At 58.8% G+C, this 56337-nt stretch carries 53 protein-coding genes and 1 pseudogene (1 of these 54 only partly in view); 30 read left to right on the top strand and 24 right to left on the bottom strand.

Annotated elements, in window-relative coordinates:
- A protein-coding gene (locus B5F39_RS00845; protein WP_087362941.1) for a GNAT family N-acetyltransferase crosses the window boundary here: on the bottom strand, positions 1-306 show its 5' portion. It extends 195 nt beyond the left edge of the window; the window shows 306 of its 501 coding nt (coding positions 1-306); it begins with the start codon at positions 304-306; the stop codon falls past the left edge of the window.
- Between the two features lie 130 nt (positions 307-436).
- On the opposite strand from B5F39_RS00845, the gene ilvD reads away from it, so the two are divergent.
- The 5 genes from ilvD to B5F39_RS00820 all read left to right on the top strand — a co-directional run bounded on the left by ilvD (position 437) and on the right by B5F39_RS00820 (position 4917).
- On the top strand, positions 437-2119 hold the full coding sequence (ilvD, locus tag B5F39_RS00840; RefSeq protein ID WP_239390997.1) for a dihydroxy-acid dehydratase: 1683 nt from the start codon (positions 437-439) through the stop codon (positions 2117-2119).
- A 116-nt stretch (positions 2120-2235) separates the two neighbouring features.
- On the top strand, positions 2236-2724 hold the full coding sequence (locus B5F39_RS00835; protein WP_087362940.1) for a ferritin: 489 nt from the start codon (positions 2236-2238) through the stop codon (positions 2722-2724).
- 58 nt (positions 2725-2782) lie between these two features.
- The gene (locus tag B5F39_RS00830) at positions 2783-3310 is read left to right on the top strand and encodes a flavin reductase family protein (RefSeq protein ID WP_275531979.1); all 528 of its coding nucleotides are present in this window, start codon (positions 2783-2785) and stop codon (positions 3308-3310) included.
- A gap of 1 nt (position 3311) precedes the next feature.
- Positions 3312-4130, top strand: coding sequence for a TIGR02757 family protein (locus B5F39_RS00825; protein WP_204245003.1), 819 nt, complete (start codon positions 3312-3314; stop codon positions 4128-4130).
- A gap of 118 nt (positions 4131-4248) precedes the next feature.
- Positions 4249-4917 (top strand): hypothetical protein, encoded by a 669-nt coding sequence (locus B5F39_RS00820; RefSeq protein ID WP_087362939.1) that lies wholly within the window; start codon positions 4249-4251, stop codon positions 4915-4917.
- Positions 4918-5206: 289 nt separating this feature from the next.
- Here the strand turns inward: B5F39_RS00820 and B5F39_RS00815 are convergent, their stop codons facing one another.
- The 4 genes from B5F39_RS00815 to B5F39_RS00805 form a co-directional block, all read right to left on the bottom strand.
- The gene (locus tag B5F39_RS00815) at positions 5207-5476 is read right to left on the bottom strand and encodes a CPCC family cysteine-rich protein (RefSeq protein WP_087362938.1); all 270 of its coding nucleotides are present in this window, start codon (positions 5474-5476) and stop codon (positions 5207-5209) included.
- 57 nt (positions 5477-5533) lie between these two features.
- Positions 5534-5671 carry a hypothetical protein gene (locus B5F39_RS14355; protein ID WP_162608294.1) on the bottom strand — a complete coding sequence of 46 codons (138 nt, stop codon included), beginning with the start codon at positions 5669-5671 and terminating at the stop codon, positions 5534-5536.
- Between the two features lie 63 nt (positions 5672-5734).
- Complete coding sequence (locus tag B5F39_RS00810; RefSeq protein ID WP_162608293.1) at positions 5735-6292, bottom strand: methyltransferase domain-containing protein; 558 nt, start codon at positions 6290-6292, stop codon at positions 5735-5737.
- Between the two features lie 83 nt (positions 6293-6375).
- Entirely contained in the window at positions 6376-7377 is a 1002-nt protein-coding gene (locus B5F39_RS00805; RefSeq protein ID WP_087362936.1) for a threonine/serine dehydratase, read from the bottom strand.
- 119 nt (positions 7378-7496) lie between these two features.
- Here B5F39_RS00805 and B5F39_RS00800 point away from each other — a divergent pair, with 119 nt between their 5' ends.
- Positions 7497-8120: an alanine racemase gene (locus B5F39_RS00800; RefSeq protein ID WP_158095882.1), complete on the top strand. Its 624-nt coding sequence runs from the start codon at positions 7497-7499 to the stop codon at positions 8118-8120.
- 12 nt (positions 8121-8132) lie between these two features.
- Complete coding sequence (locus B5F39_RS00795; protein WP_143330606.1) at positions 8133-8594, top strand: hypothetical protein; 462 nt, start codon at positions 8133-8135, stop codon at positions 8592-8594.
- 47 nt (positions 8595-8641) lie between these two features.
- Here B5F39_RS00795 and B5F39_RS00790 read toward each other — a convergent pair whose 3' ends face one another.
- Positions 8642-9625, bottom strand: a complete 984-nt coding sequence (locus B5F39_RS00790) for a potassium channel family protein (protein ID WP_087362933.1) — start codon at positions 9623-9625, stop codon at positions 8642-8644.
- A 244-nt stretch (positions 9626-9869) separates the two neighbouring features.
- Between B5F39_RS00790 and B5F39_RS00785 the strand changes: the two genes are divergently transcribed.
- From B5F39_RS00785 to B5F39_RS00775, 3 genes are read left to right on the top strand one after another with little or no spacing between them, the layout of a single operon-like run.
- Positions 9870-11330, top strand: coding sequence for a leucyl aminopeptidase (locus tag B5F39_RS00785; protein ID WP_087362932.1), 1461 nt, complete (start codon positions 9870-9872; stop codon positions 11328-11330).
- A 25-nt stretch (positions 11331-11355) separates the two neighbouring features.
- Positions 11356-12981: an amidohydrolase gene (locus tag B5F39_RS00780; RefSeq protein ID WP_087362931.1), complete on the top strand. Its 1626-nt coding sequence runs from the start codon at positions 11356-11358 to the stop codon at positions 12979-12981.
- A 9-nt stretch (positions 12982-12990) separates the two neighbouring features.
- On the top strand, positions 12991-15294 hold the full coding sequence (locus tag B5F39_RS00775; RefSeq protein WP_204245002.1) for an ATP-dependent RecD-like DNA helicase: 2304 nt from the start codon (positions 12991-12993) through the stop codon (positions 15292-15294).
- A gap of 3 nt (positions 15295-15297) precedes the next feature.
- Here B5F39_RS00775 and B5F39_RS00770 read toward each other — a convergent pair whose 3' ends face one another.
- The 5 genes from B5F39_RS00770 to B5F39_RS00750 all read right to left on the bottom strand — a co-directional run bounded on the left by B5F39_RS00770 (position 15298) and on the right by B5F39_RS00750 (position 19531).
- Entirely contained in the window at positions 15298-15780 is a 483-nt protein-coding gene (locus B5F39_RS00770) for a hypothetical protein (RefSeq protein ID WP_143330605.1), read from the bottom strand.
- A gap of 50 nt (positions 15781-15830) precedes the next feature.
- A complete protein-coding gene (locus B5F39_RS00765; RefSeq protein ID WP_087362929.1) occupies positions 15831-16439 on the bottom strand; it encodes a DUF4304 domain-containing protein in 609 nt (202 codons plus the stop codon).
- 132 nt (positions 16440-16571) lie between these two features.
- Positions 16572-18167, bottom strand: coding sequence for an ABC transporter substrate-binding protein/permease (locus B5F39_RS00760; protein WP_087363149.1), 1596 nt, complete (start codon positions 18165-18167; stop codon positions 16572-16574).
- Complete coding sequence (locus B5F39_RS00755) at positions 18167-18955, bottom strand: amino acid ABC transporter ATP-binding protein (RefSeq protein ID WP_087362928.1); 789 nt, start codon at positions 18953-18955, stop codon at positions 18167-18169. Before B5F39_RS00755 ends, B5F39_RS00760 begins: the two co-directional genes overlap by 1 nt.
- Positions 18956-19300: 345 nt before the next feature.
- Positions 19301-19531 carry a hypothetical protein gene (locus tag B5F39_RS00750; RefSeq protein WP_087362927.1) on the bottom strand — a complete coding sequence of 77 codons (231 nt, stop codon included), beginning with the start codon at positions 19529-19531 and terminating at the stop codon, positions 19301-19303.
- Between the two features lie 187 nt (positions 19532-19718).
- On the opposite strand from B5F39_RS00750, the gene B5F39_RS00745 reads away from it, so the two are divergent.
- The 3 genes from B5F39_RS00745 to B5F39_RS00735 all read left to right on the top strand — a co-directional run bounded on the left by B5F39_RS00745 (position 19719) and on the right by B5F39_RS00735 (position 21140).
- Positions 19719-20150 carry a MarR family transcriptional regulator gene (locus tag B5F39_RS00745; protein WP_204245001.1) on the top strand — a complete coding sequence of 144 codons (432 nt, stop codon included), beginning with the start codon at positions 19719-19721 and terminating at the stop codon, positions 20148-20150.
- Positions 20147-20800, top strand: coding sequence for a DUF6198 family protein (locus tag B5F39_RS00740; RefSeq protein ID WP_087362926.1), 654 nt, complete (start codon positions 20147-20149; stop codon positions 20798-20800). Before B5F39_RS00745 ends, B5F39_RS00740 begins: the two co-directional genes overlap by 4 nt.
- A 70-nt stretch (positions 20801-20870) precedes the next feature.
- Complete coding sequence (locus B5F39_RS00735) at positions 20871-21140, top strand: type II toxin-antitoxin system Phd/YefM family antitoxin (RefSeq protein ID WP_087362925.1); 270 nt, start codon at positions 20871-20873, stop codon at positions 21138-21140.
- 385 nt (positions 21141-21525) lie between these two features.
- On the opposite strand, the gene B5F39_RS00725 is transcribed toward B5F39_RS00735, so the two are convergent.
- The 3 genes from B5F39_RS00725 to B5F39_RS00715 form a co-directional block, all read right to left on the bottom strand.
- A complete protein-coding gene (locus B5F39_RS00725) occupies positions 21526-22788 on the bottom strand; it encodes a class II fructose-bisphosphate aldolase (RefSeq protein ID WP_087362923.1) in 1263 nt (420 codons plus the stop codon).
- 118 nt (positions 22789-22906) lie between these two features.
- Positions 22907-25921, bottom strand: coding sequence for an AAA family ATPase (locus B5F39_RS00720; RefSeq protein ID WP_087362922.1), 3015 nt, complete (start codon positions 25919-25921; stop codon positions 22907-22909).
- A 119-nt stretch (positions 25922-26040) separates the two neighbouring features.
- The gene (locus tag B5F39_RS00715; RefSeq protein WP_087362921.1) at positions 26041-26817 is read right to left on the bottom strand and encodes a MetQ/NlpA family ABC transporter substrate-binding protein; all 777 of its coding nucleotides are present in this window, start codon (positions 26815-26817) and stop codon (positions 26041-26043) included.
- Between the two features lie 611 nt (positions 26818-27428).
- Between B5F39_RS00715 and rocD the strand changes: the two genes are divergently transcribed.
- The 7 genes and pseudogenes from rocD (at position 27429) to B5F39_RS00690 (ending at position 32669) form a co-directional block, all read left to right on the top strand.
- Positions 27429-28622 (top strand): ornithine--oxo-acid transaminase, encoded by a 1194-nt coding sequence (gene rocD, locus B5F39_RS00710; protein ID WP_087362920.1) that lies wholly within the window; start codon positions 27429-27431, stop codon positions 28620-28622.
- 183 nt (positions 28623-28805) lie between these two features.
- Positions 28806-29603: an NAD(P)-binding domain-containing protein gene (locus B5F39_RS00705; RefSeq protein ID WP_087362919.1), complete on the top strand. Its 798-nt coding sequence runs from the start codon at positions 28806-28808 to the stop codon at positions 29601-29603.
- A gap of 39 nt (positions 29604-29642) precedes the next feature.
- Positions 29643-29750 (top strand): annotated as a pseudogene (locus B5F39_RS14695) (transcriptional regulator); the annotation flags it as partial.
- Between the two features lie 32 nt (positions 29751-29782).
- A complete protein-coding gene (locus tag B5F39_RS00700) occupies positions 29783-30274 on the top strand; it encodes a YfbM family protein (protein WP_087362918.1) in 492 nt (163 codons plus the stop codon).
- A 458-nt stretch (positions 30275-30732) separates the two neighbouring features.
- Positions 30733-31500 carry a hypothetical protein gene (locus tag B5F39_RS00695; protein ID WP_087362917.1) on the top strand — a complete coding sequence of 256 codons (768 nt, stop codon included), beginning with the start codon at positions 30733-30735 and terminating at the stop codon, positions 31498-31500.
- A gap of 113 nt (positions 31501-31613) precedes the next feature.
- Complete coding sequence (locus B5F39_RS14620; protein WP_255375994.1) at positions 31614-31745, top strand: hypothetical protein; 132 nt, start codon at positions 31614-31616, stop codon at positions 31743-31745.
- An 81-nt stretch (positions 31746-31826) separates the two neighbouring features.
- Positions 31827-32669, top strand: a complete 843-nt coding sequence (locus B5F39_RS00690; RefSeq protein WP_087362916.1) for a DUF2262 domain-containing protein — start codon at positions 31827-31829, stop codon at positions 32667-32669.
- Between the two features lie 75 nt (positions 32670-32744).
- On the opposite strand, the gene B5F39_RS00685 is transcribed toward B5F39_RS00690, so the two are convergent.
- The 4 genes from B5F39_RS00685 to B5F39_RS14520 are packed head-to-tail and all read right to left on the bottom strand — an operon-like array spanning position 32745 to position 36387.
- Entirely contained in the window at positions 32745-32990 is a 246-nt protein-coding gene (locus tag B5F39_RS00685; protein ID WP_204244999.1) for a (2Fe-2S) ferredoxin domain-containing protein, read from the bottom strand.
- A gap of 23 nt (positions 32991-33013) precedes the next feature.
- A complete protein-coding gene (locus B5F39_RS00680) occupies positions 33014-33763 on the bottom strand; it encodes an aminoglycoside phosphotransferase family protein (RefSeq protein WP_087362915.1) in 750 nt (249 codons plus the stop codon).
- A gap of 15 nt (positions 33764-33778) precedes the next feature.
- On the bottom strand, positions 33779-34921 hold the full coding sequence (locus B5F39_RS14360) for an iron-containing alcohol dehydrogenase (protein ID WP_239391013.1): 1143 nt from the start codon (positions 34919-34921) through the stop codon (positions 33779-33781).
- On the bottom strand, positions 34915-36387 hold the full coding sequence (locus tag B5F39_RS14520) for an aldehyde dehydrogenase family protein (protein WP_239390995.1): 1473 nt from the start codon (positions 36385-36387) through the stop codon (positions 34915-34917). Before B5F39_RS14520 ends, B5F39_RS14360 begins: the two co-directional genes overlap by 7 nt.
- 226 nt (positions 36388-36613) lie before the next feature.
- Between B5F39_RS14520 and B5F39_RS00670 the strand changes: the two genes are divergently transcribed.
- Positions 36614-37018 (top strand): metalloregulator ArsR/SmtB family transcription factor, encoded by a 405-nt coding sequence (locus B5F39_RS00670; RefSeq protein WP_204244997.1) that lies wholly within the window; start codon positions 36614-36616, stop codon positions 37016-37018.
- Positions 37019-37144: 126 nt separating this feature from the next.
- Here the strand turns inward: B5F39_RS00670 and B5F39_RS00665 are convergent, their stop codons facing one another.
- The 3 genes from B5F39_RS00665 to B5F39_RS00655 form a co-directional block, all read right to left on the bottom strand.
- Positions 37145-38233 carry a zinc-binding dehydrogenase gene (locus B5F39_RS00665; protein ID WP_087362914.1) on the bottom strand — a complete coding sequence of 363 codons (1089 nt, stop codon included), beginning with the start codon at positions 38231-38233 and terminating at the stop codon, positions 37145-37147.
- A gap of 50 nt (positions 38234-38283) precedes the next feature.
- Positions 38284-40212, bottom strand: coding sequence for an FAD-dependent oxidoreductase (locus B5F39_RS00660; protein WP_158095881.1), 1929 nt, complete (start codon positions 40210-40212; stop codon positions 38284-38286).
- 190 nt (positions 40213-40402) lie between these two features.
- A complete protein-coding gene (locus B5F39_RS00655) occupies positions 40403-41419 on the bottom strand; it encodes an SMP-30/gluconolactonase/LRE family protein (protein WP_239391011.1) in 1017 nt (338 codons plus the stop codon).
- Positions 41420-41836: 417 nt separating this feature from the next.
- Here B5F39_RS00655 and B5F39_RS00650 point away from each other — a divergent pair, with 417 nt between their 5' ends.
- Positions 41837-42460, top strand: coding sequence for a TetR/AcrR family transcriptional regulator (locus tag B5F39_RS00650; RefSeq protein ID WP_087362911.1), 624 nt, complete (start codon positions 41837-41839; stop codon positions 42458-42460).
- Between the two features lie 67 nt (positions 42461-42527).
- Here the strand turns inward: B5F39_RS00650 and B5F39_RS00645 are convergent, their stop codons facing one another.
- The 3 genes from B5F39_RS00645 to pgm form a co-directional block, all read right to left on the bottom strand.
- Positions 42528-43544 carry an SMP-30/gluconolactonase/LRE family protein gene (locus B5F39_RS00645; protein ID WP_087362910.1) on the bottom strand — a complete coding sequence of 339 codons (1017 nt, stop codon included), beginning with the start codon at positions 43542-43544 and terminating at the stop codon, positions 42528-42530.
- Between the two features lie 95 nt (positions 43545-43639).
- Positions 43640-44410: an SDR family NAD(P)-dependent oxidoreductase gene (locus B5F39_RS00640; RefSeq protein ID WP_087362909.1), complete on the bottom strand. Its 771-nt coding sequence runs from the start codon at positions 44408-44410 to the stop codon at positions 43640-43642.
- A 246-nt stretch (positions 44411-44656) separates the two neighbouring features.
- Positions 44657-46264 (bottom strand): phosphoglucomutase (alpha-D-glucose-1,6-bisphosphate-dependent), encoded by a 1608-nt coding sequence (gene pgm, locus B5F39_RS00635; protein ID WP_087362908.1) that lies wholly within the window; start codon positions 46262-46264, stop codon positions 44657-44659.
- Between the two features lie 215 nt (positions 46265-46479).
- On the opposite strand from pgm, the gene B5F39_RS00630 reads away from it, so the two are divergent.
- The 8 genes from B5F39_RS00630 (at position 46480) to rmuC (ending at position 56008) form a co-directional block, all read left to right on the top strand.
- A complete protein-coding gene (locus B5F39_RS00630) occupies positions 46480-47787 on the top strand; it encodes a glycine/sarcosine/betaine reductase component B subunit (protein ID WP_087362907.1) in 1308 nt (435 codons plus the stop codon).
- A 15-nt stretch (positions 47788-47802) separates the two neighbouring features.
- A complete protein-coding gene (locus B5F39_RS00625; RefSeq protein WP_087362906.1) occupies positions 47803-49107 on the top strand; it encodes a glycine/betaine/sarcosine/D-proline family reductase selenoprotein B in 1305 nt (434 codons plus the stop codon).
- Positions 49108-49192: 85 nt separating this feature from the next.
- The gene (locus tag B5F39_RS00620) at positions 49193-50713 is read left to right on the top strand and encodes a BCCT family transporter (RefSeq protein ID WP_087362905.1); all 1521 of its coding nucleotides are present in this window, start codon (positions 49193-49195) and stop codon (positions 50711-50713) included.
- A 34-nt stretch (positions 50714-50747) separates the two neighbouring features.
- Complete coding sequence (locus tag B5F39_RS00615) at positions 50748-51752, top strand: hypothetical protein (protein ID WP_087362904.1); 1005 nt, start codon at positions 50748-50750, stop codon at positions 51750-51752.
- Between the two features lie 105 nt (positions 51753-51857).
- Entirely contained in the window at positions 51858-52595 is a 738-nt protein-coding gene (locus tag B5F39_RS00610) for a 4Fe-4S double cluster binding domain-containing protein (RefSeq protein ID WP_158095879.1), read from the top strand.
- Between the two features lie 23 nt (positions 52596-52618).
- Entirely contained in the window at positions 52619-53776 is a 1158-nt protein-coding gene (locus tag B5F39_RS00605) for an ATP-binding protein (RefSeq protein WP_087362902.1), read from the top strand.
- Positions 53773-54420, top strand: coding sequence for a response regulator transcription factor (locus B5F39_RS00600; protein ID WP_087362901.1), 648 nt, complete (start codon positions 53773-53775; stop codon positions 54418-54420). The genes B5F39_RS00605 and B5F39_RS00600 overlap by 4 nt, the downstream gene beginning before the upstream one ends.
- Before the next feature lie 151 nt (positions 54421-54571).
- Complete coding sequence (rmuC, locus tag B5F39_RS00595; protein ID WP_239390993.1) at positions 54572-56008, top strand: DNA recombination protein RmuC; 1437 nt, start codon at positions 54572-54574, stop codon at positions 56006-56008.
- The last annotated feature ends 329 nt before the right edge of the window (positions 56009-56337 follow it).

The following is a 56337-nucleotide window of genomic DNA, read 5'->3' as shown; positions in this document are numbered from 1 at the left end:
GACGAGGCGTCCGAGCAGCCTGTCGCCTATGCCGCGCTGCTGGAAGTCGCGGTCGACCATGACGGCTATCGCCGCGCTGTGAGCTCGGCACTCCTCCTTGTTGACGAGCATCACGGCGAAGCCGACGACCTCTCCGTTTTCGACTGCCGTGAACGCCCTGTCCCTTTCCGTCAGCGAGCGGAGAAAGTTCTCGGTGAAGTCCGTCCTGTCGCTCGACAGAGCCATCACGCCCTCGCGCACGCCGTCCTTTCTCCTTATATCCGCTATAGCTTCAGCGTCTCTCATCGAAACCGGTCTTATCTCCAATAGCCGGCACCTCCCGGATATCGATTATTAAGTGGCTGAGGATATTTTACCCTAATTGACGCGGCAGGCAAAGCGCGCCGCCTCTTTTTGCCGCTCCGGTGCTATCATCATTGGGAAGGGGGGCGGTCGCGTGACTAAACGCGTCGGTTCGGAGCTTCTCGGCAATATAAATTTCGCCGAGGTGCGCGCTCTTTATAAATCTATGGGGTTTTCGCAGGATGAGCTGCGCGGGCCGGTCATCGGCGTCGCGAACGCATGGAGCGAGGTCGTGCCGGGGCATTATACCCTGCGCCGCGTCGCGGAATTCGTAAAGAAGGGGATATACAGGGCCGGCGGCACGGCGGTCGAGTTCGGCGTCATAGGCGCGTGCGACGCCTACGCCAGCGGCCACGACGGCATGAAGTACATCCTTCCGTCGCGCGAGCTTATCGCGGCGAGCGTCGAGACGATGGCGCGCGCGCATCTGGTAGACGGTCTCGTGCTGTTGGGTTCGTGCGACAAGATAATACCTGGAATGCTTATGGGCGCGGCGAGGCTCGACATTCCGGCCGTGCTCGCCGTAGGAGGACCGATGATCGGCGGAGCTGAGTTCGACGGGCGCAAAAGCGATTCTACTTCCGTTACCGAAGCCGTAGGGATGCTCCGCACAGGCAGGACGGACGAAGAAGCTTTCCGCCGTCTCGAGGATACGGCCTGCCCAGGCTGCGGCTCGTGCTCTTTTTACGGTACAGCCAACTCGATGGCGGCGCTGGCTGAAGCGATGGGGATGTCCATGCCTGGCGGCGCGCTTATCCCGGCCGTATACGCCGAGCGCATGAGAAGCTCGGAGGCCGCAGGGCTCGCGATAGTGGATCTGGTGAAGAACGGCGTATCCGCGCGCCGCGTAATGACATACGAGGCGCTCGAAAACGCCATAGTAGTGATGCTGGGTACCGGGGCCTCGACGAACTGCGTGATGCATCTGTGCGCGATCGCCTCGGAGGCCGGGCTGGACCCCAGAAAAATATTCGCGAGGATAGACTGGCTCAGCGAGCGCGTCCCGCTGGTCGCCAAGGTGAATCCCGCGTCGGAGTACGATATGGAAGATTTCTACAGGGCGGGCGGAGTGCCTCAGGTTATGCGCGAGCTTGAGAAGTTTCTCCGTACCGATGCCCTGACGGCGACAACGCGCACGGTCGGGGAAAATCTGAAGGCGGCGAAAAATCTTTACTGCGTGGACCGCCGCGTCATAAAAACGGCGGAAGATCCATTCAGCCGCGGGAAGGGGCTTTGCCTGCTGCGCGGCAACCTCGCTCCCGACGGCGCCGTCGCGAAGCCCGCGGCGATGGCGCGAGAGATGTTCAGATTCACCGGCCCGGCGCGCGTTTTTGATTCGGAAGAAGAAGCGAACGAAGCTATACTGAACGGAGCCGTGAAGGCCGGCGACGTGGTCGTGGTACGTTACGAAGGACCGAGGGGCGGGCCCGGGATGCGCGAAATGTTCCACGCGATGAAGTTTCTCTACGGTATGGGGCTCGCTGGGAAGACGGCGCTTATAACCGACGGGCGTTTCTCCGGCACGAACAGCGGATGCTACGTCGGGCACATATCGCCGGAAGCCGCCGCAGGCGGCCCGCTCGCCGCTCTGCGCGACGGAGATATGATAACGATCGACATCGAGAACAAAAGCCTGTCGGTCGCGCTGAGCGACGGAGAAATCGCGTCGCGCATGAAAGACTGGCGTCCCCCGCGCAGGGAAATTCCTGACGGCTGGCTCGGGATATACGCAAAACTCGCCTCGTCGGCCTCGGACGGAGCCGTGATGAAAATTTAGAAAGCTTTAAGCGGAAGAACAAAAAAGCGGATTTTACTTGACTTTAACTATATTTAAGCTATGATTAGAATAATGATTTTTAATTAAAGCGCTGATCGCAGAAAGGTGATGCTGTTATGGTAATCGATGCAAAAATGGAACAGGCGCTCAACGGACAGATTCAGGCGGAGTTCGAGTCCGCGTATCTCTATCTTTCGATGTCGGCGTGGTTCGAGGCGAACGACCTCCCGGGCTGCGCGCACTGGATGAGGAAGCAGGCGGGCGAGGAGCAGGAGCACGCCATGAAGCTCTATAAATACGTCGTGTCGCGCGGCGGACGCGTGACGCTCGGCGCGATCGCGGCCCCGCGCTGCGACTGGAAGAGCGCGACGGAAGTCTTCGAGCAGACGCTCGGGCATGAGGAGAAGGTCACTCAGCTCATCTACGCGCTCGTAGACGCGGCAGTCGAGATGAAGGACCACGCGACGCGCGAGATGCTCGGCTGGTTCGTCAACGAGCAGGTTGAGGAGGAAGAGACTGCGACCGAGATCCTCACGAAGTTCAGGAAGCTCGGCGAGACGCCGATCTCCCTCTCGATGATAGACCAGCAGCTCGCGGCGAGATAAACTGACGGCTGAGTGCGCGGCGACCGCCGCGCACTTATTTTACGAGGAGGTGCGGACTGTGGAACAGGCTATAGACATGAAAGCTCTTTTTTCTCTCACCTACGGTATGTACATAGTCGGGACGGCGTGCGAAGGCAGGCTCAACGGGCAGATAGCGAACACAGTGATGCAGATAACGTCCGAGCCGCTCTGCGTGGCTACATGCCTTAACAAAGCCAACCTCACCGCGGAGCTTACCGGCAGGAGCGGGATTTTCTCCGTTTCGGTGCTTGAGGAGGACGTGCCGATGACCTTTATCGGACAGTTCGGCTTCAAGTCCGGGCGCGACATAGACAAGTTCGCGGACGTCCGGTACGAGGCCGGGGCGACTGGCGCGCCTCTCGTAAAGGACTGGGCGATAGCCGCATTCGACGCCAAGGTCGTTCGGACTGTGGATATGCCGAGCCACGTGCTCTTCGTAGGCGAAGTGCAGTGCGCGAGATTTTTCAAGGAAGCTTCTCCGCTCACCTACGCGGCCTACCACCTTGTTAAGAAGGGCAAGTCGCCCAAGACGGCGCCGACCTTCGGCTTCAACGCGCTGAAGTAACGTGTCTAAGCCGCTTGAGACCCGCGAGTCGCGTATAGCGAGCCGCGGCATATTTGAAAAAATATACGATGATTACAACAGGCGCGAATACGTCTCTCCAGACCCGCTTCAGTTTTTATACGATTATGACGACACCGTCGACCGCGAGGCCGTCGGTCTGATAGCCTCCGGCCTCGCCTACGGGCGCGTCGCGCACATACTCAAGAGCGTCTCCCGCGTCCTCGGCACGCTCGGGCCGCATCCGGCGGAATACCTGAAAGGGACGTCGTACCGCGACCACGAGGCGGCGCTCTGCGGCTTCGTCCACCGTTTCACTGGCTGCGCGGAGATGTGCTCGTTCCTCGACGCGATAGGCGCGGCGCTGCGCGAGCACGGTTCGATAGAAAACCTGTTCCTTTCCGGCTGGCGCGGCGACATGATCGAGGGGATGGAGAATCTGGCTCTCGCCTTCTGCCGCTACACGGGGCAGGACAATCTCTACCTTCTGCCTCGTCCTTCGAAGGGCAGCGCCTGCAAGCGCATGGCGCTCTTCCTGCGCTGGATGGTGCGGCGCGACGGCGTGGATCCGGGCGGCTGGCGCAGCGTTTCGCCGGCCGACCTGCTGATACCGCTCGACACACACATGTTCAACATATCGTCTACGCTCGGCCTCTGCTCCATGAAGAGCGCGAGCGGCAGGGCCGCGGCGGAGATAACGCGGAACTTCAAGGACGTTTCGCCCGACGACCCTGTGAAATACGACTTTTCTCTGACGCGCTACGGCATCCGCGAAGAGATGACGGTCGAAGAACTTTTCGCGAAGTGGCACATGGAGCGATAGAGCTGTGTGAGGCGCGCATGTGTGCGCGCCTTTTGCGTAAGCGCCGCCGTTTCGCGCGATTTACCGCTCGCGCCGCGGATGCTATAATCATGCAAATTTATAAAGAGGAGGCTGCGGCATGGTAAATTCAGTTCTCCCATACTGGGATCAGAATATAGACCTCGATATCGCGCCGTGGGTTCCTTACGGCAAGGATTACTCTCCCGTCACAGTCAACTCGCTCTGCAATCCGACCCTATGCGGACTTGCGGGGCTGGCGCTCGAGATGAAAAGTGAATTCCTGTATATGAGGAGCTTCCGCAGCGGCAGCATCGGCGCGATGGCGCGTCAGAACATGATAGACCCGATAAAGAATAGTTCGATAGAGCTTGGCTTTACGATGGTCTTCGCCTATTCGGAACAGCTTGAGCAGTCTGTGCTGCGCCTGCTGCACAGGTATCCTGGGCTCATGGCTGGGCTGACCCTTTGCGATATATGGCGCGAGAACGTCCTTGTGGACGAGTGCAAGGTGCTGATGCTCGTGGACGAGGACCCATTCTTCAACGAGACGGATTTCATCGAGGCGCTTTACAAGACCTTCCAGAATGCGGCGGGGCGCAGCAGCTCCAACCTGTCGTTCTTCGCGGAGAAGTTCGGCTACAAGCGTTTCTCGATAAGTTACGAGACCGACGACCTGACACAGATGCGCATAACGCAGGCGCTCTTCGACCTTGAGCTCGATGCGACGAAGGAAGTCGTAGGCCCCGTCCCTGAGCTTAAGGTGCCGCCGATGCCCTCGCTGAAGTAGCGCGCGAAAGATACTAAGGTGTGAAAAGGCCCCGTGCTTACCGGGGCTTCGCTTTTTTCGCCTGGGTTTACAGCGCATGGCTTGACTACGCGGAGGATATTGCCATTCGGCGTCAGGCGGTGCGCGCCGCACGCGCGGGCGGACACAAAAAATCACGCAGCGCGTCTGCTGCCGGGCGCGTACCCATGCGGGCGCGGGATGCCGCGGCATCAAGCGCTTGAGTCTCAGTTGGGCGATGGCTCTTGGAGGCCGCGCTTGGGCGCGGAGCGACGGAGTTTTGCCGTTTGGGCTATTCAGCCGATCGATTATGGCCGGAGCCGCTCTTTTCATCATCAAACGGCGGGCGGACGAATTTTACGTATTCTTCCTCACAGGCTCCGAAATTGATGAAATTTTCTCTAGCCTGTTTCAGGCTCGCTCGGTTCGCGCCGCCTTCAAAATTTTCGTCGTTCGACTGGACGGGATCGTCCTCCCAGAAACATACCGGGCAGATGTCGTAATTTCCATCCGGCTTTTCTTTGAAGGTGTAAAAGCCGCAGCACGGGCATTTGTAGTTCATTTACCGGTTTTTCAACATTGCGCGCATCGCCGCGTTCCGTCGTGGCCTTCGCGCTTTTTACGGCCTTATTGCTGTGATCAGCGCGCTCGACGATACGCCCTCTATCGCGGCAATGTCTTCGTCGGTCAGGTCGTTCACCGTGCTTTTGACCACTTCGATATTTATTTCGTGCGGCTTCGTTATCGTGACGTTCACCTGCTCGAAGCCGGCGCGGCGCAGCTTCGCGGCGTACTCTTCCGACGGAAGAGCGCCGGTGATTCAGCCCGACCACGCGGCCGGGCTCTGCTTGAGCTTTTCCGGGACCGGCTTGTTGAGCACCACGTCCGATACGCAGAAGCGCCCGCCGCTCGTGAGGACGCGAAAGGCCTCCGCGAACACCTTGTCTTTGTCCGGCGAGAGGTTTATCACGCAGTTTGAGATCAGAACGTCCACGCCGCCGTCGTGCAGCGGTATGTCCTCGATGTATCCGCGCAGCAGCGTCACGTTGCGCAGCTTCATCTTGTCTATGTTTTTGCGCGCCTTGTCGAGCATCGCCTTCGTCATGTCGAGGCCGTAGACGTGCCCCGAAGGGCCGACTTTCCTCGCCGCGAGTATCAGGTCCATGCCGGCCCCGCTGCCGAGGTCGAGCACTCGCTCGCTCTCTTTCAGCAGCGCAGCGCGCACAGGGTCGCCGCAGCCGAAGCTCTGAACCTGCGTCTCGCGCAGAGTCCGCTCGTCGTAGTTGCCGCCGGTCATGTCGCTTATACTGCAGCAGTCCGAGACGGAGGTTATCGCCTCCGTGTAGGCCTGCATCACTTTTTCCCTTATGTCTCCCATCGCCGCGCCTCCGATATATTTCTGCCGGTTTTATGAAATGCTACACAAAGGCGCGGCGCGGGTAAAGAGAGTTTGTCTATTGGCTAAAACGGCGTGTTTTTATATTTTTCAAGTATCGGGAGCAGCTTGTCCTCGTCTATGTTGCCGCCTGAGATTATTACACCGGTCCTGCGTCCGTGTACCGGCGCTTTGCCCGCGAGCAGGGCCGCGACGCCGACGGCCCCCGCGCCTTCGACCTGCTGGTGGTGTTCGCGGTGCATGAAGGCTATCGCCGCCTCTATCTCATCCTCGGTGACCTCGATGATTCCCGCGGCGTGCCGCTTCGCGAGCGTGAGCATACTCTGCGGTATCGCGCCGGAGAGTCCGTCGGCTATCGTCTTGGGCGCTAGCGTGAAGTCGCTGCGTATCACGCCGCCCTCCCACGACACTACCCACGGGTTTGAGGCTTCGGACTGCACGCCCCATACCTCGGCCTTCGGCGCGAGCGCGGCGGCCGCGATAGCCGTGCCGTTCAGCAGCGCTCCGCCGCCTGCCGGGACGAGCAGCAGCTCCGTCTCCGGCTCGTCGGTCAGGAATTCAACGCCGGCCGTCCCCTGTCCGGCTATCACGTCGGGGTCCTCGAACGGGGAGATGAACGTCATGCCGCGCTCCGCCGCAAACGCGCGTGCCTCAGCCTCCGCGAAGTCGTAGTCGCCGCTCGATACGACGAGTTCGACCCACTCGCCTCCGTAGCGCCGTATTGCGCGCTTCTTCGTCTCCGGGCAGACGTCCGGGACGTATATCCGCGCCTTGGCGCGCAGTTCCGCAGCCGCCTTGGCTACGCCCTGCGCATGGTTGCCGCTCGAGCATGTGACGATGCCGCGGGCGAGCTCGTCCGCTGGCAGCGAGAACATTTTGTAGAATGCGCCGCGCACTTTGAACGAGCCGCATATCTGCTGGTTGTCGAGCTTGAGGAACACCGGCGCGCCCGCCTTGTCGCTCAGCGCGGGCGAATATTCGGCTGGAGTATGGCGCACGCGGCTTCTGAGGAATTTGTACGCCTTCATCACATCTGTTATGGTGGGGTCGCTTGGAAGTCTCTCCATTCGGTTCATCTCCTTTACCTTTGTTATATAATATTAGGCCGACGATGTAATTGTAACACGGCGCGCCGCGGGGCGCTCCGGCATAAGCACCGGTCATATTTTGTTTGGGAGTGTTTTGCGTGGCTGGGGAGAACGAAAGATACCCGCTGCTCAGGGTCAGGACGGATAGGATAGAGGAAAACGGACGCAGGCTCGTAGCCGACTGCGCGGCTCACGGCGTCGTACCGTGGGGCGTGTCGAAGGGGATTTCAGCCTTCGCGGAGGCCGCGTGCTCTTTCGAGGCCGCGGGCATAGAGACGATAGCGGACAGCCGCGTCGCCAATATGCGTAAGATGAGGGAGGGCGGCGTGCGGGCGAAGTTCGCGCTTATCCGCGTGCCTATGTATTCGGAGCTTAACGAGGCCGCCGAGTTCTGCGACTATGTGCTGGTCTCGGACGTGGGCGTGACCGCCGGGCTGGCTCGCGTATGCGAGGAAAAGCGCAAAAAAATCTCCGCCGTCGTCATGTTCGACATGGGAGACCTGCGCGAGGGATTCTGGTACGAGAACGCGGCGGAGGCGGCGCGCGAATTGGCTCCGCTCGACGGCGAATTTCTGAGGGTCGCCGGCGTCGGCGCTAATTTTTCGTGCGCGAGCGGCGTCCTGCCGTCTGAGAAAAACCTCTCCGCGCTCGTCGATTGCGGGCGCGCGCTCGAAGCGGAGCTTGGACGCCCGCTTGACATATATTCCGGCGGCGGCACCTGATCGTTCGTACAGATGCGCCGGGGCCATCTTCCAGAGAAAATCAACAATTTAAGATTAGGCGAATGTCTGCTGCTGGGGCGCGACATGGCCTTCAACGTAGACATCGATGGGCTTTCGCAGGACACTATGCGCATAGAGGCGGAGCTCGTCGAGGTGCGCTGCAAGCCGACGATGCCTGTCGGCGAGGTCGGACACGACGCCTTCGGCAACGTCCCAGTATTTCACGACAGGGGGACGCGCCGCCAGGGTATACTCGCGATAGGACGGCAGGACGTGAACGCCGCGGGGCTGACTCCGCTAGACGTGGGCGTGAAAATTAAGACGGCGTCTAGCGACCACCTGCTCGTGGATATAGAGGCGCGCCCCGACTTGAAAGTGGGCGACGTGCTTAGCTTCCGCCCGGACTACACGGCGATGCTCGCGGCCTCAACGTCGGAGTACGTGACGAAAATTTTCGACGACGGCGGACGCTGACAATACCCGACTTAGGACGAATAAATAAAAAGAGGAAGCGGATAGCTCTAGTCCCCTTCCTCTTTTTTCTTTTCCTTTATAAGCTCCGTCATCTCTTCCTCGGCGCGTATGAACGGGGCGAACTTTTCACGCACTCGCGCGACTGCGGCCAAGCTCTGCCAGCGGCGGTCGAGCGCGGTCTGAGGCGCAGAATCTTCCGGCTTTTCCGACTCTTCCGCCTCCTCAGGAGCCTCTCCGCCGCGCTTGAGCGACTTCAGCACGGCGCATATATCCTCTACCTCATCGTCGGTGAGCGACATGAAGCGGTCGAGCTGCCCCTGTATCGCGGCGATGTGCGGATTTTGTTTCTTTTGCTCGCCGCTGCGCGCCATTATGCGCCCCGCTATGATGCTCGTGAATGCCGTCGTGCATGCGACGCCGAGTATCATCAGGCAGACGCCCGTGACGCGCCCCATGTCGCTCTTCGGCACGATGTCGCCGTAGCCCGTCGTGCTCGCCGTGACGAAGGCCCACCATATCGCGTCTTCATAGGTGCTCTTTTCCGAGTTGACGAAGAACATCGCCGCAGTCACTATCGAGATTATCGTCACGCCGCCGGCGTAGTGCAGGAGGTTCGTCTTGAAGAAGCGGCTCTGGGTCGTGAAGGCGCGTCCGAGATAGGCGATGAACTTGACGAAGAACACGGCCTGTATGTAGAACGACGACACGCCGTCCCAGCCGAGCCGCTCGAAGACGTAATTGAGCGCGATGAACGGCATGACCGGGACGACCGCGACGAGCTCAGGCAGGCGGCTCGTCAGGAAGCCCTTGAGGCTGCGCGCGAAGCATAGCCGCACAAGAAGGTCCGCAGTGAACACGAACCATATTATGTGGTCGAGCGCGTAGATGAGAAGCGGCTGCCTCTCCGGGTGGAAGTACGACGAGCCGAGCGCTATCAGAGTGACGAGCGAAAAAAGCGCCATCAGCGGAAGCGACACCTCGTAGACGAAGATGGCGCGCTTTTTTACGAACGGCTTCAGCTTCACGTCCATCGCCTGCCTTTCGCGCGGCTCGCGGATATCGTGCGCGGCGCGTGCCGCGGTAAATCTGTTCAGCTCTTCTATTATACATTAAACTGGCGGAGAATTTTCAGTCTAACGCGCCGCGCCGTGGCGGGCGAACTGAAAATTTCGTAAAAAGGAGGAACCTTAGGGTAAAAAATGTATGCATCGCCGCTTTATTGGTGATATGATATCTTCAAACGAAAAATTGAGTTCATTTCAGGAGGAAATATAAATGTACATCAAAATCCAAGACGAGAATTTCAACGCCGAGTCGCTGCCTGTGATCGCGCTGCTGGCGGCGGAGGGCGAGCCGGAGACTGTGTCTCTCGACCCGCTTCGCGGCGAGATGCGCGACTTCTGCCGCCGCGTCGTGATCAACGAGAACTTTCGCGGCGAGGCAGGCAAGCTGCTCGTAATCCCCGTCGCTGACAAGACTGTGCGCTTCGCCGTCGTCGCCGGGCTCGGCCCGGACGGCGATATAACGCCGGAGCGCGTCCGCGCCGCGGCGTTCTCGGCCGCGCGCGCCGCTGCCTCGAGAGGCTGCGCCGCTCTTTCTCTGACGATGCCCAAGGCCGGCGACGCCGACCGCTCGCGCGCCGCCGCGGAGGGCTGCGCGCTCGCCTCGTATCGTTTCGACAAGTATCTTACGCGCGACGGAAAAGACAGGTTCGTGAAGCTCGAGGAGGTCGTCGTCGCCGACGGCTGCGAAAAGGCGCTCGAGGAGGGACGCATACTCGGGGAGTGCCAGTGCTGGACGCGCGACTTGGCGAACGAGCCGGGCTGCGTGATCAACCCTGAGGCTCTCGCCGCGAAGGCGCAGGAGCTCGCAGCCGAGCTCGGCCTCAAGTGCGAAATATGGGACGAAAAGCGCATCGCCGACGAAAACATGGGCGCGTACTCCGCCGTGGCCTCAGGCTCGGCTAACCCGCCGCGCTTCATACATCTCACCTATGAGCCGGAGAACGCGAAGGGGCACATAGCGCTCGTAGGCAAAGGGCTGACCTTCGACAGCGGCGGCCTCGACATAAAGCCGTCCGAGTTCATGCTCACTATGAAAGGCGACAAGAGCGGCGCCTGCGCGGTGCTCGGAGCGATACGCGCCGCCGCTATGATGAAGCTTCCGTGGAAGGTCTCCGTCATCGTCGCCGCCGCGGAGAATATGCCAGGCGGCTCGGCCTACAGGCCCGACGACATACTGCGCGCGCGCAACGGCAAGACGATAGAGGTCAACAACACCGACGCTGAAGGCCGCCTCACGCTCGCGGACGCGCTCTGCTACGCCTCGGAGCTCAAGCCCGACATGATAGTGGACATAGCGACGCTGACCGGGGCATGCGCCGTCGCGCTCGGCTCGACCACGGCGGGGCTCTTTACCAACAACGACGAGTTCGGCGACAAGGTGCTTAAAGCCTCGTCGGCGAGCGGCGAGCGCTTCTGGAAGCTTCCGATGGACGACCCGAATCTGCGCGAGCTCGTAAAATCTCCGTTCGCCGACCTCGTGAACAGCGCCGGACGCTACGGCGGCGCGATAACGGCGGCTATGTTCCTCGAGGCCTTCGTGGAAAAGGAAATCCCGTGGGTGCATCTCGACATCGCTGCGGCGGACTTCGCCAAGACGCCGTTCAGCTACTATGTCAAGGGAGCGACCGGCTTCGGCATGAGGACGCTCGCGGAGCTCATCAGAGAGCTGTAAGGAAAAGAAGGAGCGTCACCCCCGAATGGCAGACGGGAGCCGAAACGATTCCATAGCCCTCATCAACGCTGTAATATACCCGATGGCCCATCCCGGACGTGCGCAGGCGCTTTTCGCGCGCGGCGGGGTGATCGAGGCCGTCGGCGGAGACAAGGAGATACTCGCGAGGTGCGACGCGAAGACGGTGGTCCTCGACATGAAGGGCAAGTACGTCCTTCCAGGGATAACCGATACGCACAACCATCTGCTCGCGGCCGGGCGCAGCCTTGAGACGCTCGACCTGAGCGGCGCGCGCTCGATCGACGAAATGATAGGCAAGGGGCGGCATTTTCTCGCGGAGAACGCGCTGCCGCCCGGCGGCTGGTTCTTCGCGCGCGGCTGGGACCAGAACAAAATGGCGGAGCGCCGCTTCCCGAACAGGCACGACCTCGACCTGATATCGACGGAGGCCCCGCTCTTCTTCGAGCGTTCGTGCGGGCACATCGCCGCGCTCAACAGCCTCGCGCTGAAACTTCTTAAGATAGACGGAGATTTTAAAATCTCCGGAGGAGTCGTGAACACCGACGGCTCCGGTGAGCCGACCGGATTGATAAGCGAGGCCGCCGTCAACTGGGCGCGCATGAACATACCCGAACAGTCGCGCGACACGCTGGAGCACTGGTACGGCCTCGCCGTCGACCGCATGATACGCTACGGCGTCACCTCCGTGCAGACCGACGACCTTGAAATGGCGGGCGGCGTCGCCGGCGTGCTGGACCTCTACGAGACGCTCGAGTCGCGCGGAAAAATGCCGATGCGTATAGCGCAGCAGTGGCATCTGCGCAACGAAGACGAACTCTCGGAATTCATAGAGAACGGCGGCTGCTCGCGCGGCGGAAAATTCTTCCGCTGCGGCCCGCTCAAGATACACGTCGACGGCACGCTCGGCGCGCGCACTGCGGCGCTGCGCGAGGAATACTCCGACGACCCAGGCAACAGAGGCGTCTACGCGCACTCGCAGGAAGAGCTGAACCGCCTCGTAAGGCGCGCGCAGGAGGCCGGAATGCAGGTCGCCTTCTACGCGATAGGCGACGGAGCGATAGAGCGCTGCCTCAACGCCGTGGAGGCGGCGCGCGGCGCGGCGAACCCGGAGATACGCCACAGGATAGTCCACTGCCAGATAGGCGCGCCGGACCTATTCGCGCGCATGGTCGTACTCGGCGTGATGGCCGACATACAGCCGGCCTTCGCCACCTCGGACTGGCCCATAGTCGTGCCGCGCCTCGACACCGACCGCGCTCGCTGGAGCTATGCGTGGAAGTCGATGCTCAACAGCGGCATCCCGGTCGGCGCCGGCTCGGACGCTCCGACGGAATCGCTGAACCCGTTCGTCGGCATACGCGCCGCGATACTGCGGCAGGACCTCGACCACCAGCCCGAGCACGGCTGGATGCCGGTGCAGAGGCTCGACCGCGTCGAGACCCTCGCCATGTACACCAGCGGCGGCGCTCGCGTCTGCGGCGAGCTGTCGTGGCGCGGCACGCTCGAGCCGGGCAAGGCTGCGGACTTCACGGCCTTCCTCGAGGACCCGTTCCAGACGCCGGACGACGACATGCCGGAGCTCGAAGCCGGACTGACCGTAGTGGACGGCAAAATCCGCCATATAAAGTAGGAGCGTGGCGTGAACGGAGAAGACTCGCAGAAAACGATAAAATCCCCGGCCCTGACGATAGACCTTCATGGCCAGGCGGAGCACATAGTCTACAGAAACGCGGAGAACGGCTACACCGTTCTCCGCCTTCGCGTGCGCGGCTATCCCGACCTCGTCACAGCCGTCGGGATACTGGCAGAGCCCGCCGTCGGCGAGATACTCACGATGAAGGGCCGCTGGACGGAAAACAGCCGCTACGGGATGCAGTTCCACTTCGACGAATGCGACAGCGCTATGCCCTCCACGGCGGACGGCCTCGAAAAATTCCTCGGCTCCGGCCTCATACGCGGCATAGGCCCGGCGACCGCCGGCAAAATCGTCGAAAAATTCGGCGCCGACACGGCGAGGATACTCGACGAAGAGCCTATGCGCCTCGCCGAAGTCAAGGGCGTCAGCCTCGCCAAAGCCGAGGCGGCGGGTCAGTCGTGGCGCGAGCAGCGAGAAGTCCGCGAAGTCATGATATTCCTCCAGGGACACGGCGTCGGCGCCGGCTACGTCATGCGCATATTCAGAAAATACGGCCTCGCCTCCATCGACGTGATGAAGGCCAACCCGTACCAGATAGCGCTCGAAGTGCCGGGCATAGGCTTCGCCACAGCCGACGCGATAGCGCAGAAGCTCGGCGTCCCGCACGACTCTCCGTACAGGATAGCGGCCGGCGTCCACAGCGTCCTCAACGACCTGACCGGCGAAGGGCACGTCTACGTGCCGCGCCGCGTGCTCGCGTCGCTCGCCGCGGAAAAGCTCGGCGTCGCCGAAGAGACGGCAGCAGAAGGCATCGAACAGGCGCGCATGGGCGGAAACGTCGTCGTAGAGGGCATATCGGAAAAAGAAGGCGAAGAAGAGAGCGCCGTCTACCTTCCCGCCTTCCACTACGCCGAGACGCACTCCGCGAAGAACCTGCGGATGATAGCCGACGAGCCCTACAACAGCAAAAGCGTGGACTGCGCCGCCGCTCTTCCGTGGCTCGAGCGCGAAATGGGCATAACATTCGCAGAGGCGCAGCGCGAGGCGATAACGCGCGCCGTCAACTCCAAAGTCATGGTCATAACTGGCGGCCCCGGCACTGGAAAGACGACGATAATCCGCGCCGTCCTTCGCCTGCGCGAAGAGGGCGGCTACCGCGTGATGCTCGCCGCGCCGACGGGGCGCGCCGCGAAGCGCATGACGGAGGCGACGGGACATGAGGCGCGGACGATACACAGGCTGCTCGAATACTCGAGCGGCGGCTCCTTCGGCGAAGACCAGGCGCAGCGCGCGGCCTCGTCCTTCGGCGGCTGCTTCATGCGCAACGAGGAAAACAAGCTCGAATGCGACCTGCTAATCGTAGACGAAGCCTCGATGATAGACCAGATACTATTCCATCACCTGCTTAAGGCCGTTCCGCGCGGAGCGTCGCTCATATTCGTCGGCGACGTTAATCAGCTTCCGTCAGTCTCGCCGGGCAACGTGCTCAAGGACGTCATAGATTCCGGCGTATGCCCCGTCGTCATGCTCAACGAGATATTCCGTCAGAGCGGCGAAAGCCGCATAATCACCAACGCCCACCGCGTCAACCGGGGCGAGATGCCTCTCGAGCCGGAGGACGGCGCGCTCTCCGACTTCTACTTCATCGAGCCGAAGGTCGCGGCCGAGGGGCTCTCCGACGAAGAATACAAGAAACGCTTCGACGAGAGGGTACTCGCGACGATAAAGAAGCTTGTCACCGAAAGCATACCGCGCCGCTTCAAATTCGACCCGGTGAACGAAATTCAGGTGCTCTGCCCGATGCACAGCGGCGTCGCGGGAACCAGACGCCTCAACGCGGAGCTCGAAAAGCTTCTAAACACGGGCGGCGGCGCGCGCGTGCAGCGCCTCGACCGCGTATTCCGCGCCGGCGACAAAGTCATGCAGATCAAGAACAATTACGACAAGGACGTATACAACGGCGACATCGGCACGATACTCTCGATAGACGGCGAAAACTCCCGCATCACAGTAAAAATGGACGCCGGCGTCGTCGAATACGACTTCACGGAGCTTGACGAACTCGTCCACGCCTACGCCGTCTCGATACACAAATCGCAGGGCTCGGAATATCCCGCAGTCGTCATCCCGCTTCTGACGCAGCACTACGTCATGCTCCAGCGCAATCTGCTGTACACCGCGATAACTCGCGGCAAGAAGCTCGTCGTCATAGTCGGCACGAAAAAGGCGCTGCGCATAGCCGTAGCGAACGACAGGACTAAAAAAAGATACACGCGTCTCGCGCAGCGGCTGCGCGGCGAAAGATAAGGCTCAGTCCTGCGTAAGCCGCAGCACCTTCGGCTCGCACTGGGAAACTACGTCTATAACGTGGTTCTGCGTATATATGCCGTAATGCTTCCATTCCGCCGGATAGAAACTTCCGTCGTCGAGCCTGCACGCGTCCGTAGAGACCGTAAGATAGTCGAGCAGTTTTGATTTTTCGAATACGATTAAAAATTTACCGGAACGAATTTCTTCCGGGTCGTAAGAACAGAACGATTCTCTGCGTACTTGGTAGATGATATAGTCCTCGAATACAATTTCAAATGAGAGCGAGCAATCGGGGGCGATCTGGCGGCATTGAGACAATATCCGCGCTAAAATTCCTTTCTCGCCCTCGTCGCTTGACGCGTCCGAGTCCGCGTGCTCTACTGTTTTTGCGCCCATTATAACGATGCGGAGTTCGTTATCCTCGTATTCTTCAAGGCGGCTGAGGAACGGGCCCGCTTGACGAGAGCTTAAAATATTATCCATTTCAGAAAAAGAGATTTTCGTATCCACCGGCGTTTTTCCTCGATTCTCCGTCAAGCGCAAGAAGGCGCGCGCGAGCTTAAAAGCTCTTTCATATAATTGTCTGCATATGAAAAATCCATGTCTCGGTTTTCTTTAAGATATGCGGAAAAATATCGCGCGGCGTTTATCTCGTCCCCCCTCATAAAGGCGCAGTAGCTTTTCAGCAGCAAGAACTCTTTCATCCAAAGTATGGGAACGGCTGAAAACGACCGCGACAGCTCGTCAAAATCGGCGGACAGGACTGCTTGATACGAGCCGCGTTTATCCAGCCATGATTCTATTTCGGGCATGACGGCGGCAATCAGCCTTTTAGCGGTGTCCGCGTCCTGCGGAAAACCAATTTGGCCGCGAAAAACCGCTGCGCAGCCCGCAATCTGTTCGATCCGCCATCTGAACGCGCATTGGCTCTCTTTCGGCTTTTTCGTCGTTTCGCAACGCTGCGACAACACCGGCATGCCGTCTGGGTGCAGCGCGACGTTTATGAAAAAGTAATCTCCGTACGCGCCCGTCTGAAAATTTATCAGTTTGTAAAAGCCGTTTTCCGTTTTCCAGAAAGAATTACCGTGTTTCTTATATCCGTACTCGGTTATCTGAATTTTAACATCGTTTAATATTTTCATGCGGCCTCCGCTTTGTTCCTGGAATGGAAATTCGACTGATTCGCCTGTTTCCGCCTTTGCGCTGAAATCCAAGCCTGCTTATAAAAACGCGCCCTTCCATAAACGAAAGGGCGCGCCGTGTACGAGCTGTTTTTAGAAATATCTCGTGCTGCTTCTGTAGATGTTTTCCCTGCGGCCTTCGAGTCCGTCCTTTTCTGAGGCGGCCAGGCGTTTTTCCGTGTAGCGCGCGAAGCGCACGAAGGGCAGGCCGATGAGCAGGTAGATTATCGCGACTAGGATTCCCGGGCCGAAGTAGTCGTAGTAGGTAGCTGAGACCTGTCCGTAGACTTTCGTGAGGTCTACCATCGTGATGATGGAGACGAGCGAGGAGTCCTTCAGCAGCGATATGAAGTCGTTGTTTATCGGCGGGATTACGACGCGGATGGCCTGCGGAAGTATGACTTCGCGCATCGCCTGCCAGCGCGTCATGCCGAGCGCGAGCGCGGCCTCCCACTGAGTGCGCGGTATCGCGAATAGGCCCGTTCTGTAGACCTCTGCTTCGTAGGCCGCGTAGTTGAGGCCGAGCCCTATCGCTCCGGCCCAGAATGGCGAGAGCTTGATGCCGACCGAGGGCAGCCCGTAGAAGATGAAGAAGAGCTGTATCAGCACCGGCGTTCCGCGCACTATCTCGACATAGGCGGTCGCGAGAGCGGCGGCCCACTTCGGCGCGAATACGCGCGTGACTGCGAGGCAGAGGCCGAGCGCTATCGCTATCGCCATCGCGACGAGAGAGACTTCTATCGTTACGACGGCGCCGCGCGCGAAGAGCGGGGCCGCCTCCCAGTATCTTTCAAGCCGCTTTTGGAACGTGAGCTGCGGGCGGTGAGCCTCCGCCCATTCGTTGTAGCGTACCGGCTCGACTTTCGGTGGGTCGTAGTCGTTGAACTCTTCCGCCATGACGGGCGTCCAGAGGTTCCAGCGGTCGTATATCTCGCGCAGTATCCCTTTGTCGCGCAGCGCGACCAGAGCGCGGTTGACTTCGCTCGTCAGCTCTTTGTCGCCTTTGCGCATGGCTATCGCGTAGATTATTTCGCCGATGGGCGGGCCGACGAATTTTATTTCGGGGTTGAAGCCGGCGGAGTAGAGCGCTATCGGCTGGTCGAAGAGCGCCGCGTCGAGGCGTCCGTTCGCGAGGTCTTCGTAGGTGTTGGCCTCGACGATGTAGGTGCGTATCTCGACGCCGGGGACTTCTTCGAGCACCATCTGGGCGTAGCTTTCTTTCAGCGTGCCGGCGACCTTGCCCTTGAGGTCCTGCAGGCCGTTTATGGAGTTGTCCTCGCGGCGCACGGCAAGCTGGAGGAAAGTCTTGTAATACGGGATGGAGAAGTTTACCTCGCCCTCGTGCTCCGGCGTCACTTCGAGGCCGTTTATCGCGATGTCGTAGAGGTTGCGGTCGAGGCCTGGGATGAGGTTGTCCCATGCGTTGTTGACGTAGACGGGCGTGCGTCCCATCTCTTTGGCGAGCGCCTCTACGATGTCCACTTCGAAGCCGATGAGCTTCTTGGGGTCCGTCGGGTCTGGGAACATATATGGGAAGCCGCCCTCGGAGTCGCCGCCCCAGCGCAGTATTTTCGCGCCCTCGGGAGCGGCCGCGGCTTCCGGCGCGGGAGACGCGGCTTCTTCAGCGAGAAGCGCGGCGGGCGCGCAGAGCGTAAATATAAGAGCGAAAATTGCAATAAGCTTTTTCATCAGCATGTCACCCCTGCGTTTACAAAGTGGCGGAGGAAGGCGCGGGTGCGTTCGTTCTTCGGGTTGGCGAAGAGTATGTCCCCGTCCTCGTACTCGACGATCTCTCCCTTGTCCATGAATATGATGTAGTCGGAGGCGTCTTTGGCGAATTTCATCTCGTGCGTGACGATTATCTGCGTCATGCCTTCCGCGTCGAGGTCCTTCATAACGTGGAGGACTTCGCCGACGAGCTCCGGGTCGAGCGCCGACGTCGGCTCGTCGTACAGCATGACGCGCGGGTTCATCGCGAGCGCGCGGGCTATCGCGGCGCGCTGGCTCTGACCGCCGGAGAGCGTCGACGGGTATCTGTTGGCGTAGCCCTCGAGGCCGACCTTTTCGAGCATTTTCATGCCGAGCTCGCGAGCCTCTTCTTCCTTCATCTTCTTCACGACCATCGGCGCGAGCATGATGTTGTGCAGGAGGTCCTTGTTGGGGAAAAGGTTGTAGCTCTGGAAGACCATGCCGACCTCGGTGCGCAGCTCATGGACCTTCTGGAGCAGTTCGGGAGTCGGCCTTTCGCCGGGCCTGCGCGACACAGTGACGCCGGCGACCGTGACGGAGCCGGAGTCCATGAGCTCGAGGCAGTTGATGCAGCGCAGGAAGGTGGACTTGCCGCAGCCGGAAGGCCCTATGACTGTGGCGAGGTCGCCCTCGCGTATGGTGAAGCTGACGTCCTTGAGGACGACGCCGTCCTCGTAGCTTTTGCAGAGGTGTTCTATAACGATTAGCGGTTTGTTGACGGTGTTCATATATTTACCCCCTTGAGATTTTTTCGTTTTTGAAAAAATTCCGCAGGGAGGTCATATCCGAAGGCATTCGCCGCATATGATGTGGGCGGGAAGCGCCGCCGTATATGCGGGAATGAAACGCCCCGCCGTATGCGTGCGGCGCGGCTCGAGCGTGGTGTGGAGTTTCGCTCCGTGTCTGTCACACCAGACACCAGTGTTTTTTTTCAATTTTCGTCTCACGTCCCTTCCGTGTAACGACATAAACGCCGTTAGTGTAATGGTTTTACGGTTGGAATGCAAGGAGTTGTTGTATAGTTTTACAGAAAGGAAACGTAAAGGCCGCGGAACGAGCCGCGGCCTCCCGGTTCATTCCTCGTAGCCGAGCTCGCGCTTCGTCTTTTCGATGTCGGCCTCGGTCTCCTTTATCCATCGCTCCAGCGTCTCCGGCTTTATCTTCTTCGATTTCGGGTCGTTGAGCAGAGTGTCGAGCTTCTTCTGCTGTATGCGCAGCCACTCGACCTTAGCCTCGCGGAACTGGATGTCTGCGACGGCGTTTCCGCGTTCGCCGTCGTCCTCTTTTATGAATGCGCGGCTCATCTGCGCCATCTCCTTTCGCGCGCGAACGCGCCGAAAATGTCCGATACCGGCGGAACTACACGGCTATTATAGCAAAGTGCGCGCGTCTTTTGCCCGCGGCGCGTCCGCGGCGAATCTTGACATCGCGGTCGCCGCGCATATAATTAAGCATCGTTATATTAAGTATGCTTAGTGTTTGGAGGTTTTCATGGAATCGCTGCATTATCTTTTGATGAAGGCGCACGGCGCTATGAGGCGCGCGATGCTCGCCGAAGGGGCTAAGCTCGGCCTCACGCCGGGACAGCCGAAAATTTTGGAATTTCTTATGAAAAACGGAGAGAGCGATCAGAAGACCCTCGCCGCCGACTGCGAGATAGAACAGGCGACGGCGGGCGGCATCCTGCTTCGCATGGAGGAGGCGGGGCTTATCGCGCGGCGCCGCAAAGAGGGCAACAGGCGCTCGCTCTACGTGTCGCTCACAGCCGCGGGGGCTGAGGCGGCCCGCAGGATGGACGATGCGGCGCGCGGGCTTGACCGCCGCGCCGCGTCGCGGCTGCCTGACGGCGCGGAAGAAAGGCTGAAAGAGATGCTGGCGTCGGTGCGCGACGCCGTGTCCTCCGCGGAGGGCGAGAGAAGATGACCTGCCGGAACGCCGCGATTTTGCTTAAACGCTATATACTGCTGTGCTTCGGCCTCGCGCTTATGGCGCTCGGCATCGGCTTTTCGGTCAAGGCGAAGCTCGGCACGTCCCCGATATCCAGCCTGCCTTACGTCGTAAGCCTTTTCTCGCCTCTCACGCTGGGACAGGCGACGATAGCGATGCACTGCGTCTTTATCGTGATACAGATCGCGCTTCTGCGGAAACGCTTCGAGCCTGTGCAGCTCGCGCAGCTCCCCATAGGGATAATGTTCGGCTACATGATCGACGCGGGCATGTGGGCGCTCGGCTGGGTGGACTGCTCTGCCTACTGGCAGCTCTGGCTGCTCGTCGCGGCCGGGATACTGCTCGTCGGCACGGGCGTGGCCTTCGCCGTGGCGTCGGGAGCTGTGCCTCTCGCCGGAGAGGGCGTAGTCGTCGCCGTCTGCCGCGTGCTGCACGTCAGCTTTCCCCGCATGAAGATAATCTTCGACGCGACGCTCGTGACGACGGCGCTCGTACTGTCGTTTTCGGTGATGGGGCACGCCGAGGGCGTCCGAGAGGGGACGCTCGCCGCCGCGCTCTGCGTCGGACTGACTGTGAAGGCCGCGAACAGGTTCGTCGTGCCGCTGTCGAAGAGGTTTTTGTCGTAAACGACGCACGCTTTTAGTGATATAATTATGTCAGAATACTGCTAATAATATCAAAGGCGGTGAATTTCTAATGATTATAAAACCTTCGACTGCGCTGCGTAACGATTACACGTCCATTTCGGATCTGGCTCACTCGGAAGACGAACCGATATATATTACGAAAAACGGCGAGGGAGATCTTGTCGTTATGAGTATAGAGGCTTTTGAGCGAAGAGAAGAGATTTTGAAGCTGCGTTCGAAACTCGCCGCCGCAGAACTGTCACGTATATCCGGCCAACCCACGCTTTCCGTTGACGAATCGCGCCGCAGGCTCGAAGCGATTTATGGCGAAGATTTATAGCGTCGAGATACTTCCGCCGGCGCAGGCGGAACTGGAGGAAACCGCGCGCGTTCATCTCGCGTTGTCCGGCCCGCTGTCAGCGCGCGGAATTACGGACAGGATATATGAATCCGTAGAACGCCTCGCGCGTTATCCGCTTTCGGGACATCCTACGCGTGACGAACAACTTCGTGCCGGCGGCTGCCGTTTCGTCATCGCCGGCAAGTATATGGTTTTTTACCGACTGATTGGCGAAGCAGTTGTGATTTACCACATCGCGCACGGAGCAGCAGATTACCCGAAATTGTTCAAAAACGCTTCGGCTTGATGCCGCGCCGCACAAAGGAAGCCCCGGACCTTACGGCCCGGGGCTTTTGCGTGTTTGCTGTATTTTCTCTGTTTTTACTTAGTCGTCGTAGTTTTTGCCGTCGTTGCCGCCTTTGCCGGGTGCGTTGTCTTTTCTGAAATCTTTGCGCTCGCAGAGGACTTTGCGGTCCGGCGCGGCGTTCTGGTCGGGGCGCTCGGACATTATCTCGGCTACGGCGTCCGCCGTGCCTTCGGCCCCGAAGGCCGTGATGAAGCGCTCCGCCCACCACTCCATCTCGTCGACGATCCTGTCGATTATCGGCTGCGGCTCTGCGAGGATCATGTCGCAGAATGGCAGGTTAAGTTTTTTGTAGTCCCCGCTCTTGCGGCTCATGCCTTTTTCGTCGGCGGCGGCGACTATCTTCTCCCAGAGCCCGACGGAGATGCCGCGGTCGGCTTCCTTAGTGTAGGTGCCGCCTTCCGTTATAGCGTTGCCGGTGTCCGGATCCATCTTGATGCCGAAGTAGACGTTCTGGAAGAGCGTCGCGACGTTGCCCTTGCGTATGCCGTACTTGCGGAAAGTCGAGACCTTGTCGAGCGGCGTGCCGGAGATGCCGTGCTGCGCTATCGCGACGCCGTAGGGGGCTATCGCGTCGGCTATTTCTTTTGTGCGCTTGAGGTCGATGCCCTCCATCTGTCCTGCCGTCGGGTCGTATGTGCCGTGGAGGCTTCCGTTGGAGATGGCGAGGTAGTCCGGGAATATCTGCCACGCGTTGAGGCCGCCGATATAGTAGGTGGCTTCTTCGACGGTCGAGAGCTCGCCCGGGCCCTTTATCTCTCCGACTTCGACTTCGAGGCCGAGTTCCGGCGGCAGCCATCCGGCGAGCGCGCGGGTTGCCGCGAAGTTGTCGTAGTCGTCGAGGTGCGAGGCGTCGATGGCGACGGAGGTGAATCCGCTGTTGAGTATCTTCGTGAGGTGTCCCACGCCTTTGAGGACGTCGGCTTCGCTCTTTATCGCGTAGTGGTCGACGTGGAGTCCGAAGACTGCGCCGTGCCCCAGCTCCGCCGAGTATTTCAGCGCGTAGTCGGCGAGGTTGTCGTATGTGGAGCCGCAGTAGGTCGATTCCGATTTCGCGAGCTCGATGAGGACGGCCGCGTTTTTCTTCTTCGCCGCGCGGAGCACGCCCTTTACGACGAGCGGATGACGCGCGTTGGCCGCGAGCACGATGGAGTCGCACTTCTTCGCCGCCGCCGCGATGTCGCGTCCGCTGACGAGTCCCATTTCGTCGTTCGCGAAGCGCGCCTGTACGTTGAGCGGGCGTTTTTTCAGAAGTTCCTGGTAGGCTTTACTCTTTACATCCATTGGAATCTCCTCCTGATGTTTTTTGTATTTATGTCCGTACCGATTATTTTAGCCCTTAGACATGGATATTGCAAAGAAAATCTGAGGGGCGGCGGAGCCATCCCGGTCCGCCGGCCTTTTACTCTTTTAGGAATTTTTTTTCGATGAAGCGGCTTCGTCCGAAGGCGCCTATTTCTTCATAGGCGCGTGCGGCTTCTTTCGCGTAATCGCCCGCGGCTTTGTCTATGACGGCGGAGAAGGGCTCCGCCGGCAGGCGGCCATCCGCGACTGCGGCTGAGACCCACGCCTTCGCCATGTACTGCGCGGCGTGCCAGCTTTTTTTGCCTATCGCCGAGAGAAAATCGGCTTTTTTTAGCGAGTCGAGCGCCGCCTCAGCGTCGCCGGCGTCCGCGTCGCATATCGCTTTGAGGCTGTAGAGCAGCGATGTACAGTGTCCGCCCTTCGAGCTTTCGAAGAGCTTCGCGCCCTTGCGCACGTGGGCCTCGAAGAGCGCGCGGTCGCCCATGTCGAACGCGGCGTCTGCGGCGTGGGCGTGGAAGTGGCTTCGTCCCCAGAAGAGGCCGCGTTCCTCGCATATTCCGACGCATTCCTCGAACCGCCGCAGCGCCTCGGCGGCTTCGCCGCGCCTCTGGCGCATCTCGCCGATGTAGCATTTCGGCGCGAGCATGTTGAGCGTGTAGTGGCGTCCCGTGAGGGCGAGGTCTTCAAAGACCTTGACTGACTCCATGAATATCCGCTCCGCGCCGTCGAAGTCGCCCTCTATCTGCTTCGCCATGCCGAGGAAGCGCAGCGCGAGCCCCGCGTGGTTTTCCTTGCCCATGCGGCGCGAGAGCGCGAGTATAGCTTCGCCGGTCTCCTTGAGCTTTTCGCCCTCGTCGGTCTGCAGGTAGTAATGCGCGATGTCTTCCATAGCGTGTATGTAGGTCTCATCGAGTCCGTTCTCGGAGGAGACCTTCAGCGCGCCGGACAGGAGGGTCATGCCCTTGCCGTATTCTCCCCAGTTTATGAGGTAGCCGCCGTAGAGCTCGAAATAGGACGCTTCGAGCGCCGTCAGCTCTTTTTCGTCCTCGGGGCACGAACCGCGCAGAACGCCGAGAGTCGCGCGTATCTCCTCGAGCTTCTCCTCCGTCTCCTCGCGGCTGCTGAACGGCACGGAGCACTGGAGCAGCACAGCGTCTTCCATCATCGGGAAGAGTATGTGGTTCAGGTTTATGTGGAAGAGCATCTCCGAGATGTTCTGCCGGAGCACCTGTATCTTCATGCCCGCCATCGTGTAGTGGTGGCGCAGCTTCGCGCTGAGCGCGGGGTTCCAGACGTGCGGCGACCAGCGCGAGGCGAGCACTCCGGCGATCTTCGCGTGGAGCTGCCGCCTGCGGAAGGCCGGCATCGAGTCGTAGAGGCAGTCGCGCACGTTCGCGTGGAGGAAGTCTATCGAGGCGCGCCCGCCGTCGTTTACCTCGCGTATCATTTTTTTCTGCAGGAGCGCGTCGAGCGTCTTTTCCGTGCTTTCGAGGCTTTCGGAGAGCGCAGCCGCGAGCTCCTCGGGCTGAGCGCCGCCGCCGAAGGCCGACAGCGCGAGTACGAGCGACCGCTCCGCCTCGGACATTCCCTCGAGGCGGCTCATTATGAGCCCCTTGAGTCCGTCGCGGCAGTCGGCGTTCTCGTTCTCCATAAGTATGCGCATCATCTCGGCGAGCAGCAGCGGCATCCCCTCGCTCTCGCGGATGAAGTATTCCTCGCCGCGGCAGCTTATGACCTCTTCGGGCAGGAACGAGCGGCAGTAGCTCATGATCTCTTTTTCGCCGAAGGGCGCGAGCGCCAGCTCGAGCGTCCTGACGCGCGCCTGCGGCTTTATGTTGTATATCATGCGCGCGGCGGGCGCGGCGCTCTCGGGGCGCGCGGTCATGAATATCACCGCTGGGATTCGAAGCTCCGAGAGAAACACGCGCAGCGTCGAGAGCGACCTGTCGTCGAACCAGTGAAGGTCCTCGAATATGAACACAGGCCGCCCGCCGGCGCAAAGCTCCTGCGCGAGGGCGGCGAGGGCGCGCCCGACCGAAAGCGGCGTCTTTTCCGGCGAGAAGGCGGCGCTCACGGGATTCTGCCCGTCCATAAAGCCGTAGAATACTGAGGAGAGCATCGCGCGCACGGATGCAGGCGGCTCTATGCCGCGCCCGGCGCAGGCCGCGCCCATAGCGGCGGCGACGCCGTCCCACGACGAGTATGGAAATTTCTCGCCGACAGACAACGGCGAGGCGCGGAAGACGTCCGAGCCTGCGAACGCCGTTCGCACTGCCTGCTCGACGAGCGCCGTCTTGCCGACGCCGCCCTCGCCGTGTATGAAAATCACGTCGACGGCCTCTCCGCCGCTCTGCGCGAGGGCGAGTATCCTGCGCATCTCGCGTTCGCGTCCGCAGAAAAATTCTCCGGGCGATTTTGCGGCGTCCGTGAGCCTGCCCATCGTGAGCAGAAAATCTCTCGCGCGCTCGCTCGGCTCCATGCCGAGGTCGGAGCGCAGCCTTTCGCGGTATGAGTTGTAGACTGAGACGGCCTTCGACGGCACGCCCTCGTCGCGGTATATCTCCATAAGCTCCAGCACCGACTCTTCTTCATACGGCTCGAAGAAAAGCAGCGCGGAAAGCGCCTCCGCCGCCTTCTCGGAGTCCTCGGCGTCGTAGCAGGCCGTTATGCGGTCGCGCAGCGCCGCCGCAGTCCTTTCGCGCAGCTTCGCGCGCGTCTCGCCGAGCCACTCGCCGAACTCGGGCCGGTCGAGAGTGTCGAAGCCGCTCAGCGGCTCGCGGAAAATCTCCTGCGGCAGAGGCTCGGAAGGCGAGGCGAGCTTGTCTATCATCACAGCGTCGGTCGTGAAGCCGGCGAGACGTATCTCTTTTTTATCTGCGTCCACGCAGCCGGGGAAACTCCTGCGCAGCAGGCAGAGCGCATTGCGCAGGCTGCCCGCAGCCTGCTTCTCGTTCTTGTCGCCCCACAGCAGAAAGGCGATTTTTTCCTTCGGCGCGCTCTTCTCGGCGGCGAGGTAGAAAAGCAGGGCCTCGGCCTTTTTGAAAGGAAGCGACACGGCCTCGCCGTCTTTGGTGATCAGCGGTTCGCCGAAAAAAGAAAGGTTCAAAGACATCACGCCGCGCTCCTTCCGCAGATTTTGCGTTTACTACAGAAATTATAGCAAAAAAGAGCGGCCTCCCGCGCTCGCCGTGAGCTGCGCGGAAGGCCGCGGAATTTCGCGCGCGGGCGCGCTTAGAAAGCCGGCAGCACGCCCTTTGATGCGAGCTCTTCCGTGATGAACTTCTTCACCTCGGGCGAGTTGAGCGCGGCGGCGAGCGCCTTTATCTTCGGCGAGTCCTTGTCCTCTCCGCGGCAGGCCAGCACCACCGCGTAGGGCGAATCCTTGTCCTCAAGCGCGAGCGCGTCCTTCGACGGGTCGAGCCCGGCGTCCACCGCGAAGTTCATATTTATGACCGAGATCGTCGTATCGCGCAGAGTGCGCGGAAGCTGCGGGGCCTCGAGCTCGATTATCTTGAGCTTCTTCGGATTCTCGACGATGTCGCGCGCCGTGAGGTTTATCCCGTCCTTCATCTTAAGCAGCCCCTCGCGCTCGAGCAGCTTGTAGGCGCGGAAGCCGTTCGTCGGGTCGTTCGGCACCGCGACCACGGCGCGCTCGCCGACCTCGGCTATAGACTTGACCTTATGCGAATAGATGCCTATCGGAAGCAGATGCACCTTCACAAGAGGCACGATGTCGAGATTCTTCTCGCTCCTCATATTTTCAAGATAGGGCAGATGCTGGAAGAAATTCGCGTCGAGACTGCCGTCCGCGAGCGCGAGGTTCGGCTGGATAAAGTCGGTGAACTCCTTGATTTCAACCTCGTAGCCCTGCTTTTCGAGGACGCCGGCGGCCACCGCCGCGATCTCCTGAGCCGGGAAGGGCGTCACTCCGAGCACGATCTTCTCGGCGGCCTGTGCCGCAGAAGCGAAAAAGAGCAGAGCGCAGAAAACAGAAACAATTTTTTTCATACCATAACCTCCGTATAGAATTTCCCAAAGGCGAAACTTCGCCTAATCCGACAAACGACGCGCGAAACACATGAATTTCAATTTCGGTCCACCACTTCCTCCAAAATTGCGAAAATAAAAAAGGACCGGGCCCGCCAAGCGGACCCGGTCCTTAATCGACAACGCCAAATCTAAGCGCCGGTCAATTCAGGAGAGGAGCCGCCGCAGCCGCGCATCATCATGCACATTATCATCGAAAAATCCGTAAAAGCCATGACGTTTCCTCCGTTCCCCAAATGTCGGCCCAGCGCCGCATACAACGGGAAAATTCTACACGGCGCGCGCCGCGCCTGTCAAGCCCGCGGCGCGCCCGTTCCGCTAGCCGCGGGCTGTGCCGCAGGACCTGCGCGAAGCGGCGTTTTAATGAACTTTTATCTTATTTATGTTTCGTTTCTGCCGAAATATAAACTCTGACGGAAACGGCACGCCGCCGGCGACGCCGGGCGTCTCTTTGCTTGTATTCCCCCCTTTTCAAAACGGAGATTTAATGATAGAGTAAGCGTATCAGCAGTAAAAATTAAACGCATTTGGTTTTTAGGTTCAAAACAAAATTATACGAGGAGGACGAATCAATGCTCAGCACTCAGCAGATCATCGACAAGACGAACGAACTCGGCGCTCACAACTATCATCCGAAGGACGTGGTTATAGTCGAAGGCGAAGGCGTCATGGTGCGCGACCCCGAGGGGCGCGAGTACTTCGACATGCTCTCGGCCTACTCGGCGCTGAACTTCGGACACCGCCACCCGGAGATAGTCGAGGCCGCGAAGGAGCAGCTTGACAAGGTGACGCTCACCTCGCGCGCCTTCCACAACGCCGTGCTCTGCGACTTCTACGAGAAGCTCTGCGCGCTGACCGGCAAGGAAATGATCCTCCCGATGAACACGGGGGCGGAGGCCGTCGAGACCGCGCTCAAAACCGCGCGCCGCTGGGGCGTCGAGAAAAAGGGCGTCGAGAACGGCAAGCAGGAGATAATAGTCTGCGAGAACAACTTCCACGGCCGCACGATAGCCATAATAAGCTTCTCGACCGACCCGGACGCGCGCATCAACTACGGCCCGTACTGCCCGGGCTTCAAAATCATCAAGTACGGCGACGCCAAAGCTCTCGAAGAGGCCATCACGCCGAACACCGTCGCCTTCCTTGCCGAGCCGATACAGGGCGAGGCCGGCATAATAGTGCCGCCCAAGGGCTACCTCAAGGAAGTCCGCGAGATATGCACGAAACATAATATCCTCTTCATCGCAGACGAAGTACAGACCGGCTTCGCGCGCACTGGCCGCATGTTCGCGTGCGAGTTCGAAAATGTGGTTCCCGACATGTATATACTCGGCAAGGCGCTTGGCGGAGGGATCATGCCTATATCGGCCGTTGCGGCGAACAAAGATATTCTCGGCGTCTACACGCCAGGCACGCACGGCTCGACCTTCGGCGGCAACCCTCTCGCCTGCGCCGTCTCAATCAAAGCTATGGAGATACTCGTGCGCGACGATTATCCGAAGCAGGCCGAGGAAAAGGGCAATTACTTCATGCAGAAGCTGCGCGAGATAGACAATCCGGAGATAATGGAAGTCCGCGGCTCAGGCCTCCTTATCGGCGTAGAGTTCACTGTCAGCGCCGCGCCGTATGTCAAGAAGCTCATCGCAAACGGCGTGCTTGCGAAGGAGACGCACGAGCGCACGATACGCTTCGCGCCGCCCATCGTCATCACCTACGAACAGATAGACAAGGCCGTCGAGGGCATCAAAAAAGCATTCGCCAAGTAGGCTTATCCGCCTGCCTTTCCGTTTCCTTACGTCGGGCGCGCCAAATTGGCGCGCCTTCTTTGTTTGTAGACTTTGCTGCACAAATATGCGCTGTGTTCCGCAGCGCCTGCTGAGCCGCATCTGTTATGCGCTTCGGCCGCTTGTTGTATAATCGCCGTAAAATTATCGAACGGCGGTGTTGTTATGATAGATTTGGCATTGGGTTTCATCGGCACGGGCGGTATAGCGTCGGCGATGGCGCGCGGCTTCTGCTCCGCTCCGGAGTTCTCCGGCAAAATCAATCTCTCCGTGCATAAAAACCGCGAAAAAGCCGACGCTCTGAAAAATGCCTTCCCTGGACGCGTTTCGGTGTTCGACTCGAACCAGGCCGCATCCGACGCATCAGATGTAGTTTTTGTATGCGTCCTGCCGCAGCAGCACGAGGCAGTCGTACGCGCGCTGCACTTCCGCCCAAACCAGCGCGTCATGCACATCACCGGCGGCGTGAAGCTCGCGGATTCTCTTCCGCTCTACGCCCCGGCGAAAAGCGCGGCGCGCGCCATACCTCTGCCCTTCGCGGCGCGCCGCATGGGGCCGCTGCTTTTTTACGGCGGCGACGAAACGCTCGCTGAGCTCATGTCGCTGATAGGTACGCTCGTGCGCGTGAAGAGCGAGCGCGAGCTTGAGATACTCGGCCCAGTCACTGGCATGATGGTGCCGTACTATGCGCTTCTCGGCGAAAGCGTCCGCTGGAGCATGGAAAAGGGCCTTGACTTCCGAACCGCGCTCGACTACGCGTCGATAATGAACGAAACGCTGTCGTCATTCATGCGCACCGACTGCGGCGAAGATACGGAGGCGTTTTACACGGAAAATTCCACTCCGGGCGGAGTCAACGAACTGGGGCTGAAACTTCTGCGCGAACGCGGGTTTTACGGCGACTGGCGCGAAGTCCTCGAAAAGGTCTACGAGCGGTACAACTCGATGGGGAAGGGCAAATAAACACTGCTATTGTGATAAGACAGTAGTTTTTTATTTGATAAATTGAATTACAATAAGCTGCCCGAAGAAGGGAAAAAGTGGCGGAAACGGATTGCACAGAAGTCGGATTTGCTGAAAAATCCAAAACCGCAGCGGGGGCGGAAGTAGAGAACAATACAGTAAAATATGGAGGAAAATAAATGGGAATGATTGCAAATTATCAGTCAACTACTGACATTGAATTAGAAAAATTTATGTGTCTTGATGATGTGGAAGAAGCACAGGAAAATGAGAACTTAGAAATTTGTGATATAGATAAAATGTGGGACGCACTTCATTTTTTGCTGACAGGAAAATCTGCCAGCGAACCGATTGAAGATAATTTAATCAGCGAAGCGATTGTAGGACAGTATAATATTTCTGGGGAAGAAATTGAAGAATTTATAGCTGGAACGAAAACTGATAGAGTGAAAGAAATTGCAAAGGCGTTGCAAGAGCTTGATTTTGAAACATATATTGATAAATTTGATATGAGTGCGTTTCGCCAAAACGATATTTACCCTGATATTTGGGAATACGAAGAAGAAGCTGATGAAATTAAAGATGATTTAAGAACCTCATTTGAAAGTTTGAAAAAATTTTATGAGAAAATGGCAGAGCAAGAAAGAGCCGTATTGGTGTCAATCTACTAACTATCTAAATTTACCTGTTGAAAAAATAGCAAAGCCAGCCGAGCCAGTCAACGGTCAAGATGAACGGCGTATTTCATGCGCCGCCGTTGACAGTCCCGCCCGCCTTTTCCAAAATTTCGAGAAAAGAAACGTTATGAAATCAGATCCGGGCGGAGTCAACGAGCTGGGGCTGAAACTTCTGCGCGAACGCGGGTTTTACGGCGACTGACGCGAAGTTCTCGAAAAGGTATACGAGCGGTACAACTCGGTGGGGAAGGGCAAGTAAATCGAGTCGCAGAGGGCTTGTGCGCCGATATCATGGCTTTATAGTCGTTCAAACTGAATGAAGAAGCTGCCTAAGGAAGAAAATAAACGGCTGAGAAAGACAGCACGAAAGACGGGCTTACTGAAAAAATCTAAATCCCTAGCGGGGGAGAGAAAATAGGGGAACTAAAAGCTTAAAGTTAGGGAAAATATTTATGGATAAAAAAAGCAAAAAAATTTTGATGCGCTACATGGATGATGCGAGGCGAAACCTGTTATCGCTTGAAGAAATTGCGTATGCCAAAAAACAAGGAGCCATTTTAGAGGATTTATCTATTTCACACGAAGAAGCTATATGCATTTTGACACAAAGTCTTAAATGTATTTCTCTTAGTGATGCTGCCAATTCTTTTTTATATAGTTTATCTACTCGTGATATGGAGTATCGATATATTTTAGCATCGTATATATATGCTGTAAGTTGGCTAATGTTTGATAGAGGTAAGACAGACAAAGTTCCATCTCGGCTGGATAGAACATTTTATAATTATGTCAAGTATCAAGGTGGTGGAATTTGTGGTGGGATTGGAAAACCCATTTTTTATCTGAGTGAATTTGCGCGTATGGATAAAAAAAGCCCTACAAATATTGACAAGAATATTTTATCAGAAATAATATCAATATCATCTGCGATGAATTACCAAGCCACCGGTATTATGTTATGTAAAAAAATTCAGGAAAGTAAACTATTGCCCTGCAATAAAAACGAGGTTATCGGAATACTTGAAACGCTTGCTATTTGTGGGATTTTGGAAACACCGGAGCATAAAGGATATATTCATTTCTTTACTCCGCCGTTGATGAGGGATACCGGAGATTTAAGGCAAAGTCTATCCTATCCGCTCAACTGGTGGCGTGGAGAAAATAAAGTGAATTATGATAACTTCTACAGAATTTTTAATATTGATTTGCCCAATTTGTAGTGAAGATAGCAAAGTCAGCCGAGCCAGTCAACGGTCGATATGAACGGTGCATTTCATTCGCAACCGTTGACAGTCCCGCCCGCCTTTTCTAAAATTTCGAGAAAAGAAACGTTATGAAATCAGATCCGGGCGGAGTCAACGAACTGGGGCTGAAACTTCTGCACGAACGCGGGTTTTACAGCGACTGGCGCGAAGTCCTCGAAAAGGTCTACGAGCGGTACAACTCGATGGGGAAGGGCAGATAAACTGTGTCGTTGGCGGCGCGTGTGCTAAGCATAGCTTTACAGTTTTTTAACCGAAGCAGTCAGAAGTTTGGAGGGTATGCTATGTTTGAAGCGTTTTACGAGAAATATGCCACGGAGGAGCAGGAAGCGGTTGTTCTGATTCGCAACTGTATCGGAGGCGGGTATAACAATAAAGGAGACTTTTGGGAGATGACCGCCATATCGTTAGGTATGGTGTTCTGCGCAACAGGTGAGAAGAATATCCGGGAGGGACGGATGAAATGGCCCGTTGCCGATGAGGAACGAAACGGTGAAAAGGGCTGGGGAAAATTTGGAGAAGGACAGATTTGCCGGGTCAAGGTTCGGAAGCTGTTAGATGAGTATGTGCCGAACCACGCCGCCCCGGAGAAGTTCAACTGCTGGGCCGTCACCGAGGTGTTGAAGCCGTCGGAATCCTGCCCGGAATTGGAGGCGGTTTTGGAGGAATACAAAAAGCCTGTAGTCATCGAGGACAAAGTGCTGGGAACGCTGACCTTAAATCGTGAGTTCGATATGTTTGAGACTAATTTTTCATGGAACGGCGCAGAGATTCCACTCGCACTTGAGGTCAACCAGGAGAGCAAATCTTCATGGAGCCGCGCCCGTACTGCGGCAAAAAAATTGATTGCCGAGCAGGAAGCATGGGACAAGGCTATGCGGGAATTTGCGGCTAAGGAGCTTACGGAGCTTGCCAACGACTGGCTGGCGGATGACGACGAAAACGAGGATGCCGAGCCAATCACGGAGGAATCATTTGCACAACGCATTACCCTCTCAGAACTTACGATTACCTCAGGCGGCAGCTTCACCGCCTATTATAACGACGACGATATGTTCTGGGGGCATGTCGTAGAGGTCAGCGGCTCTTTGAAGAAGGGCATTACCGATGCCAACATTTCAGGATAACTAATAATTTATACAATAAACACAGTGGAGCACGACGATTCGCGCTCCGCTGTGTTTGTTTTTTGCGTCTCCGCGTTACTTTACCAGCGGCAGGACTTCCGTTTCAAAAAATTCTTTTACCTTGTCCGGGGCCACGGAGTAAAACTTATCGTCCACCGTGACGCATACGCCCTCTTCGCAGCGGCCCATGCAGAAGACGCCGCCGAGGTTGATTTTATCTTTGAGCTTGCGCTCCGCTATCTGGTACTGCAGCCCTTCGACTACGCGGCGGGAGCCTTTTACGTGGCACGCGCTTCCTATGCAGACTTTGATCTTTATCATTTCAATTACCTTCCTTAGTTAAGTTATTCGTAATCGACGACGTTGGCCCAGTGGCGCAGGAATTCGGTTTCTTCGGCGCGTCCGGAGGCGAGGCGTTCGGCGGCGCGCAGCGGTATCCACGCCTGTACGGAGGCTTTCGGCGTCCCGCTTTTTTCGCAGTAGAGGGAAAGGTATTCTTCGGCTCCGTCTATCTCGCCGTTGAGCCAGAAGAGCAGGTAGGTGCGCGCGGCGTCGGCTTCGGGCGAACCCTGCGCGGCGCGCGACCAGTCTACCGTGTAGTCAGCGCCGCCGCTCGAGGCGATGACGTTGCTCGGAGCGAAGTCGCCGTGGCATATTTTGTCTCCCTGCGGCAGCGATTCCAGCCGCATGTGAAGGTCGTAGAGCGTGGCGGAGGGGAGACCGGCTTCGAACAGGCTTTCTTCGACGCGCTCTTTGAGCTTGGCGAGGCCGCGCGCTTTCGTAGAATTTATGCGGAGCTGCGCCTCCACGAAGCGCCCGAGGTATTCGCCGCGCTTTTCCGGCTCTTCGTCCATGAGGCGTTCGAGCGTTTTCCCTTCGATAAATTCGGAGACTATCGCCCATTTGCCCCCGGCTTTGGTGACTTCGAGTATCTTCGGGACGTCGAGCCCGGCTTCTTCTATTTTCGCGTGTGTCGCGGCTTCCGAGAGGATTCTGCTTTTCGCGTATTCGTCCCCGAATACTTTGACGCACAGGTTCCCGTCCCGGTAGACCGTTTTCGACGTTCGGACTGCTATTATCCTTTCCAGCTTCATAACCGTCTCTCCCTCCTATTTCCCGTAATAGGCTTTGAGATACATTTCTTTTATCTCGGACATCAGCGGATAGCGCGGGTTCGCCCCGGTGCACTGGTCGTCGAAGGCCTGTTCGGTCATTTCGTCGAGCGTCGCTAGGAAATCTTCTTCCGCTATGCCGTAGTCTTTTATCGTCTTCTTTATGCCGACGCGCTCTTTGAGCGCCGCGACGGCGGAAATCAGGCTTTCGAGTTTTTCTTCATTCGTGCGTCCCGCGAGCCCCAGGAAGTCCGCGACCTCGGCGTAGCGCTCGAGCGTGTGCGGGTAGGCGTACTGGGGGAAGGTTCCCATCTTCGCCGGGACTTCGGCGGCGTTGTATCTCAGCACGTATTCTATCATCAGCGCGTTCGCGACGCCGTGCGGCAGATGGTGGAAGGCTCCGAGCTTGTGAGCCGTCGAGTGGCAGACGCCGAGGAAGGCGTTGGCGAAGGCCATGCCCGCCATCGTCGCGGCGTGCGCCATTTTTTCGCGCGCGACCGGGTCTTTCGCGCCGTTTTCGTAGGCGCGCGGCAGGTAGTCGAATATCGAGCGCAGCGCGCGCAGCGCCATCGCGTCGGTAAATTCGGTCGCCATCAGCGAGGCGTAGGCTTCGAGCGCGTGAGTGACCGCGTCTATGCCGGAGGCGGCCGTCAGCCCTTTGGGCGCGTCCATCATCATGTCGGCGTCCACTATCGCCATATGCGGCATGAGCTCGTAGTCTGCGAGCGGGTATTTGACGCCGCTCTTTTCGTCCGTGATTACGGCGAAGGGCGTGACTTCCGAGCCCGTTCCCGCCGAGGTCGGCACCGCGATGAAGTACGCCTTTCCGCCCATCTTCGGGAAGGTGTAGACGCGCTTTCTGATGTCGGCGAAGCGCATCGCCATGTCCATGAAGTCGGCCTCTGGATGTTCGTAGAGCACCCACATGATTTTGCCGGCGTCCATCGCGGAGCCGCCGCCGACCGCTATTATGCAGTCCGGGCCGAAGTCCGTCATCGCCTTCGCGCCTTCGCGCGCGCAGGCGAGCGTTGGGTCGGGCGCCACGTCGAAGAATGTCGCGTGTTTTATGCCCATCTCGTCGAGGCGCGAGGTTATCGCCTTCGTGTAGCCGTTATTGTAGAGGAACGTGTCTGTTACGATGAATACCTTCTTTTGCCGAGCACTTCTTTCAGCTCGCGCAGGGCGACGGGCAGGCAGCCTTTCTTTATGTATGTCTTCTGCGGCGTGCGGAACCAGAGCATGTTCTCTCTCCTTTCGGCGACGGTCTTTATGTTGAGCAGGTGCTTCACGCCGACGTTTTCCGAGACGGAGTTGCCGCCCCACGAGCCGCAGCCGAGCGTGAGAGAAGGCGTCGTGTTGAAGTTGTAGACGTCGCCTATGCCGCCCTGCGACGACGGCGTGTTGACGAGGACGCGCCCCGTCTTCATCCGGGATTTGAAATAGTCCAGCTTTTCGCGTTCCGTCACGGCGTTGAGGTAGACCGCCGAAGTGTGGCCGAATCCGCCGTCGGCGACGAGGCGCTCCGCCTTCGCCACTGCCTCTTTGAAATCCGCCGCGCGGTACATCGCGAGCACGGGCGAGAGCTTCTCGTGCGCGAACTCTTCGCTTATATCTACGCTCTCTACCTCGCCTATGAGTATCTTCGTATCCTCCGGAACTTCGACGCCGGCCATCGACGCGATCTTGTGAGCCTTCTGCCCGACTATCGCCGCGTTTACGGCCCCGTTGACTATTATCGTCTTGCGCACGCGCTCCGTCTCCTCCTTGTCGAGGAAGTAGCAGCCGCGCGCCGCGAATTCGGCCTTGACCTTGCCGTAGACGGAGCCGACCGCGATGACCGACTGCTCGGAGGCGCATATCATGCCGTTGTCGAAAGTTTTTGAATGTATGATAGAGTTGACCGCGAGCTGCACGTCGGCGCTTTCGTCTATGACGGCGGGGGTGTTGCCGGCTCCTACGCCGAGCGCGGGCTTCCCGCTCGAGTACGCGGCCTTAACCATTCCGGGGCCGCCGGTCGCGAGTATCAGGTCGGCCTCGCGCATGACGGCGTTCGTCAGCTCGAGCGACGGCACGTCTATCCACGCTATAATTCCTTCGGGCGCTCCGGCCGCGACGGCGGCGTCGAGGACGGTTTTCGCCGCGAGAATCGTCGATTTCTTAGCCCTCGGGTGCGGGCTGATTATCATCCCGTTGCGCGTCTTGAGCGCGAGCAGAGTCTTGAAAATCGCCGTCGAAGTCGGGTTCGTCGTCGGAATGACGGCGGCTATAACGCCGACCGGCTCCGCGATCTTCTGCGTGCCGAACTCCCTGTCTTCCTCGATAACGCCGCAGGTCCTGACGTTCTTGTAGTAGTTGTAGATATACTCGGCCGCGAAATGATTCTTGAATATCTTGTCCTCGAGGACGCCCATCCCTGTCTCTTCCACCGCGGCGCGAGCCAGCGGGATGCGCGCCATGTTCGCCGCAGTGGCCGCGGCGAGGAATATCCTGTCCACTTCTTCCTGCGTGTAAAGGGCGAATTTCTTCTGCGCCTCACGCACTTCGGCCATCCTCGTCGCCAGCGTTTCAAGGCTGTCGACCGTCATCGCGCTTTTCATCTGTTCCATACGTCACACTCCAGCCCGTTTTGCACGGACGTGAAAACGCCGCGCCGTAGATTTAGTGAAAAAAATCTCAAATTCACTGAAAAAATGATAACGTAAAAGTGCTGTTTGCAGAAGATACGAAAAAGCGTATATCGCCATATCAATATCGATATATTGTTATCTATAGCGCGCCCGGCGCGCTCCGTTTGACAGTAAAAAAGTAAACTGCTATCTTTTAATGTGAATTTTGCGAAAGAGATGCGAAAGGGAGGCGTCCGCCATAGATATAGAAAATGAGCACGCGCGCCACAGGACGGCGACGATAGAGGAACTGGCGGAGAATATGCCGAAGGAGGATTCCTTCGGGCAGGTTGCTTCCGTTTTTCAGCAGATCTCGGACTGCACGCGGCTGCGCATATTGTGGCTGCTGTGCCACACGACGGCGAGCGTCGGCGCGATAGCGCGCGCCGTCGGAATGAGCGACTCGGCAGTGTCGCATCACCTGCGCGTCCTGCGCGCTGACGGCCTCGTAAGCGCGAAGCGCAGCGGCAAGGAGGTCTATTATACTCTGGCCGAGGGCGAGAAGGCGCGGCTTCTGCACCGGACGATAGACGCGATGTTCGAGATAGAGTGCCCGAGCGAGGAAGATTAGGCGAAACTGCGGATATCCGTACGCCGCCGGTAAACGAAAAAGGCAAAGCCTCACGGGCGCGAGACCCGCGAGGCTTTGCCTTTATTAGATGTGGATGGGTTATTTCTGTCGTGGCTCCCCTTTTAGCTAACCTTTGACGCCGTCGTTGTAAACAACCGCCTTTATCAGACTCCTTTCTCTGTTGATGTAGAGCTGCATCGCGCTTTCAATCTCTTCCATGCCGTGGAAGCGGTGCGTGATGAGCTTCTCTGGCTGCACGCGCCCCGCCGATATGAGGCTGAGCATGCGTTCCAGCTTCAGCCTGCCGCCGGCGCACTGCACGCCTTTTATGGTCTTGTCCCCGTATCCGAAGCCCCACGAAGGGAGGTCGAGCGGGATCGTCAGGCTCGGCACGTCGAAGTAGGCCGCGACGTTGACGAGCGTGCCGCCGTTTTTCATAATTCCGAGCCCCTGGGATATCGTGCGGTCGTTTCCGCCGCAGACGAGCACCCTGTCGACCTGCCCGCCGTTGGCCTTTACGATCGCGTCGAGGAAGTCGGCGTCGTGATAGTTGAACAGCTCCGTCGCGCCGTACTCCTTCGCGACCTCGAAGCAGACGTTTCTCGAGCCTATGGCGAACACCTTCCCAGCGCCCTTGAGGACGCAGGCGCGCACGCCCATCAGCCCGACCGGGCCTATTCCGAAGACGGCGACGGACTCGCCGAACTGCAGCTCCATCTCCTCGACGCCGCGGAACGCCGTCGCCATCATGTCGGTCGCCATGACGGACTGGTCCCATGTGACGTTGTCGGGGATGTGGGCCAGGTTCATTTCGGCGTCTTCGACGTAATATTCGTCGACGAATGAGCCGCCTCTTTCAGTGAAGGTGCCTGTGTTGTCCCAGTAACGGTCGCGCGGGTGTCCGTCCTGGGCCGCGAGAGTGTGCCAGTCGGGCATCGCCGCGCAGGCCGCGACCCTGTCTCCGGGTTTGAAATCTTTCACCGCCGAACCGACGGCTATGATTGTGCCGGACATTTCATGTCCCGCCGCCTTATACAGCAGGTCGGGGCAGTCGCGCAGCCCGGTCTCGATCAGATGGGCGTCGGTCGTGCACGGCGTCCATATCGCCGGCTTGACTATGGCGGCCTGCGGAGCCAGATTGTCCGGCATCACGCAGTCTTCTCTGATCTCCATTTTGTTTTCTCCGACGACGCAGCAGCCTCTTGTGTATTTCATGGCGGACCCTCCTTGTAAATTTTATTTATTTTTATGATTGCTTGTTTATCCTAGATAGCGCGGCCCGCGTTGTACCCTTCCGTGGTCGCCTCGAGCGCGTTTCTAGCCTTCACGGCGTCCCCGACGACGGCGTAGGGCACTCCGGAGGCCTTCGCGGCTTCCTCGAGCGGGTTGTAGCTCCTGTAGCCCGTCGCTGTCACGACCATATCGGCCGGGATTACCTCGACTCTGCCGTCTGGGTGCGCGAAGGTCACGGAGTCGTCCTTGACCTCCGTCACGTTTACGGATGTCAGTATCCTCACGTCCCTGTCTTTCAGCTCTTTTATAAGCGGGACGCTTACGGCCGCCGGCGCGTCGAGCACGATGTCGTCCCTCATTTCGAGTATCGTGACTTTCTTCAGCTCGTCGAGCGCGAGGAAATGCGCCGTCTCAGCGCCGACTTCGCCGCCTCCGATGACGACGCAGCGGCGGCCCGGCTTGACGCTTCCTCCGAGCACGTCTGTGGCGAAGCAGGCGATTTTGCTCTCTGCCAGCCCCTTTATCGGCGCGGCGGAAGGATGCGCGCCGGTGGCGAGGATTATATGGTCCGCGCCGAGCGTGCGCAGGCTTTCGGGCGTTATTTCCGTCCCGTACTTGATTTCCACGCCGAGCTCGCGGCACTGCGTGAGCTGCCATATAAGAAATTCTGTGATTTCGCCTTTGCAGGGCGGGAATGAGGCGTAGTAGAAGTTCCCGCCGGAATGGCTTTCTTTTTCGTAGACCGTGACTTCGTGTCCGCGCTGTTTGGCGGCGATGGCGGCGTACAGCCCGGCCGGCCCCGCGCCTATGACTGCGACTTTCTTGGGCGTGTCTGCTTTCGTTATCGGCCCGTCGGACTCGTGTCCTACGGTTGGGTTGAGCACGCAGCGTATCGGGTGCGCGGTCCAGAGGACGTTGACGCATCCGACGTTGCACCCGAGGCATTTTCTCAGGTCTTCTATCCTGCCGCTCCGGGCTTTTTCCGGGAAGTGCGGGTCGCAGATTGAGCCTCTGCCCATGGCGATAAGGTCGGATTTTCCTTCCGCGAGGATGTTGTCGGCTATGAACGGGTCGTTGATGCGGTTGACCGCCATAACAGGTATGTGTACGACGGACTTTATTTCCTTCGCCCAGTCGGAATACCAGCCCGGCCCCTTGTGGCTGCTCGCCATGCAGAACTCGAGCGACGAATAGTTGCCGAGCGATATGTCGAGCATGTCTACTCCGGCGTCCTGAAGGATTTTCGCTATGACCTTCGATTCCTCAATGGTGAGGCCGCCTTCCACAAATTCGTCGGCGGAGACGCGCATCGCGAGAATGAAGTTTTCTCCGCACTTTTCGCGGATGTCGCGGATTATCTCCCTCGCGAACCGCGTGCGGTTCCAGACGCTTCCGCCGTATTCGTCGAGCCTCTTGTTCATGAACGGGGATAGGAACTGGTCTACGAGGTAGCCGTGGCCGCCGTGTATTTCTATGCCGTCGAAGCCGCACTTTTTCGCGCGCAGCGCTGCGTCTCCGAACTGTTTGGTCAGAGCCTTGATCTCTTCGGTGGTGAAGGGCTTGGCCACCGCGTCGCCGAAGGGCGACATTATGGGCGACGGGGCTTTCGGCGGCTCGTGCAGCACGGCTTCGTCGCCCTGCATGCCGCTGTGGAAAAGCTGCACGAGGATGAGCGCGCCGTGTCTGTGGACGCGTTCGGCGAGCTTGCTGTGGCTCTCCATCTGGGCGTCGCACCAGAGGCCCGGGACCGTGGCGAAACTTATCCCTTTGGGGGCGACGGCGTAGTCCTCGGTGATTATCATGCCGAATCCGCCTTTCGCCTTTTCCTCGTGGTAGGCGATGTATTTTTCCGTCGCGTCGCCGTGCGTGTCGCAGAAGTAGGTCAGCATCGCCGGGACGACGCAGCGGTTTTTGAGCGTTTTGCCTCTGATAGTCAGAGGGCTGAAAAGATGATCGAACATATTAAACCTCCTCATTTACGATTATTTTTTATTTATGCGCGCAGAACGCGCCTGTTGTGAAATTTTCTCTCTTCTGCCGCCGCAGTGAGAAATTATGTTCCAGTTGGGATGCCGGGCGGCCAGGCCCGCCGCAGGCGGAATTGGCCGTCCGGCTTATGATGTGGGGATTTTGCCCGAACTTCAGAGGCGTTTATTTGCTGTTTACCGGCGGATTAAGCCCAGGCGCGAACGCTTCACCTTTGAATATCCACGCGCCCTCGCCTTCAGCGTTGTTGCACGCTACGATGTACATATCCCTAGAATCGGGGCTGATGGCGAAATTCGTCGAAGCTATTATCATCTTGTCGCGCCCTTCGAGAAGTATCTGCCCGATAGGGAAGCCGTTGGGGTTGAAGGCCAGTACGCGCCCCTGGCGGTACATCGCTACGTAGACGTTGCCGTCTTTATCGACGTGCATCGAGTCTGGCGCGGGGCCGGTGAAATAGTACGGGATCGATACGCCGAGCTGCGAAAGCTCCGCCGGAGCGACCAGTTCGGAACGCAGGAGCCTGTTGCGGCCGTACTCGCCAACCCAGAGCACTTTGCCGTCCGGGCTGAGCGCGACGCCGTTGGCCTGCGCGAGATTTTTGATCACCGGTTTTACCGTCTTCCTGTCGGGGGTGATGTAGTAGACTCCGCCTATCGGTTCGGCGTCCGTCCCTCTGATGTCGCTGAAATAGATCCCGCCTTCGGCGTCGAACACGAGGTCGTCAGGCAGATAGCCCGCGTCCGGGGACAGTATATATTCTATTTTTCCTTCCCGGCTGAAACAGGCGACGCCGCCCCTCTTGTTTGGGAAATTGAGGACCGCGGCGTAAAGGAGTCCGTCAGGCCCGAAAGCAGTGCCGCCAGCGATGAAGCCGTCCAGTTTGGCAAATGTAGAGAGCTTCTTGTCGTGGGTCATGCGCATGATAGTGCCGGCCGTCACATCGCTGAAATAGAGCGTTCCGTCCGCCGCCAGCACCGTGCCTTCAAGTTCGTGCATCTCTTTCGTGACCTCAAACCAGCGCGAAGCCTGCACGGTCTGGAGGCCGCGTTCCGAAGGCGGGACGGGAGTGGGCCCGGACGAATTTTCGTCGTAGACGAGTCCGCCCTGCGCAGCAAAGGCGCACTGGCAGACGGCTATCACCGCGGCGGCCGACAACGCGGCCAGCAGATTCTTTCTCATTTTCACAACAAATCCCTCCGTTTTTGAAAAGTTATAACGTCGATGCGTACTGACGCCGGAAGGCCGTTTCGCCGCGCTCCGCGCAGAAACTTTGCGCCGGCGAAGCATGACGGCGGCTTTTCACAGGGGAGCGCGCTCTTTCCGTCCCTGCGGAAAGCTGCTGTACTATCGGTCAACTGACCATCAGTACAATGCGAAGCATATCACTCATTCGCAAAAAAGACAATCGTCGTGTGAGAAATTTCACGCACTTGTTTTACATAGAAAAAAGCGGTTCGCTGTATGGACATTTTCCCAAAGTTCGTGTAAGGTAAAGCAATCCGCGCAGAGACGCAGTCCCTAGATTAACGGCTGTGCCATCAGCTTTGCTCGTCCGTTGATATATGGCCGATACGCTATTGAGGAGGAGTCCTTTTCTTGAACGAAAAATATATCAGCCCGGCTCAGGCCGCCGCAAGAGAATCAATTTCTTCAAACACAGGCAAAAAAGAGGAATTGATGCGGGTCGGTCTTGAGCTGATTGCGAAAAACGGCCTGAACAACACTTCGGTGAACGACATCATCGAAGAGGCCGGGGTCGCTAAGGGCACTTTCTATTACTATTTCACGGGGAAAGAAGATTTTCTGAAAACCACTATGATGGCGATCTGGCCGAAAGATTCTTTCACGCACCTTGACGCGCACCCAGAGACGCCGATTGCGGAAAAACTGACGGATTACGCGAAAACCTATCTGCATTCCGTGAAAAAGAATATGAGCAGAGACTTCTGCCGGCTGTGGGTCAGGGTCGTAATGGAGCACGACGACCCCGTCATGCGTCTCGCCGCCGACACCTCGTATCTCCTCTCGATGCTCGAAGAGGCCAGGGAGAAAGGCGAGCTGAAACCCGACACGGACTGCGCAGGTATATGCCGGATGATTACGGCCTACCTGTACGGAGCCTGCTTCCTATGGGAGATGGACGAGAATATGGACGCGGTCGAAAGCGTCGAGCTTTTCTGCGAAGCCGTGAGCCGTTTTATCGAAAAGTATCTGAGCTAGGCCGCCGCGGATATTTGGAACTAAGGCCGTCAGGAAGAACCTGACGGCCTTTATAATTACCGCGCTGTTACTTGTTGACGTTGACCGCGGGGCCGTGCGCGAAGGCTCCGAATCTGTAGATCCACGCGCCGCCGCCGTCCTTCACGGTGCGCGCGACTATATACGCTTCCTTCGAGCCGGGGTCTATCGCGAGGCTGGTCGTCGCTATCCTGGCTTCTTCGCGCCCCGGCAGCAGTATCTGTCCTATCGGTATGCCGCTGCCGTTGAAGGCCATGACGCGCCCCTGTCCGTACATCGCGACGTAGACGTTGCCGTCCGCGTCGGTGCGCATGGAGTCCGGCGCGGGGCCGATGAAGCGGTACGGGACGGAGGTGCCGAGCTCCGACACCTTGACCGCGCTTTCAAGTTCGAAGCGGTAGAGCAGGTTGCGCCCGAACTCCGTAGCCCACAGCACCGTCCCGTCGGGGCTGAGCGCGACGCCGTTCGCCTGCGCGAAATCAGCCGCGACTACCGAGACCGTCTTCATGTCGGGGGCCGCGTAATATATACCGCCTTTCGGCTCTGAGGGAGTGCCTTTGAAGTCGCTGAAGTAAAATCCGCCGTTTTTGTCAAAGATTACATCGTTCGGCATATAGCCGGCCTCGGGCGGAAGGATGTATTCCATCTTCGAGCCGTCCGGGGCTATCGCGGCTATCACGCCCCTGCCGCTCGGGAAGTCGAGCGCCGCCGCGAAGAGGCGCCCGTCGGGCGCGAAGGCGAGGCCTCCGGGGGCGAAGTCCTTGAAAGACGCGAATTCGGAGAGCTCCTTATCCTTCGTGACGCGCATGACCTTGCGCGCGGTGACGTCGCAGAAGTAGAGCGCGCCGTCCGGGCCGAATGTCGCTCCTTCGAGCTCGTGCGCGCCGTCCGACACCTTGAGCCACTGTTCCGCAGCCGCGGTCTGGAGGCCGCGTTCCATCGCGGGAACAGGCGACGGCCCGAGCACCGACGCGTCGTAGGTCAGGCTGTTCTGCGCGGCGAAACAGGCGGAAGCGGAGCATATCGCCGCAGCCGCGGCGAATGCGGGAATAAATTTCATTTTCATCGTAAAAATCCTCCGTTTTGCAGCTTGTAATAGAACTGATAAAACGCGGCGGCGCGTGTCCGGCGCGCGCCGCCGCCGTCAATTTCCGGTGTCTATTAGAGGAAAGCCCCGTTGCAGACCTGGATTACCTGTCCCTTGACAGCCTTGCCCATCTTGCTCGCGAGATAGAGGCAGGCGTAAGCCTGGTCGATCGCCTCGCACTCGGGGCCCGGGAAGTAGACGAAATGTCCGCTGTACTTCAGCATCTCGGCGCCGCCGGGCTGCTCGCCGGCCTTGTTCGCGAGGTGCGCCGGGGTGATAGTCGCGCCCGGGGCGACGGCGTTGCAGCGGATGTTCGTGTCTATGAGGCGCATCGCTACGTTCTTGGTCAGAGTGTTGAGCGCGCCCTTCGTCGAGGTGTAGGTCGCGCCGCAGAAGGGGCGCGTGCCGTTGACGGAGGAGATGTTGATGATGACGCCGTCGTTCTTCGGAAGGAATATCTTGAGCGCCTCGCGGATATAGCGCATCGGGCCGCCGAGGTTCGTGTTCATGACGTAGAGCATCCAGTCGTCGTCGGTCTCGTCGATGAGCTTCTGCTCGCCTATGCCGGCGTTGTTGATGAGGATGTCCACGTCGCCGAACTCTTTGAGCGCCGTCTCGAACACGCGCTTCGTGTCCTCGGTCGAGCATGTGTCGGCCACGACTCCGACCGCCTGGCCGCCCTTCTCGTTTATGCCCTTTACCACCTCGTCGAGTTTTTCTTTGCCGCGCGCCGTGATTACGACCTTCGCGCCTTCTTCGGCGAAGAGTTCCGCCATCGTGCGCCCCATCCCGTAGCTCGCGCCGGTGATTATAGCTACCTTGCCGTCAAGCATTTTTGCATCCATTGTATAGTTGCTCCCTTCAAAAATTTTTTCTTGATGTTTCGAGGGATTTCCGCATTTCTCGTCTGCGTTTCCCTTCGACGCGCATAGTCTATAACGTCCCGAAACGGATAACAAATACTTAGTATGGACGCGCAAGTCATGCTTAAGAGGCATATGTTTGCTGGCGGATAGAAGGACAAAAAACGCCGCGCGGAGCATAAGTCCGTGCGGCGAAATACAGGCGTGTGTTTTGGAGCTGCGCGGCGGCTAGGCTATCGCTTTCGCGACTATCGCGCGCGCCTCTTCATTTATCTTCGCGAGGTGTTCCTCGCCCTTGAAGCTTTCGGCGTAGATTTTGTAAATGTCCTCCGTGCCGGAGGGACGGGCCGCGAACCAGCCGTTTTCCGTCGTCACCTTGAGGCCGTCTATCGGCGCTCCGTTGCCGGGCGCGTTCGTCAGCTTCGCCGTGATTTTGTCTCCGGCGAGAGTTTCCGCCGTCACGTCGGCGGGGGAGAGTTTCTTTAATTTTTCCTTTTCCTCGCGCGTCGCGGGCGCGTCCTTGCGCGAGTAGCAGGGCGCGCCGTAGCGCGCCGTCATCGCGTCGTAGAGCTCGGAGGGCGTCTTTCCGGTCACGGCGGTGATTTCCGCCGCGAGCAGGCTCATTATGAATCCGTCCTTGTCTGTGCTCCACGCGCTCCCGTCCATGCGGAGGAACGACGCTCCGGCGCTCTCCTCGCCTCCGAAGGCGAGAGAGCCGGAGAGCAGGCCGTCGACGAACCACTTGAAGCCGACGGGGACTTCGTAGACTTTGCGCCCCACGCCGGCGGCGGCGCGGTCTATTATGGAGCTCGATACGAGCGTCTTGCCGGCCATCGCCTCAGCGCTCCAGAGCGGCCTGTGCGTGAAAAGGTATTCTATCGCGACGGCGAGGTAGGCGTTCGGCTTCATCAGCCCCGCGCGCGTCACTATGCCGTGGCGGTCGTAGTCCGGGTCGTTGCCGAATGCTATGTCGTATTTGTCCTTCAGCGCGACGAGCTTCGCCATCGCCCACGGCGAAGAGCAGTCCATGCGCACCTTGCCGTCGTGGTCGAGCGGCATGAAGGAGAAAGTCGGGTCCACCGTCTTGTTTACTACCTCGATGTCGAGACCGTATCTCTCCGCTATCGGCTCCCAGAAATATATGCCCGAGCCGCCGAGCGGGTCCGCGCCTATTTTGAGCCCCGAGGCCGCTATCGCGTCCATCTTTATTATCTCGCCGAGGCCGGAGACGTAGCCCTCTATGTAGTCCACGAAGCCGGCGTTCGGCGCTTTGACCGCTCGCTCGAAGGACATGCGCTTCACGGACTTGAGCCCCTCTCCGAGTATCTCGTTCGCGCGGTTTTCTATCCATTTCGTAACGTCAGTCCCGGCCGGGCCTCCGCTCGGCGGGTTGTACTTGAATCCGCCGTCCGAAGGCGGGTTGTGCGAGGGCGTGATGACGACGCCGTCGGCTGTCGTGCCGTGTTTCGCGGCGTTCCACGTCAGTATCGCGTGCGAGACGACCGGCGTCGGCGTATATGTGAACCCCTCCTGCATACGCAGCTCGACGCCGTTCGCGGCGAATACCTCCGCCGCGGTGCGCAGCGCAGCCTCCGAGAGCGCGTGCGTGTCCATGCCCATGAAGAGCGGCCCCGCTATGCCGCGCCCCGCTCGGTACTCGCATATCGCCTGCGAGACAGCCGCTATGTGGTCTTCGTTGAAGCTGCGCTTGAGCGACGAGCCGCGGTGACCGGACGTGCCGAAGGCGACGCGCTGGTCTTTTTCGCGCGCGTCCGGATGCTCGGTGTAGTAGGCCGCCATGAGTCTCGGGATATTTATCTCTGGACGTTTTTCCATATCATGTCCCCCTGACGCTTTGTATTTTCCGTTGCCGCGTCTATGATAGCTCAAATTTTTAGTTTTTGCGATTGCCGCGCGCCCATAAGCCGCGTGTCACGCAAAACGTTACATCTGCGTCACTTTTTTCGTCATTGTTCTTGAATTCACGATTTTGTTAAACTTCCCACAAGTGAAAATAATTCTGCTTTGAAAGCAGAAAAAGGAGGAAAACTATGAAGCTGGAAATCGGAAAATTCATGGTCAAAGACATAGTCTTTGGCGAGAAGACCGCTTACAGCAACGGAATCCTCACAGTCGACAAGGACGACGCTCTCGCGTGCGTCCGCGAGGACAAGCACATCACCGACGCCGACCTCAAGATCGTACACCCCGGCGATATGGTGAGGCTCTGCCCCGTCAAGGATTCCGTGGAGTTCCGCTGCAAAGTCAGCGGAGGCGAAGGCGCCTATCCCGGCGTGACCTCGCCGCTCGGACAGGCCGGCATGGGCCGCACCCACGTCCTCGACGGCGTGACGCTCCTTTCCGTCGGCAAACACTGGGGAGGCTTCCAGGACGGCCTCATCGACATGGGCGGCCCCTACCAGCACTACACGATCTGGGGCGACATGCCCAACCTCGTGCTCGTCGCCGACACCGACGAACTTGACGAGCAGCGCGAGCAGCAGAAGCGCAACCACGCCATCCGCTGGGCGACGCTCCGCCTCGCCGAGCACATCGCCGAGTGCGTGCGCGACATGGAGCCTGAGGAGATAGACACCTACGAGCTGCCGCCGATAACCGACCGCAGCGAAGATGTCAAGAAGCTTCCCGGCGTCGTCTACGTGCTCCAGCCGCAGACTCAGATGGAAGCCCTCGGCTACAACACGCTCATCTACGGATGGGACGGCAACAGGATGCTCCCGACGCTCATGCACCCGAACGAGCTGCTCGACGGCTGCATGGTCTCCGGAAGCTTCATGCCGAGCTCCTCTAAGATCTCGACCTACGAGTTCTCGACCAACCCGATGATCAAGCGCCTTTACGCGCAGCACGGCAAGACGATCAACTTCCTCGGCGTAATCATGTCCACGCTGAACCCGAAGATGGAAGAGAAGCAGCGCTGCGTGCAGATGGCGGGACAGATAGCCGTCGCGATAGGCGCGCAGGGCGCGGTCGTCGCCGAAGAAGGCTACGGCAACCCCGATGTCGACTACACGGCCATGCTCGTCGAGCTCGAGCGCCTCGGCATCAAGACGATAGGCCTTTCTGACGAAGCGACGGGACGCGACGGAGCCTCGCAGCCGCTCGTTTCGATGAACCCGGCTACCGACGCCCTCGTCACCACCGGCAACGTCTCGCAGTTCTACGAGATGCCCGCGATGGAAGTCATCGGAGAACTCGAGGCCCTCGCGCGCGACGGAAACTCCGGCGGCTGGGAAGGCTGCATCAACCCGGACGGCAGCTGCGTGATGGAGAACAACGGAATGTTCTGCGCCAACCACATCAGCGGCTACTCGCGCAGAAGCTGCGCCGATTTCTAAGGAGGCCGGAATAATATGAAGGCTATACATTATATCAACCAGTTCTTCGGACAGGTCGGCGGAGAGGACGCGGCGGACAGCAAGCCGATATTCCACGACGGGATAATCGGATGCTCGATGATGCTCAACGGCATGATGCCGGACATCGAAGTCACGAACACCATCGTCTGCGGAGACAACTACATCACCAACCACACCGACGAAGCCCTCAAAGAGATATTCGAGTGGCTCGATAAGAAAGAGTTCGACATCTTCTTCGCCGGCCCCGCGTTCATGGCGGGACGCTACGGAGTAGGCTGCGGCATCATCTGCAAAGCCGTCAAAGAGCGCTACAACGTCCCCGTCCTCAGCTCGATGAACGAGGAAAACCCCGGCGTCGCCGAATACAAGGCCGATATGTACATCTTCAAGGGCGGACGCAAGGCCACCTTCATGAAGAACGACCTCACCGCTATGGCGAAATTTGCCGAGAAGATAGCGAAAGGCGAGCAGCTCCTTCCCGCGGCCGAGGAAGGATACTTCCCGCGCGGGATCCGCAGCGAGATCCCGGCCCCCGGCAACGTCATGGCCGCCGACCGCGTCATCGACATGCTCATCAAGAAGCTCAACGGAGAACCTTTCCAGACAGAGCTCGTCATCCCGAAGACCGACAAGGTCCCGCCGGCGCCCGCCGTTAAAGACCTCAGCCAGTGCACGATAGCGCTCGTCTCTTCGAGCGGCGTCGTACCCCTCGACAACCCGGACCATATCCAGAGCGCTTCCGCGACGAAGTGGGGCAAGTACAACATCGCCGGCAAGGACTGCCTGCCGTCTACGGAGTACAAGACGATACACGCCGGATTCGACCCCGCGGCCATGTGCGCAGTTCCCGACCGCGGCATCCCCGTGGACGCGATGCGCTACTTCGAGAAGCAGGGCAAGTTCAAGAAACTCTACGACTACTACTATGTAACGGTCGGAACAGGCACGACCCAGAACTACGCCGCCAAGTTCGGTAAAGAGATCGCCGCGGAGCTCCACGCAGCGGGAGTTGACGCCGTGATCCTCACCGCCACCTGAGGAACCTGTACTCGTTGCGGTGCAACGATGGCAAGAGAAATCGAGCGTACAGGCATTCCCGTGGTCGTCATGGCCAACCTTATCGACGTCGCGAAGACGGTTGGCTCCAACAGGATAGTCCCGACGGTTTCCGTCCCCTATCCGCTCGGAGACCCGACCCTCTCGAAAGAAGAAGAGTGGGCGCTCCGCACCCACCGCGTAGAAGTCGCTCTCGACGCGCTTACGAAAGAAGTCGAGGGACCGACGGTATTCAAGATATAACGGTACGCACCGCCGGAGAGCGCCGTATTCCTCCGCTCTCCGGCGGCTTTTCAGTTCTCTAATTGTGAAAGGAGTAACATCAGCTATGGCCGAAAAGAATACAGCACAGAAGTCCAATTCTGTTTATTATATATCTATAGCCATAACTATCGCCGTAGTGGCGTGGGGGCTCATCTCCCCAGAAGGCTTCGGAGCCTTCGCCAGCGGCCTGAACGGCTTCCTCACGAAATATTACGGCTGGGGCTATCTGCTTACGATGAACGTCTTCGTCGTCTTCTGCCTTTTCATCGGATGCAGCCGCTTCGGCAAAAAGAGGCTTGGCCCTGAAGATTCGCGTCCCGAATACAGCAACCTCTCGTGGGTCGCGATGCTCTTCTCGGCCGGCATGGGCGTCGGCCTCGTCTTCTACGGAGCCGCCGAACCTCTCACGTACTTCGCCTCCGCTCCGCTCGGCGCAGAGCCCGGCACGATACAGGCGGCGCGCGACGCTATGCAGGTGACGGTCTTCCACTGGGGGCTTCATCCGTGGGCCGGCTATTCCGTCATAGCCCTTCCGCTCGCCTATTACCAGTTCCGCCACAACGCGCCGGGACTCATAAGCACGATATTCATCCCGCTCGTCGGTGAGGAGCGCGTGCGCGGAGCGTTCGGCAAAACGGTAGACATCCTCGCGATATTCGCGACGCTCGCCGGCCTTACGACCTCGCTCGGCCTCGGCACGCTCCAGCTCAACAGCGGGCTTATGGAGCTCTTCGGAGTCTCGCAGACGACGATGGTTCAGCTTCTCATCATCGCCTTCCTCGTCGTACTCTACACCGGCTCCGCGGTCCTCGGCATCGACAAGGGCATCAAGTTCGTCGCCGACTGGAACATACGCATCTGCTTCGTCATTATGGCGGCGCTCTTCTGCGTCGGCCCGACACTCACGATACTCAACGCGACGCTCATGAGCTTCGGCGACTACGTGAGCGGACTCGTCAAGGAATCCTTCATGACCGCGCCTTACGGCGGCTCGTATGAAGCCCACCTCCGCAGCTGGACGCTCTACTACTGGGCCTGGTGGATCGCTTGGGCGCCCTTCTCCGGCTCCTTCATCGCGCGTATTTCGCGCGGACGCACGATCCGCGAGTTCATCGCCGGAGTCCTTATCGTCCCTGCGCTCGGAAGCCTCACGTGGTTCGGCATCTTCGGCACATCGGCGCTTAAGCTCGAACTCGTCGATAAAATAGGCATCTCGGCCGCGGTCCTCAACGACATTTCCGTCGGCGTCTTCAAGATGCTCGGTCAGTACATGGGCGGCTACGCGATGTCGATACTGATGCTTGTGCTCATCGTGACCTTCTTCGTCACATCGGCGAACTCCGGCACCTACGTCCTTTCGATGTACTCGACGGAAGGCTCGCTGAACCCGCCGAAGAGCAAGATGCTCGTCTGGGGCATACTCATGGGCGCTCTCGCGATGGTGCTGCTTCTCACGGGCGGACTTCAGAACCTGCAGACCGTATCGCTCGCGGCGGCCATGCCGTTCTCCATCGTAATGCTGTGCTCCTGCTGGGCTTTCTGGAAGGTCCTCATAAGAGAGGAGCAGGCGGAACAGTCTAAGTAACGCACGAAGTTCTTAAGGAGATGGAAAGATAATCATGGAGCAGGAGCTTCTGCTTTTCGAAGATAAATTTCCGTGCTGGGACGAAGAGACCGTCGCGCTCGCGGGCGGAGACGCCGCTTCCATGCGCGAGCTTGAGGAGCAGGGGCTTCTCTCCGAAGCCGGCAGCGGCTACGTCCTGACGGCCGAAGGGGAGAAGAGGCGCATCGCTCTGGCCCGGGAGTCGTTTATCCCCGTTTCCCCGATAGGCAGCTTCAACGCGGAGAAGGCGCTGTGGAACAACCGGCTCTATCATCTGATGGACTGCCGCGCGTTCACTGGCGTTTTTCCGATGGGCGTGAAGGAGTACACGGTAGACGAGAACCTGCCATACGCGCCGGCGCTTTCACGCGAAGAGCTGTGGACGCGCGAGAACGGGAAAATACGCTACGTATGGTCGGAGCACAGGCTTGTAAAGTCTTTCCTGAAACGCTTCCCCGACTGGGGCATGGCGGCCCGCGGAAAGCCAGCGCCGGGACGCGCCGCCATGAACGAATGGCTGGCGGAGAGCGGCGCTAAGACAGGGACGGTGAACTTCAACCTCGTCCTGCGCGGGCGCTACGATTTCGAGCTTTACCGCACGCAGGAGCGTCTGCCGGAGGATATATTCAACATCAAGGACGCGGACAGATTCTTCTTCCTGCGCACCTCCGACAAGAGCCCGGAGGACGTTTACGACGCGATAGGAAAGCTGCACCTGTTCATGCTGAACCAGCGCCGCGTCTACGTGCCGGGCTACGCCGACGACGACTCGATGGACCAGGAGAACTGGACGATGCTCGTGCTCGCGGCCGACACCGAGGAAGAGCTCGAAGCGGTGCGCGAACGCTACTCTGCCGACGGACAGGCCCTCATCGAACCGGCGATGCCGATGTACATAATCGGGACGAGCATAGAGCGGCTGCGCCGCATGCGCGAACCGAAGGCGAACTATTACGACTGGTTCGGAGAGGATACTGTGTATATAGTCAGGGCGGACGAAACGCAGCCCGCCGGTTTATAGCTTATAATTGAAGCGCGTCTCGATATGAGGCGCGCTTCTTCTTACTTTCTTGATAATATTTGCGTGGGGTGATGGGCTGTGAGTATGTGCGTTACGAAAGAAGAAATGAAGGATTTTGTCATGGGACGCGGAGCCGATATCTTCGGGGTCGCGGATATGACGGACGCGGCTGAATTCGTCAGAGAGACCTACGGCGAATATTACGCCTCATTTCCGCGCGCCGTGTCGTTCGCGATATTTTTCCCCAAAGAGGTCGTTAACGAACAGCTTGCCGGCCCTACACGCAACTACATGACGGTCTACACGGCCCTTAACCGCGAGATAGACCATATAAGCGCCGCGGCCGCCGTCAGGCTGCAAAAGGCCGGATACAAGGCGTATCCGGTGGCGGCCAGTGATTACCGTCCGGCTGGCGATATGTCGCGCCTGCATTGGAGGGTGGCGGAGGCCGGCGGCGCGTCCTCGTTTGCTAAAGTCTCTCTCGATATAATCGGCGCGTTCGGACACAGGACGGCCGCCGTGCGCGCCGGGCTCGGCTGGATAGGCAAGAGCTGCAGCATCGTGAACGGGCAGGTCGGGCCGAGGCTGCGTCTCGGGACGGTGCTCACCGACGCGCCGTTCGAGCCGGATGCGCCGGTCGAGAACAGGTGCGGCGGCTGCACGGAGTGCGCGAAGGCCTGTCCCGTCCACGCGCTGCGCGGCAGGACGTTCGACGCCTCGGAACCGCTTTCCGAGCGCTTCGACGTAAAAAAGTGCTTCGACTTCTGGGACGACATGGATAAAGTGTACGGGCTTGGCGGCACGTGCGGACTCTGCCTCGCGGCCTGCCCGTGGGGAAAGTAGATCCCGGAGGGCGTTTTCCGTAAATGAAAGCGAATCATGACGGCGGCGACGCGGTAAAGCTCGGCGGTTCCGCCGAAAACAGGAATTTTTTCAAAAAGTTTTTTTACGAGCAGGAATTCAATCCGATGGCGCTCTACAAGATAGAGCCGGGCATCGACGAGCGCGGCGCGGAAGCCGTGCGCTATCTGGACGTCAACGGCGCCTACGAGAAAGTCCACAACGTCAGAAGGAAAGACGTCGTCGGTAAAACCTTCATGGAGGTGTGGCCGAACGTCGAAGACTGCTGGTCTGACATAATCGTCCGCTGCGTCAGGGAGAACCGCGCCATACACTGCGAGAGCGAGAGCGTCTACACGGACAAGTACCTCGAGGCGATTGCTTTCCCGATTTCTGAGAACCGCGCCGTGACGATATTCCTCGACAGGACTGAGCTAAAAAAGTCCGAGGAAGAGCTGAAACAAAAGCAGAAGATGCTGCTCGAGTATCAGGCCAAGCTGCGCGCGCTAGCGATACAGCTCACGATAAGCGAGGAGACGACGCGGCGCGAGATAGCGACCGACCTCCACGACAGCATAGGCCATTCGCTGCTCTCGCTTCTGCTCGACCTGCGCAAGCTCAAGGAGATATACACGGGCAACGGCGAAGCGGGAAGGATAATCGACAATTCGATAAAATCGACGGAAGAGATGATAACGCAGAGCCGCGCGCTGATATTCGAGCTGAGCCCGCCGATACTGCTCGAGGTAGGCATAACGCCCGCGCTCGAGGCTCTGGCCGACAAGCTCCTGGTGCCGCACGGAATAAAATGGTACGTCACGACGCGCGGCAGCATCAAAGACTATTCCGCCGACGACGCGGTGTGCGTCATACTCTACCGCCTTTCGCGCGAAGTGCTGATGAACGTCATAAAACACGCGAAGGCGACGTCCGTACACATAAGCGTCAACCGCGGCCCGAACAAAATACAGGTCGTCATAGAGGACGACGGCGTCGGAATAAGGCCCTCTATCGCGGCCAAGCGCGGAAAGAAATCCGGCCTCGGACTTTTCAGCATAAGGGAGCGGCTGCTGCACATCGGCGGAGACCTGCGCATAATCTCGAACGAATCCGGCACGACCGTCTCGATGCTCGCGCCCCTGAAACTTGAATCAGGCGCGAAAGAGGAGGAACGCGGCGAATGATAAGGATATTTCTCGCGGACGACCACGAACTTTTCCGAGAAGGGCTCAAGAGCCTGCTGCTGAAAGAGCCCGACCTCGAGGTTGCCGGCTCGGCGGCGGACGGCGCGGAGGCTGTGAAGGCGGTCGCCGAACTGCGCCCCGACATAGTGCTTATGGACGTGACGATGCCCGGCATGAACGGGATAACGGCGGCGGAAAAGATATGCGGCGAAATCCCCGGCGTATCGGTCATCGTCATCTCTATGCACAACGACCGCCGCTTCATCGCGGAGAGCCTCAAAGCCGGGGCGCGCGGCTACGTGCTGAAAGAATGCTCTCCTGACGTAATGCTCGAGGCCATACATACGGTGAGCCGCGGCGACGTCTATCTCTCGCCGAAAGCCTGCACCGTGCTCGTCGAGGACTACCTGCGGCTTCTGGACGGCGAGAACTCGGACGGCGCGAACCCGCTGTCTGAACGCGAACGGGAAGTGCTCGCGCTTCTCGTCAAAGGACGCACGGCGAAGCAGACGGCGGACATCCTCGGCATCAGCAAGAACACGGTGGACACGCACCGCCGCCGCATAATGGACAAACTCGGCTGCGACAGCATGGCCGAGCTTACGCGCTACGCGATACGCGAAGGCTTCCTGACGCTGGAATAACGCCGTGCGCGTCTGAGCGGCTCTCGCTGCGCGCAGCGGTACTCGGACGCGCTCAGCCGGCAATTTTATTTGTTTGTATATATCGCGCCTATTTTATTTTCATAAAGTTTGACTATATAATATGGGCATCTTGACGGAGGTGTTTCGTTTGATGCCCATAATTATCGGTGCCGGACTTTTTCTCGTACTGGCCGGCGTATATGTCGTGTTTTCAATGTCGCGCATGCGCGAGAGCGCCGGCGCAATGGAGCAGACGGCGCGCGAGCTTTTAACGCGGCTTCAGAGCGTCGAGGCGCGGCTCGGCGAGACGGAAGAGACTTTGGCGAAAAACCTCGTATCCATGCGCCGCGAGCAGAACGAGGCCGCGGCCGCAGGGCGGGCGGAGCAGGCGCGCAGCATAGCGAACCTAGGCGACGCGCAGGCGAAGCGCGTGACGGAGCTCGGCGGAATGCAGCGCGACAGCTTCCAGAACTTTTCGAAGCAGCTCGCTGCTCTCGGCGAGGCGCAGGGCGCGCTCATCAAGGCGATAAGCGCGCAGCAGACGGAAAGTCTGACCTCCTTTTCCAACCAGCTCGCCAACATAAGCCGCCTCAACGAGGAAAAGCTCGAGGCCGTGCGCTCTACGGTGGAAGAAAAGCTGCGCGAGCTGCAGAAAGGCAACGAAGAAAAGCTCGAGAAAGTGCGCGCGACGGTGGACGAGCAGCTCCACTCTACGCTCGAAAAGCGGCTCGGCGAGGCCTTCGCCTCCGTCTCCGAACGGCTCGAACAGGTGCATAAGGGGCTCGGCGAGATGCGCGCTCTTACCTCCGACGTCGGCGATCTCAAGAAAGTCCTATCGAACGTCAAGACGCGCGGCACGTGGGGCGAAATGCAGCTTCGCGCACTGCTCGAGCAGATGCTTACAAAGGAGCAGTACGCCGAGAACGTCGAGACGCGCCCGAAGAGCGGACAGCGCGTCGAGTTCGCCGTCATGCTGCCGGGACGCGGCGACGGAGCCCCGGTGTGGCTTCCCATAGACTCTAAGTTCCCGATGGAAGACTACCAGCGCATAGCGTCGGCCTCCGAGCAGGGCGACGCTGCGGCGCTCGCCGAGGCGCAGAAGGCGCTTCGGGCGCGCGTGCTCGACGAAGCGAAGATGATACGCGACAAATACATCGAGCCGCCTTACACGACCGACTTCGGCATACTCTACCTTCCGGTCGAGGGGCTGTACGCCGAGGTGCTGCGTCTCGACGGCCTATGCGAACGCATATCGCGCGAGTACCGCGTAGTCCCCGCAGGGCCGACGACTATATGCGCGCTGCTCAACAGCTTACAGATGGGCTTCCGCACCCTTGCGATAGAAAAGCGCTCGAGCGAGGTATGGGCCCTGCTCGGCAAGGTCAAGACGGAATTCGAAAAATTCGGCGTCGTGCTCGAAAAGACGCGCGAGAAGATAGAAGCCGCCGGAAAAGAGCTGGACAACGCCGGAGTCCGCACGCGCGCCATCAACCGCGCGCTCAAGGGCGTCCAGCAGCTTCCGCTTGACGGCGGCGAGGAATTCCTGGCCGACGCCGAAGAAAAGCCGCGTCAGGGACAGATATTTTAACTGAAGCCGCCCGACATGCAGCGGATTAACGATAACAGCAAACATTTATGCCGTTCCGGCAGTCTTTTGGATAGCCTGCCCCGGAAATGTCCTGTCCGGGGAATCTATAACACCGAGGCTGAATGAAACGGAACAGCCGTAATGAAGGCCGGAGGCCGTCGAGCACGGGCCGGAGGCCCAGTATCACGCAGAAGGCTTGCGGGGCGGCATACATTTTCGGAAGAAGTTAATCGGGGGATAAAAGCGCCGGTTTCGCGCCCCGCTCCGAACCGCCGGCTGAATATAAGGCGCTGCGCGAAACGGCGGCGAGCGGATAAAATTTCCGCGCG

This window comes from Cloacibacillus sp. An23, assembly GCF_002159945.1.
Taxonomy (GTDB): Bacteria; Synergistota; Synergistia; order Synergistales; family Synergistaceae; genus Caccocola.
Note: the sequence above shows the minus strand (reverse complement) of the source record. Positions and strands in the feature narration are given on the sequence as shown.

What these genes read in the sequence shown, in the direction of transcription:
- B5F39_RS00770 (WP_143330605.1), bottom strand. Translation starts at nt 15,780, where the DNA reads ATGGATAATATTTTAAGCTCTCGTCAAGCGGGCCCGTTCCTCAGCCGC.
- B5F39_RS00745 (WP_204245001.1), top strand. Translation starts at nt 19,719, where the DNA reads ATGGAATCGCTGCATTATCTTTTGATGAAGGCGCACGGCGCTATGAGG.
- B5F39_RS00680 (WP_087362915.1), bottom strand. Translation starts at nt 33,763, where the DNA reads ATGAAGCTGGAAAGGATAATAGCAGTCCGAACGTCGAAAACGGTCTAC.
- B5F39_RS00735 (WP_087362925.1), top strand. Translation starts at nt 20,871, where the DNA reads ATGATTATAAAACCTTCGACTGCGCTGCGTAACGATTACACGTCCATT.
- B5F39_RS00795 (WP_143330606.1), top strand. Translation starts at nt 8,133, where the DNA reads ATGCGCCGGGGCCATCTTCCAGAGAAAATCAACAATTTAAGATTAGGC.
- rmuC (WP_239390993.1), top strand. Translation starts at nt 54,572, where the DNA reads ATGCCCATAATTATCGGTGCCGGACTTTTTCTCGTACTGGCCGGCGTA.
- B5F39_RS00760 (WP_087363149.1), bottom strand. Translation starts at nt 18,167, where the DNA reads ATGAAAAAGCTTATTGCAATTTTCGCTCTTATATTTACGCTCTGCGCG.
- B5F39_RS00785 (WP_087362932.1), top strand. Translation starts at nt 9,870, where the DNA reads ATGTACATCAAAATCCAAGACGAGAATTTCAACGCCGAGTCGCTGCCT.
- B5F39_RS00810 (WP_162608293.1), bottom strand. Translation starts at nt 6,292, where the DNA reads ATGGGAGACATAAGGGAAAAAGTGATGCAGGCCTACACGGAGGCGATA.
- B5F39_RS00695 (WP_087362917.1), top strand. Translation starts at nt 30,733, where the DNA reads ATGGATAAAAAAAGCAAAAAAATTTTGATGCGCTACATGGATGATGCG.
- B5F39_RS00615 (WP_087362904.1), top strand. Translation starts at nt 50,748, where the DNA reads ATGGAGCAGGAGCTTCTGCTTTTCGAAGATAAATTTCCGTGCTGGGAC.
- B5F39_RS00725 (WP_087362923.1), bottom strand. Translation starts at nt 22,788, where the DNA reads ATGGATGTAAAGAGTAAAGCCTACCAGGAACTTCTGAAAAAACGCCCG.
- B5F39_RS00655 (WP_239391011.1), bottom strand. Translation starts at nt 41,419, where the DNA reads ATGAGAAAGAATCTGCTGGCCGCGTTGTCGGCCGCCGCGGTGATAGCC.
- B5F39_RS00740 (WP_087362926.1), top strand. Translation starts at nt 20,147, where the DNA reads ATGACCTGCCGGAACGCCGCGATTTTGCTTAAACGCTATATACTGCTG.
- B5F39_RS00750 (WP_087362927.1), bottom strand. Translation starts at nt 19,531, where the DNA reads ATGAGCCGCGCATTCATAAAAGAGGACGACGGCGAACGCGGAAACGCC.
- pgm (WP_087362908.1), bottom strand. Translation starts at nt 46,264, where the DNA reads ATGGAAAAACGTCCAGAGATAAATATCCCGAGACTCATGGCGGCCTAC.
- B5F39_RS00605 (WP_087362902.1), top strand. Translation starts at nt 52,619, where the DNA reads ATGAAAGCGAATCATGACGGCGGCGACGCGGTAAAGCTCGGCGGTTCC.
- B5F39_RS00755 (WP_087362928.1), bottom strand. Translation starts at nt 18,955, where the DNA reads ATGAACACCGTCAACAAACCGCTAATCGTTATAGAACACCTCTGCAAA.
- B5F39_RS14620 (WP_255375994.1), top strand. Translation starts at nt 31,614, where the DNA reads ATGAAATCAGATCCGGGCGGAGTCAACGAACTGGGGCTGAAACTTCTG.
- B5F39_RS00790 (WP_087362933.1), bottom strand. Translation starts at nt 9,625, where the DNA reads ATGGACGTGAAGCTGAAGCCGTTCGTAAAAAAGCGCGCCATCTTCGTC.
- B5F39_RS00645 (WP_087362910.1), bottom strand. Translation starts at nt 43,544, where the DNA reads ATGAAAATGAAATTTATTCCCGCATTCGCCGCGGCTGCGGCGATATGC.
- B5F39_RS00685 (WP_204244999.1), bottom strand. Translation starts at nt 32,990, where the DNA reads ATGATAAAGATCAAAGTCTGCATAGGAAGCGCGTGCCACGTAAAAGGC.
- rocD (WP_087362920.1), top strand. Translation starts at nt 27,429, where the DNA reads ATGCTCAGCACTCAGCAGATCATCGACAAGACGAACGAACTCGGCGCT.
- B5F39_RS00705 (WP_087362919.1), top strand. Translation starts at nt 28,806, where the DNA reads ATGATAGATTTGGCATTGGGTTTCATCGGCACGGGCGGTATAGCGTCG.
- B5F39_RS14520 (WP_239390995.1), bottom strand. Translation starts at nt 36,387, where the DNA reads ATGGAACAGATGAAAAGCGCGATGACGGTCGACAGCCTTGAAACGCTG.
- B5F39_RS00805 (WP_087362936.1), bottom strand. Translation starts at nt 7,377, where the DNA reads ATGGAGAGACTTCCAAGCGACCCCACCATAACAGATGTGATGAAGGCG.
- B5F39_RS00620 (WP_087362905.1), top strand. Translation starts at nt 49,193, where the DNA reads ATGGCCGAAAAGAATACAGCACAGAAGTCCAATTCTGTTTATTATATA.
- B5F39_RS00665 (WP_087362914.1), bottom strand. Translation starts at nt 38,233, where the DNA reads ATGAAATACACAAGAGGCTGCTGCGTCGTCGGAGAAAACAAAATGGAG.
- B5F39_RS00820 (WP_087362939.1), top strand. Translation starts at nt 4,249, where the DNA reads ATGGTAAATTCAGTTCTCCCATACTGGGATCAGAATATAGACCTCGAT.
- B5F39_RS00600 (WP_087362901.1), top strand. Translation starts at nt 53,773, where the DNA reads ATGATAAGGATATTTCTCGCGGACGACCACGAACTTTTCCGAGAAGGG.
- B5F39_RS00610 (WP_158095879.1), top strand. Translation starts at nt 51,858, where the DNA reads ATGAAGGATTTTGTCATGGGACGCGGAGCCGATATCTTCGGGGTCGCG.
- B5F39_RS00630 (WP_087362907.1), top strand. Translation starts at nt 46,480, where the DNA reads ATGAAGCTGGAAATCGGAAAATTCATGGTCAAAGACATAGTCTTTGGC.
- B5F39_RS00660 (WP_158095881.1), bottom strand. Translation starts at nt 40,212, where the DNA reads ATGTTCGATCATCTTTTCAGCCCTCTGACTATCAGAGGCAAAACGCTC.
- B5F39_RS00835 (WP_087362940.1), top strand. Translation starts at nt 2,236, where the DNA reads ATGGTAATCGATGCAAAAATGGAACAGGCGCTCAACGGACAGATTCAG.
- B5F39_RS00780 (WP_087362931.1), top strand. Translation starts at nt 11,356, where the DNA reads ATGGCAGACGGGAGCCGAAACGATTCCATAGCCCTCATCAACGCTGTA.
- B5F39_RS00700 (WP_087362918.1), top strand. Translation starts at nt 29,783, where the DNA reads ATGGGAATGATTGCAAATTATCAGTCAACTACTGACATTGAATTAGAA.
- B5F39_RS00815 (WP_087362938.1), bottom strand. Translation starts at nt 5,476, where the DNA reads ATGAACTACAAATGCCCGTGCTGCGGCTTTTACACCTTCAAAGAAAAG.
- B5F39_RS00720 (WP_087362922.1), bottom strand. Translation starts at nt 25,921, where the DNA reads ATGTCTTTGAACCTTTCTTTTTTCGGCGAACCGCTGATCACCAAAGAC.
- B5F39_RS00765 (WP_087362929.1), bottom strand. Translation starts at nt 16,439, where the DNA reads ATGAAAATATTAAACGATGTTAAAATTCAGATAACCGAGTACGGATAT.
- B5F39_RS00715 (WP_087362921.1), bottom strand. Translation starts at nt 26,817, where the DNA reads ATGAAAAAAATTGTTTCTGTTTTCTGCGCTCTGCTCTTTTTCGCTTCT.
- B5F39_RS00640 (WP_087362909.1), bottom strand. Translation starts at nt 44,410, where the DNA reads ATGGATGCAAAAATGCTTGACGGCAAGGTAGCTATAATCACCGGCGCG.
- B5F39_RS00690 (WP_087362916.1), top strand. Translation starts at nt 31,827, where the DNA reads ATGTTTGAAGCGTTTTACGAGAAATATGCCACGGAGGAGCAGGAAGCG.